This is a genomic window from Nocardioides sp. WJ219 (assembly GCF_058559815.1).
On sequence record NZ_JBZUJV010000017.1, the window covers coordinates 1 to 57671 of the forward strand.

At 69.5% G+C, this 57671-nt stretch carries 41 protein-coding genes (1 of these 41 running past the window's edge); 32 read left to right on the forward strand and 9 right to left on the reverse strand.

What is annotated here, in order from left to right; genetic code table 11:
- Positions 1–243 precede the first annotated feature (243 nt).
- Together AC4MBH_RS24090 and AC4MBH_RS24095 are read left to right on the forward strand one after the other, a co-directional pair.
- Positions 244–1542 carry an IS110 family RNA-guided transposase gene (locus tag AC4MBH_RS24090; RefSeq protein WP_491794885.1) on the forward strand — a complete coding sequence of 433 codons (1299 nt, stop codon included), beginning with the start codon at positions 244–246 and terminating at the stop codon, positions 1540–1542.
- A 1122-nt stretch (positions 1543–2664) separates the two neighbouring features.
- Positions 2665–3201, forward strand: a complete 537-nt coding sequence (locus tag AC4MBH_RS24095) for a SigE family RNA polymerase sigma factor (RefSeq protein ID WP_491797955.1) — start codon at positions 2665–2667, stop codon at positions 3199–3201.
- A gap of 950 nt (positions 3202–4151) precedes the next feature.
- Here AC4MBH_RS24095 and AC4MBH_RS24100 read toward each other — a convergent pair.
- A complete protein-coding gene (locus AC4MBH_RS24100; protein WP_491797956.1) occupies positions 4152–4562 on the reverse strand; it encodes a hypothetical protein in 411 nt (136 codons plus the stop codon).
- A gap of 219 nt (positions 4563–4781) precedes the next feature.
- On the opposite strand from AC4MBH_RS24100, the gene AC4MBH_RS24105 reads away from it, so the two are divergent.
- The 8 genes from AC4MBH_RS24105 (at position 4782) to AC4MBH_RS24140 (ending at position 11950) form a co-directional block, all read left to right on the forward strand.
- Entirely contained in the window at positions 4782–5198 is a 417-nt protein-coding gene (locus tag AC4MBH_RS24105; protein WP_491797957.1) for a peptidase inhibitor family I36 protein, read from the forward strand.
- A gap of 245 nt (positions 5199–5443) precedes the next feature.
- Positions 5444–6187: a hypothetical protein gene (locus AC4MBH_RS24110; RefSeq protein WP_491797958.1), complete on the forward strand. Its 744-nt coding sequence runs from the start codon at positions 5444–5446 to the stop codon at positions 6185–6187.
- 229 nt (positions 6188–6416) lie between these two features.
- Complete coding sequence (locus AC4MBH_RS24115) at positions 6417–7286, forward strand: efflux RND transporter periplasmic adaptor subunit (protein ID WP_491797959.1); 870 nt, start codon at positions 6417–6419, stop codon at positions 7284–7286.
- 11 nt (positions 7287–7297) lie between these two features.
- Positions 7298–7966, forward strand: coding sequence for an ABC transporter ATP-binding protein (locus AC4MBH_RS24120; protein WP_491797960.1), 669 nt, complete (start codon positions 7298–7300; stop codon positions 7964–7966).
- On the forward strand, positions 7963–9174 hold the full coding sequence (locus AC4MBH_RS24125) for an ABC transporter permease (protein ID WP_491797961.1): 1212 nt from the start codon (positions 7963–7965) through the stop codon (positions 9172–9174). The genes AC4MBH_RS24120 and AC4MBH_RS24125 overlap by 4 nt, the downstream gene beginning before the upstream one ends.
- Positions 9175–9387: 213 nt before the next feature.
- Positions 9388–10125, forward strand: coding sequence for an ABC transporter ATP-binding protein (locus tag AC4MBH_RS24130; protein ID WP_491797962.1), 738 nt, complete (start codon positions 9388–9390; stop codon positions 10123–10125).
- A 359-nt stretch (positions 10126–10484) separates the two neighbouring features.
- On the forward strand, positions 10485–11363 hold the full coding sequence (locus AC4MBH_RS24135; RefSeq protein WP_491797963.1) for a DUF7224 domain-containing protein: 879 nt from the start codon (positions 10485–10487) through the stop codon (positions 11361–11363).
- On the forward strand, positions 11360–11950 hold the full coding sequence (locus AC4MBH_RS24140; RefSeq protein ID WP_491797964.1) for a hypothetical protein: 591 nt from the start codon (positions 11360–11362) through the stop codon (positions 11948–11950). The genes AC4MBH_RS24135 and AC4MBH_RS24140 overlap by 4 nt, the downstream gene beginning before the upstream one ends.
- On the opposite strand, the gene AC4MBH_RS24145 is transcribed toward AC4MBH_RS24140, so the two are convergent.
- Positions 11934–12329 carry a hypothetical protein gene (locus AC4MBH_RS24145; RefSeq protein WP_491797965.1) on the reverse strand — a complete coding sequence of 132 codons (396 nt, stop codon included), beginning with the start codon at positions 12327–12329 and terminating at the stop codon, positions 11934–11936. The two genes, AC4MBH_RS24140 and AC4MBH_RS24145, sit on opposite strands and share 17 nt — an antisense overlap.
- 1214 nt (positions 12330–13543) lie before the next feature.
- Between AC4MBH_RS24145 and AC4MBH_RS24150 the strand changes: the two genes are divergently transcribed.
- The 15 genes from AC4MBH_RS24150 to AC4MBH_RS24220 all read left to right on the forward strand — a co-directional run bounded on the left by AC4MBH_RS24150 (position 13544) and on the right by AC4MBH_RS24220 (position 49738).
- Positions 13544–14560, forward strand: a complete 1017-nt coding sequence (locus AC4MBH_RS24150; protein ID WP_491797966.1) for a LacI family DNA-binding transcriptional regulator — start codon at positions 13544–13546, stop codon at positions 14558–14560.
- 83 nt (positions 14561–14643) lie between these two features.
- Positions 14644–16161, forward strand: a complete 1518-nt coding sequence (locus AC4MBH_RS24155) for a sugar ABC transporter ATP-binding protein (RefSeq protein ID WP_491797967.1) — start codon at positions 14644–14646, stop codon at positions 16159–16161.
- Positions 16122–17180 (forward strand): ABC transporter permease, encoded by a 1059-nt coding sequence (locus tag AC4MBH_RS24160; protein WP_491797968.1) that lies wholly within the window; start codon positions 16122–16124, stop codon positions 17178–17180. The genes AC4MBH_RS24155 and AC4MBH_RS24160 overlap by 40 nt, the downstream gene beginning before the upstream one ends.
- Positions 17181–17187: 7 nt before the next feature.
- Entirely contained in the window at positions 17188–18258 is a 1071-nt protein-coding gene (locus AC4MBH_RS24165; protein WP_491797969.1) for an ABC transporter permease, read from the forward strand.
- A gap of 137 nt (positions 18259–18395) precedes the next feature.
- Positions 18396–19397 (forward strand): substrate-binding domain-containing protein, encoded by a 1002-nt coding sequence (locus tag AC4MBH_RS24170; RefSeq protein WP_491797970.1) that lies wholly within the window; start codon positions 18396–18398, stop codon positions 19395–19397.
- A gap of 93 nt (positions 19398–19490) precedes the next feature.
- Complete coding sequence (gene rhaI, locus AC4MBH_RS24175; protein WP_491797971.1) at positions 19491–20654, forward strand: L-rhamnose isomerase; 1164 nt, start codon at positions 19491–19493, stop codon at positions 20652–20654.
- Positions 20655–20697: 43 nt separating this feature from the next.
- On the forward strand, positions 20698–22734 hold the full coding sequence (locus AC4MBH_RS24180) for a bifunctional aldolase/short-chain dehydrogenase (RefSeq protein ID WP_491797972.1): 2037 nt from the start codon (positions 20698–20700) through the stop codon (positions 22732–22734).
- Between the two features lie 30 nt (positions 22735–22764).
- Positions 22765–24216, forward strand: a complete 1452-nt coding sequence (locus AC4MBH_RS24185) for an arabinose isomerase (RefSeq protein ID WP_491797973.1) — start codon at positions 22765–22767, stop codon at positions 24214–24216.
- Positions 24217–24243: 27 nt separating this feature from the next.
- Positions 24244–25722 carry a rhamnulokinase gene (locus AC4MBH_RS24190; protein ID WP_491797974.1) on the forward strand — a complete coding sequence of 493 codons (1479 nt, stop codon included), beginning with the start codon at positions 24244–24246 and terminating at the stop codon, positions 25720–25722.
- Positions 25719–26960 (forward strand): alpha-hydroxy acid oxidase, encoded by a 1242-nt coding sequence (locus AC4MBH_RS24195; RefSeq protein ID WP_491797975.1) that lies wholly within the window; start codon positions 25719–25721, stop codon positions 26958–26960. Before AC4MBH_RS24190 ends, AC4MBH_RS24195 begins: the two co-directional genes overlap by 4 nt.
- A gap of 1 nt (position 26961) precedes the next feature.
- Positions 26962–27183 carry a helix-turn-helix domain-containing protein gene (locus AC4MBH_RS24200; protein ID WP_491797976.1) on the forward strand — a complete coding sequence of 74 codons (222 nt, stop codon included), beginning with the start codon at positions 26962–26964 and terminating at the stop codon, positions 27181–27183.
- A gap of 155 nt (positions 27184–27338) precedes the next feature.
- On the forward strand, positions 27339–32093 hold the full coding sequence (locus AC4MBH_RS24205) for a glycosyl hydrolase (protein WP_491797977.1): 4755 nt from the start codon (positions 27339–27341) through the stop codon (positions 32091–32093).
- Positions 32094–32600: 507 nt separating this feature from the next.
- Positions 32601–38390: a family 78 glycoside hydrolase catalytic domain gene (locus tag AC4MBH_RS24210; protein WP_491797978.1), complete on the forward strand. Its 5790-nt coding sequence runs from the start codon at positions 32601–32603 to the stop codon at positions 38388–38390.
- A gap of 183 nt (positions 38391–38573) precedes the next feature.
- Positions 38574–44354, forward strand: a complete 5781-nt coding sequence (locus AC4MBH_RS24215; protein WP_491797979.1) for a family 78 glycoside hydrolase catalytic domain — start codon at positions 38574–38576, stop codon at positions 44352–44354.
- A gap of 26 nt (positions 44355–44380) precedes the next feature.
- Positions 44381–49738: an alpha-L-rhamnosidase-related protein gene (locus AC4MBH_RS24220; RefSeq protein ID WP_491797980.1), complete on the forward strand. Its 5358-nt coding sequence runs from the start codon at positions 44381–44383 to the stop codon at positions 49736–49738.
- 333 nt (positions 49739–50071) lie between these two features.
- Here AC4MBH_RS24220 and AC4MBH_RS24225 read toward each other — a convergent pair whose 3' ends face one another.
- On the reverse strand, positions 50072–50377 hold the full coding sequence (locus tag AC4MBH_RS24225; protein WP_491797981.1) for a DUF3263 domain-containing protein: 306 nt from the start codon (positions 50375–50377) through the stop codon (positions 50072–50074).
- 321 nt (positions 50378–50698) lie between these two features.
- Here AC4MBH_RS24225 and AC4MBH_RS24230 point away from each other — a divergent pair, with 321 nt between their 5' ends.
- Both AC4MBH_RS24230 and AC4MBH_RS24235 read left to right on the forward strand, forming a co-directional pair.
- Positions 50699–51184 carry a hypothetical protein gene (locus AC4MBH_RS24230; RefSeq protein ID WP_491797982.1) on the forward strand — a complete coding sequence of 162 codons (486 nt, stop codon included), beginning with the start codon at positions 50699–50701 and terminating at the stop codon, positions 51182–51184.
- The gene (locus AC4MBH_RS24235) at positions 51181–51801 is read left to right on the forward strand and encodes a flavodoxin family protein (RefSeq protein ID WP_491797983.1); all 621 of its coding nucleotides are present in this window, start codon (positions 51181–51183) and stop codon (positions 51799–51801) included. Before AC4MBH_RS24230 ends, AC4MBH_RS24235 begins: the two co-directional genes overlap by 4 nt.
- A 62-nt stretch (positions 51802–51863) precedes the next feature.
- Here the strand turns inward: AC4MBH_RS24235 and AC4MBH_RS24240 are convergent, their stop codons facing one another.
- The 3 genes from AC4MBH_RS24240 to AC4MBH_RS24250 form a co-directional block, all read right to left on the reverse strand.
- Entirely contained in the window at positions 51864–52133 is a 270-nt protein-coding gene (locus AC4MBH_RS24240; RefSeq protein WP_491797984.1) for a hypothetical protein, read from the reverse strand.
- A 220-nt stretch (positions 52134–52353) separates the two neighbouring features.
- Positions 52354–53259: an LAPAL motif-containing putative phage structural protein gene (locus AC4MBH_RS24245; RefSeq protein WP_491797985.1), complete on the reverse strand. Its 906-nt coding sequence runs from the start codon at positions 53257–53259 to the stop codon at positions 52354–52356.
- Positions 53260–53325: 66 nt separating this feature from the next.
- Positions 53326–53574, reverse strand: coding sequence for a hypothetical protein (locus AC4MBH_RS24250; protein ID WP_491797986.1), 249 nt, complete (start codon positions 53572–53574; stop codon positions 53326–53328).
- A 114-nt stretch (positions 53575–53688) separates the two neighbouring features.
- Here AC4MBH_RS24250 and AC4MBH_RS24255 point away from each other — a divergent pair, with 114 nt between their 5' ends.
- Positions 53689–54279 carry a hypothetical protein gene (locus AC4MBH_RS24255; protein ID WP_491797987.1) on the forward strand — a complete coding sequence of 197 codons (591 nt, stop codon included), beginning with the start codon at positions 53689–53691 and terminating at the stop codon, positions 54277–54279.
- Positions 54280–54314: 35 nt separating this feature from the next.
- Positions 54315–54578, forward strand: coding sequence for a hypothetical protein (locus AC4MBH_RS24260; protein ID WP_491797988.1), 264 nt, complete (start codon positions 54315–54317; stop codon positions 54576–54578).
- Positions 54579–54592: 14 nt separating this feature from the next.
- Here AC4MBH_RS24260 and AC4MBH_RS24265 read toward each other — a convergent pair whose 3' ends face one another.
- The 3 genes from AC4MBH_RS24265 to AC4MBH_RS24275 form a co-directional block, all read right to left on the reverse strand.
- A complete protein-coding gene (locus AC4MBH_RS24265; protein ID WP_491797989.1) occupies positions 54593–54748 on the reverse strand; it encodes a hypothetical protein in 156 nt (51 codons plus the stop codon).
- 159 nt (positions 54749–54907) lie between these two features.
- Complete coding sequence (locus AC4MBH_RS24270; RefSeq protein WP_491797990.1) at positions 54908–55600, reverse strand: hypothetical protein; 693 nt, start codon at positions 55598–55600, stop codon at positions 54908–54910.
- Between the two features lie 103 nt (positions 55601–55703).
- Positions 55704–56297: a sigma-70 family RNA polymerase sigma factor gene (locus AC4MBH_RS24275; RefSeq protein WP_491797991.1), complete on the reverse strand. Its 594-nt coding sequence runs from the start codon at positions 56295–56297 to the stop codon at positions 55704–55706.
- A 40-nt stretch (positions 56298–56337) separates the two neighbouring features.
- Between AC4MBH_RS24275 and AC4MBH_RS24280 the strand changes: the two genes are divergently transcribed.
- The 3 genes from AC4MBH_RS24280 to AC4MBH_RS24290 form a co-directional block, all read left to right on the forward strand.
- Positions 56338–56940 carry a DUF6221 family protein gene (locus AC4MBH_RS24280; RefSeq protein ID WP_491797992.1) on the forward strand — a complete coding sequence of 201 codons (603 nt, stop codon included), beginning with the start codon at positions 56338–56340 and terminating at the stop codon, positions 56938–56940.
- Positions 56941–57012: 72 nt separating this feature from the next.
- A complete protein-coding gene (locus tag AC4MBH_RS24285) occupies positions 57013–57291 on the forward strand; it encodes an ANTAR domain-containing protein (protein ID WP_491797993.1) in 279 nt (92 codons plus the stop codon).
- A gap of 94 nt (positions 57292–57385) precedes the next feature.
- Positions 57386–57671, forward strand: the 5' portion of a protein-coding gene (locus AC4MBH_RS24290; RefSeq protein WP_491797994.1) for a response regulator transcription factor. It continues 71 nt past the right edge of the window; the window shows 286 of its 357 coding nt (coding positions 1–286); the start codon lies at positions 57386–57388; its stop codon lies off the right edge, out of view.

Consider the following 57671-nt stretch of genomic DNA (forward strand, 5'->3'; position numbering starts at 1 on the left):
GCGGCTACTAGAGACTCGACTGCAGGATCGGGGTCTGGCCAGACTGCGGTCTAGGTGACTGGCTGGGTGGCTCTCTGTGCGGCTGCCCACCGGGTGTTGGTGTGGCTCTTCCATGGTCTGCGACCGGCTGGTCACCGTGGTCTGGTGTGGCTCGAGAAGGGACTGCTCTGCTCGTAGTAGCGCTGCCCACCCGACCGTCCTCAGGCCCCGTTTCGGGGCGCGGTCCGTTTCGGGAGGTGGGTGTTGAGCAGCAAGCAGCAGGTGGTTATCGGGGTCGATCCGCACAAGTTGTCGGCCACGATCGAGGTCGTCAATACGGTCGGGGTCAAGCTCGGCGAGGGTCGGTTCGCCACCGACAAGGCGGGGTTCGCCGCGATGTGGGGTTACGTCAATCGTCTCGAGTCCGACCGGGCGCGGCGGGTGTGGGCGGTCGAGGGCGCGAATGGGGCGGGCCGGTCGGTGGCGCAGCGGCTGCTTGCTGCTGGCGAGCGGGTGGTCGATGTGCCGGCCAAGCTGGCGGCTCGGGTCCGGTTGTTCGACACCGGTCACAACCGCAAGACCGACGCCCTGGACGCTCATTCGATCGCGATGGTCGCGGTCAGCTCTGAGCACCGCGACGGGCTGCGGGAACTATGCGAGGACGGTGAGCTCGAGGCGATCCGAATGTTATGCGACCGCCGCGACGAGCTGTCGCGTCAACGGGTCCAGACGGTCAACCGGATCCACCGGCTGCTGGCCGAGCTGGTGCCGGGAACGAAGAAGAAGGACCTCTCCGCCCAGCAGGCCAAGGCGATCCTGGCGACCGTGCGTCCGCGCGACATCGCCAGCAAGACCCGCCGGCGGATGGTCGTCGAGCTGATCGATGACCTGGTTCGCCTCGACCGGCGGCTCAAGGCCATGAAAGCCGACCAAGCCGCCGCAGTGCGCGAACGCGGCTCGAGCCTGCTCGACCTGTACGGCATCGGCCCGGCAGGTGCAGCCCGGATCCTGGCCGACGTCGGCGACGTGAGGCGGTTCGCTGACAGGAACCGGTTCGCGTCGTGGACTGGCACCGCACCACTCGACGCCTCCTCCGGTGAGCAGATCCGCCACCGACTCTCACGGGCCGGGAACCGGCGGATGAACCACGTCATCTACCTCGCTGCGGTCGTGCAGATCCGCAACGACACCCCCGGCCGGGACTACTACCGACGCAAGCTCGCCGCCGGCAAGACCCCACTCGAAGCACTGCGATGCCTCAAGCGCCGCATCAGCGACGCCATCTACCGCCAACTGCTCGCCGACGCCCGACGCGACGCCGAGCCGGCTGCTGCCACGGACCATGTCGATGACCAAGCTGGGTCCAAAGAGGCCGACGGGCCAGCGGATGGCGCGGGCCCGGGAGGGCACTGCGGGGCGACTCAAGAATCCAGCGCGACCGACCTGACCCCGCACATCGGCACTTCGGATAAGCCACTCCACGGACCCGCAGAACCGACGCTACAACCGCCTGCTGCGCAACCGGAAGAGCTCAGGAACCAGGCCCTACAACGCGTCCCTTGACACAGAAGGGAGCCATGGTCGGGCGGTCTTCTAGTTCTCCCCCGCGCAGCTCAGTGCGCCACGTAGGTTCAGCCGCATGAGTCTCGTCCTGCGGGTATTGGCGGCCTGCTTGTTCGCTTCGATGTCTGTGGCTTGCGGTCAACAGATCGGACCTGCGTCGCCTGTGCTTGTCGATACCGAGTACGGCGACGGCCCCAACGCAAGCCAGCACGCAGCGGCGCGGACTGCTTCGTCCGGCGCAGGGTGCGACAGCCTGAGAAGGAGCGCGGCGCAGGAACCGGGTTACGGCTATGCCGCGCGTGCCTCGCCTCGTGTGTTGCGAGTCGGTCTTGTCGGCGGCCCCACCCAGCGGCTTCTAAACGAGATGAAGCGAGACGGCGAACGGTGCCGCGTCCGCGTTGTCCCAGCGATGCACACGCATGCACAACTGCGCGCCGCAGTCACGAAGGCTTTCGCCGCAGACTTGGAGGGTGGGTTCACCGCGTGGGTCCTTCCGAGAGCTCGCGGCATCCATGTCCTCACCAGCGATCCTGGCTTGCTCGCCACTCGGAACCCGTCGAAGTATCTCGGACTTCGTGTCGGCGTTGTGGTGACGCACGCCGTGATCACTCCTACCTGAACCACGCAAAGCCCGCAGCGCGGCAGAGTCGGGCGATTTCTGTGGCAGGCTCCGGACGTGAGGCACGACGAATCGGATGACGGGCGTCCCCTCTGGTGGACGTGGGCGTTGCCGGCGCTCGCTGGCCTAGTTCTTCTCGGCCTCGCCGCATTGGCTCTGCACGACTGGCTCGACGTGACGGGTCGGGCAACGTCAGAGGCCACGTGCGCAGAGGCAGCGGTCGTACTCACAGCGCAAACAGTCCAGAACACGTCGCTGTCTAAAGCCCCAATTGACGGGTCAGCGGCCCATCCGACGAGATGTCCAGACCCTCCGACAGACGAAGAAGCGTCGCACCGGTAAGACAACGGAGGCGCCGAGTGACCGGCTCCACATCAGACACATCGGGCACCTTGCCGGGCACGAGGCCGCGTCGCGTCCGCCTTCGGCGTCACCCGTTGATGGACTCACTCGAGATGGGTTGTGACAGTTCACTGCGCACGGACGTTAGGTTGATGTGACCGATGATGCGGATGATGCGGGAGGTGCGCATGGACTTCGATAACTTCGCGCGAGCGTTCGCGCCCTCGCTCATCCGATGCGGGTGGTTGATGACTGGGAGCACCGAGCTGGCTGAGGACCTGACGCAGGAAGCCCTGATCAAGAGCTTCGTGCGATGGAGCCGCGTCTCACAGATGGCGAATCCCTACGGATACACCCGCAAGACGTTGATCAGGCTCTCGCTTGATCAGCACCGCCGCAGAGTCCGGGTGTGCGAGGACAGCGCGCTGTACTCGATTCCCTCATCAGCCCCGGACATTGCGTTGAGACTCGCGTTGAAGGAGGCCCTCTCGATGCTCCCCGACCTGGATCGCGCCATCGTGACCTTGCGCTACTACGAAGGGCTTTCGGGGCCCGAGGTCGCCCACCAGTTGCGCCTATCCCATGGTGCAGTTCGAAACAGAGCGATGCGTTCACTGCAAGTGCTTCGGGACGCGCTCGGAGATTACGACCATCTTCAGCCGGAAGATCCCTTCGTCGGCGTTAGGAGGATCCAGTGACCGACTTGAATGAAACACTGCATCGCGCCGTCGGCGCGCTCGGCTCCGAGACTAGCGACCTGATCGAGCGGGTTCATCTGGAGGGCACGCGAATCCGTCGCCAACGCCGAGCAGCCGCGACAGTCGCTCTGACGGCGACCGTTGCCGCTGTGGGGATGTTTGCTTCGACCGTGGACTGGTCACGCGGGTGGGACCGGACCCCGGTTGCGAGCAGCGCCGTCGACGCAAGTGGAAGCCCCGCGCGAAAGGATCCGCAGCAGGCGGGCCGCACATCTCCAAGACCACGTGTGCTTAGTCCCAACTTGCCCACTGTTCGGGTCCTACCCGAAGATATGGCTGCCGCACTGTCCGACGAAGTTCGCAGAATTGGCGCGACGCCTGTCGGCGGGCAATCCGTCTGGGGGGCGGGCGCCCTGTCAAGGTACTCGCGTGAAATGAAGCGCGGTTTCATAGAGCCGAGCTCATACCCGAGCGGGCATCACTTCCAAGCCGGGCAGGTGCTCGTTGATGACGGTCGCGGGCCAGCGCTTGTTCAGGTACTGATCGAGAATTTGGGCGGCGAGCCGTCATGCCTTGAGAGCGGTGATTTCGCTTGTCGGGTCGACGCCGACGGCACTGCGATCCGGTCCGGACAGTGGGAGCAAGGAGGAATAGCGAGTACGACGGCCCAGTACAGCGTCCCGGGCGGCTTGAGGGTCACCGTGATCAGCTTCAACGCTCCGTCGGAGAAAGGTGCTGCGCCGACTCGTTCGGCACCACCGTTGAATGTCTCGCAGGCGACCGGTCTGGCAAAGTCCCGCGCGTGGCTCGAGACTCGCGGTTAAGTGAGCATGGCAGCACTGCAACCTTGGCCGGGGCGAGGGTGCGCTACTCGGCTAGAGGGCAGTGACGCACGGCCGCCGCGATGGTAGACGGTCGTCGCGCGCGTTGACCTCGTCATCGCCACCGGCCTAACCGGTGCCGCCCTCACCGGTGAAGCGGAAGGATGCGTTCTCGTTGTAGGTGTTGGACAGGTTCAACTTCGTGCGCGAAGGGATGAAGTCGTTGTCACCGAGATAGTTCGACCGAAAATACACACGGGCGCTCGAGACGGTCCGGTTGTGTGCGCATGCCGAGTTGTTCTTCACGGGCTGCTGGATGCCAGCCAAGTAGCCGGGACCAAGGAACCGGTAACCGTCCAAGGACGGCTTGCTGGTCCTGAAGTCCGACAACGCCTGCAGACAGCCGGAGTTGTAGTAGAAGACGAACTCGTCGACTTCGGTGATGCCATCCTGGCCGCCGGCATGCGCGGGGGCGCCTATGCCGACCCCAGCGACGAGGAACGCGCCAAGAATCCCGAGCTTGGTGGAACGCAACTTCATCTGTCCTCCATGGGTCAATGAGCCTGCAACGTAGGTCGGGGCTATGCGAGCGTCAAGGACACACCCGGTGGTCTAGCCCGCGGACGGCATCTCACATCTCGTGTCAGTCCGAACAGACCTCGGGGGTCAGGCCAGGCAAGTCGCGGAAGCCGTCGAGGTCTGGCGGATCCCCTCGGCCCATGTACTCTCCTCGCACCAAAGCCTCGGGAAGGACTCGCAGTGACGCATCGCCATCTGAGGACCAGAACGGTTCAACTGCTCCGTCGATTGGCATTGACCACTGCCGGGGCGGCGCTCGTCGTTCCGTCCGTCGCCGGGGCTGCTCACGCGGGTGGACAGGACGGCAGTTACGACAGCGGCGAGTTCATCTTCTGGTTCAGGGCAAACTTCCAGGGCTCCCTGAGCGACTTCGCCGCCGCTCGGTCCAACCTGGCCTGTTGCGTCTTCCTCTCAAACGGCGAGGGTCAGGGTGCGGCCGTCAAGAACAATGCGGCAAGCGTCTTCAACTCACGCGCAGCGAACGCGCGCGTGTGGTTCAACTCCGGCTACATGGGCCCCAACGACTACGTCCCTGGCCGCTACCACTTGAACCTCACGAACACCGCGAAGGACAACGCGTCTTTCCGATGGCTCTGAACACCCGTCTGCGCTTGGTCGCTACCTGTCTCGGACTGGTTTCAGTCTCTGTCGGGTGTTCGGCCTCAGATGGTCAAGATGCGCCCCGGTCTGGCACCCCGTTTCCCTCGGTCGCCAACGGGGAAGCCAGCAGTGACGGTGCAATCCCCAGTCCTGGACAGGGGAAGGACGCTGCCGACCCTGAACTACCGGCTTTGCTGCCGTCCCCCCTTCGGGCGTTCCGAGTCACCGCCGAGGACTACTTTGTGTTGTCCACCGCTGAGGACATCCTGATCGACGAGTGCATGGCAGAGTTCGGTTTCCCGCCGCAGGCACTGGAGCGCGACCGCGATGCGATGGTGCGTGAAGAGTTGGAAGCCGAAAGCCGCTTGTACGGCATCACCTCAGCGGCGGTAGCCCGCGAGTTCGGTTACATGCCAGCGACTCTCGTCAGCAATCCGCCCGCGTCGAGCGCTGCGGTTACCGACACGTACACCTTTGTGCTCGAGGGGGTACGACCCACCGATCCGCCGCTCGACCCGACGAAGCCGCTGCGCTCGCCGGGCGAGTTCGGCGGAAAGTCCGTTCCGGCTGGCGGCTGTCTCGGACAGGCTAGGCAGCGGTTGTGGGGCGATCGCGACCCGTTTGCCCGGGATCAGCTCACGCAGCAGTTGCGGTCAGACGCCTATGCCTCAGCCGAGGCCGATGCCCGTGTCGTGCAGGCCGTCGACGATTGGGCCGGATGCATGGCAGCCGGCGGCTATCAGTACGACAGCCCCCTACAACCCACGTTCGAACGGTCACCCAACAGCGCCCCGAGCCAGCGCGAGATCGCCACGGCGTTGGCCGACATCCGGTGCAAGGAGGAGACCGACCTGGTGAGTCGATGGCACCGGGTTGACGTTGAGTATCAGCAGTCGGCTATCGATGAGAACCAGCTCGCCCTTGAAGAGCTCCGCACCCAGATTGACGACGCTGTCGATGAAGCTGTTTCCGTCGCGGCAGAGTGACTCACCTAGCGACGCGCAGGCGCCTGAGCCGCTCATCGCAAACCGCCTCAAGGGCCTTCGGATTCTCCTGGCGGTCGCTCTGGTCTCGGCAGCCGGCGGATGGTGGTGCGCCTCGCTGGTGAGGTCCCCCTCGGATGCGGCGGCTGACACGGAGCCACCTCCGGCCAGCGTGATCACGGCCCCCGTGACGGAGCGAGCAATCGACAACAGTGTGGTCACAAGGGGCCGGGTGCGTGCTCTCGACACGACGAGCGCCATCCCCGCGACGCCGCCAGCGGGGGTGAGCCGGCACGTGGTCACAGCCGCTCCTGCGCGTGTCGGCGACGTCGTCGAGGCGGGCGAGGTGTTGCTAGAGATCTCGGGGCGGCCCGTATTTCTTCTTCCAGGCGACTTTCCGCCTTACCGCGATCTGGCGCCCGGGGACTCCGGGAAGGATGTCACCCAGTTGCGTCGCGCGCTCGGTGCCGCCGGATTACCTACCGCGGACCCGTACGGGACCTACGGCCCGTCCACAGCACTGGCGATAGCCCGGATGTATAGGCGTGCGGGCTTCGGGCCGGAGCCGGGCAACACATTCCCGATGTCGGCGGCTGCGGTAGTGGACTCCTCGACGGTCACGGTCGTAGACGCTGCCGTCGCTGTCGGTGACGATCTGGCGGACGCTCAGTTGCAGGTGGCGAGCGGGGACCTGGTGGTCGTGGTGGACGCCGCGCCCGCGTTGACTGCGTCGTTGGAGGAGGGCGCGGCAGCTGAACTCACCGCCGAGTTACTCGGGGAGTCAGCCCGCGGGACAGTACTGGTGAGAGGCCGAGGGCAGGCGGGTCAAGTGGTGGTGACTCCGTCGCAGTCGCTGCCTGCTTCATGGGCTGGTCAAGACGTGCGCGTGACTATCGGGGGCACACGGGCAGCGCGCGCGCTCGCTGTCCCGGTGAGCGCGGTATTCGCCGGCGCGGATGGCGCGGCGTCGGTCGTCGTGGTTGGGGCGTCCGGGGAACAGCGCGAGTTGGCGGTCCGGCTCGGTGCCGTGGGTGGCGGGTACGCACAGGTCGAGGCGTCCTCGCTGCGCGCGGGTGACGACGTTCTGGTCGGGGTCTCTTGAACCGCCTGAGTGTGAAACTGCAAGACATCTCCGTCGAGTACAAGGGCCCACCGCCAACGACCGCGCTCCGAGACGTCTCGTTGTCGGTTTCGACGGGCGAGTACGTCTCGCTGCGAGGTCCTTCCGGGTCAGGGAAGACCACGCTCCTGAGCGTCCTCGGGCTCCTGCTGGCGCCGAGCAGCGGGCGCTACGAGCTCAACGGCCAAGACGTAGCAGGGTTGTCCGAACGTGAGCGGGCGTCCATCAGGGCTCACCAGATCGGGTTCGTTTTCCAGGCCTTCCACCTGCTGCCACACCGCTCAGCCCTGGAGAACGTGTTGATGGGCACGCTCTATCAGGCCCAGCGCCCAAACCAGAGGGAACGGGTGGGGCACGCCACTGAGGTCCTTCAGCAGGTAGGCCTAGGTGGGAAACTGTCCGCGCCACCGTCGCGGTTGTCAGGCGGCGAGCGCCAGCGAGTCGCCATCGCACGCGCGCTGGCCGCGCGACCGCGGTTGCTGCTCTGTGATGAGCCCACCGGAAACCTCGACAGTGAGAACGCGGGAATGCTCCTAGAGCTCCTCGACCAAATTCACGCGTCGGGACAAACGATCCTTGTCATCACCCATGACGAAGAAGTGGCCGCGCGTGCCCAGCGATCGGTGTCCATCGTCGACGGACGACTGAGCAGCACGACGTGAGCGGTGCGAGCCCCCAGTCACGGCTGCGATTTACCGATCTTGTCGCGGAGTGCATGTCGGCGATCGTGACCCGCCCGGCCCGATCGGCGCTGACGACGCTGGGTGTGGTGATTGGAACCGCAACGTTCGTAGCCGTCATCGGCCTGGTTAGTAGTGCCAGCACTCAGATCGAAGGACGGTTCGACGAACAGGCAGCCAAGTCAGTCACCGCTGTCGACGCCCGCCTCGAGGCGTCCCAAGAATTCCCGTTCACATCCGGCGCCGTCGAGCGTCTAGACCAACTCAACGGGGTGACCGCGATGGGGTACTCCTGGTATGTCGAGACCGACTCTGCCGATGTTGTCGGCTCACCAGTCACAGCGAACACGTCAGACGTCGACGTGTGGGCGGTCTCATCGGGCATGTGGGGCATAGTAGATGCGCGCCTCTCGGCGGGACGGACCTTCGACTCTGTCGCCGATCGTCGAGCTCTGCGGGTGGCGGTGATCGGTGCCTCAATCGCTAGACGGCTCGGTGTCGATTCCCTTGCGACCCGTCCGAGCGTCGTTGTTCAGGGGGTCCCTTTCGCAGTGATCGGCATCATCGACGACGTCGGCCGGCGTCCGGAGTTTCTGCTGTCTGTCGTGGTGCCTGCCGCGGCTGCCGTCGACCTCTGGGGCGAGCCACGTCCGGAGACACGGGCAGGCATGACGGTCGAGACCGAGCTGGGCGCAGCTCGCCAGGTCGCATCCGAACTTCCGTTCGCCTTAACGCCGCACGACCCCTCCGTGGTTTCCGCGACCCCGCCGCCGGATCCGCGGAAGCTCCGGCGGGCGGTCGACGGCGACCTGACTCGCCTGTTCGTCGTCGTTGCCGTCATCTGTCTACTGATCGGCGCGGTCAGCATCGCCAACACGACGCTGGTCGCAGTTGTCGAGCGCACGCCCGAGATCGGGTTGCGGCGTGCCCTCGGCGCCAGCAGGACCCATATCGCAGTCCAGACACTGGTTGAGTCGGCGACGCTGGGTCTGGTGGGAGGCTTGATAGGAAGCAGCGTGGGGACGTTGAGCGTCGTTGCGACCGCGCTCTTGGCCTCGTGGAGTGCCACGATGTCCCTCTTGGTCGTTGCCTGCGCGCCCGTGCTCGGTTGCGTTGTTGGAGCACTGTCCGGGACGTATCCGGCGTACCGCGCGAGCCGGGTAGATCCTACTGAGGCTCTGAGAGCTTGAAATCTCGCGGAGACGGGATCTGTACTTACACCCTCGCAGGGATAAGCCCGGGTCAGAACCGAGCGCCTTGGACGCCGAGCAGCGCGATAATGGTTCTACTCCTCCCCGGTGCAAGTTGATGTTCGGCGCCGGGCCGGACACCGAACTACCTCGGGGTCCTCACGAGGGCGCGGCGGCAAGACAAGCGGCGCAGTAGACGCCTACAGTCCAGGCGTGCTGGCTCTCGGGAATGCCTCGTTCGCTTATGGGTTGATGAAGCGCACGCGCGTGCTTCAAGACTTCTCCTGGTCGGTCCCAGAGGGGCGTCGGACCTTGCTGCTCGGCCCCAACGGCGCCGGGAAGTCGACCTTGCTGAGCCTTCTCGCGGGCTACATCCGTCCACAGTCCGGAACCGTCACATCTTCCGGTCCGGAGACGAGCGGATCGCTGTCGCTCGACGTGGCCTGGATGCCGCAATCGATCAAGCCCGTGCGCGGGCTATCTGTCGAGGAACAGGTTGCCTACGCCGCTTGGCTTGCTGGGTCGCCGACGACCGAAGCGCATGAACGGGCACGGATGGCGGTCAAGAGCGTGCGACTGGGGGATAAAGCGTACTCGCGAGCCGACCAACTTTCGGGAGGCCAGCTTCGCAGGCTCGGCTTGGCTGAGACGCTGGTTCGGGATTACAGCGTTCTACTGCTGGACGAGCCGACCGCAGGCCTGGATCCGGCGCAGACCAGAAACTTTCGCCAGATTATGCGGGAGCTACCAGTCCGTGGCGGGATCGTCGTTTCCACTCACCAAATTGCAGACGTAGGTGACGACTTCGACCATGTCGTCGTCATTAGCGACGGGCGCGTTCGGTTCGACGGGTCCGTCGAGGAATTTGGGCTCGAGGGTGCACGGATGGGCCTCGCCGAGACTGATATCGCCTCGATCTTCGGCGAGCTCACCCAGGGCGGGTGGGAATGAGGCTTGTTGGGGCACTCAAGTTCAGCAGGGCATGGTGGCTGTTGGGCGTGTTGTTCGGGTTCGCGGTCTTCGTTAGCGTCTCGAACCGGTCGCAAGAGTTTGGATACGTGGCGGCGGAGTATGCCGCAGCGAGCCGGCTGGTGGTCTTGGTCGGCCCTGTCCTTGCAGTGGGCACATGTCTCGCATTCGGTGATTTACGCAACGCGACTGTTGCGCGCCGGCCGTCCCGTCGTCCCCTGAGCTGGGTAGCGCCGCTAATGCCGCTCATCGCAGGCGGACCATTGGTCGGGCTCGCTGGGATCCTGAGTTCTACAAGGGAGTTCCCTGACGAGTTTGCTGCTTGGCGAGTGCTTGGAGTGGTGGCAGTCACCTTGTTGGCATGCTCGGCCGTCGGCGTTCTCGGACGCAGACTCCTGCCTGCGTTCGTGGCGGTGCCGGTGGTTGGTCTGGGCACTTTCGCCTGGCTTGCACTTCCGGGATCCGGCTCGAACGTTGACCTGCGAAACATGAACTCCGCATTTGTGGCCTGTTGCACAGCGGACACGACGCCGGCGGACAGCCTCGTGCTGGGGTCTACGGCAGTCTGCGCGACGATTCTCGTAGGCACGGTCTGTTGCCTGTCGGTCAGATCTTGGTGGACAACGTCGCGCGCCTATGCGGCTGGCGCCGCTGTCGCCATCCTCGGGCTGGCCCCGCTGGCCGGACTGGCGGCGGCGGGTGCTCCCTCCGGAGAACCGAATCTGCTGGCTGTCGAGGAACGCACAACCGGGACTGTCTGTAGCGGTGTGGGCGAGTCCGAGACCACCGTTTGCGTGTGGCCAGAGCACGCCGCCGGATTGAAAGATGCGACCGCTGCGGTCTCGGACGTCAACGCAGCCTTGGCCGACATCGAACTGCCGGTGCTGAGAACCGTCTCCGAGAGCGACGCCGCGGATGCGACGTCCTTTGATGTGGAGGCTCCCATCCAGAACTACATAAAGTTCTCTATCGCACAGGGAATGATTTCACGTGCGACCGACTGCGACCGGCCCTTCCTGTCGTCCTCCTACGACGCTTTGTTGGGCTTCCTCTCGTTTAGGTTCGGCATTGACAAGGCCATTTGGGAGTCGGGCGGTTACTCACCTTCTGCGTACCCGGCCGCTCAAGAACTTTCCTCGCGGCCGTCACAAGAACAACGCGAGTTCGTCGCCGAAGCGATCGCGACGATCCGAACAGCGTGCGGGACGGGCGGCCAGTGACGTACTGGTTCAAGTCTCGCCGCGTAATCCCAGTCGCCATTGTGGTGGGGAGCATCCTCGTCATCGAGTCGATCATCGGGTTTCACAACGTCACGGTGCCGGCAGTCTTGGGCGGTGGGAGCGGGTCGCTCACGACGCAGGTCTTCTTTGCTGCTGCCGCAGCAAGTGCTCTGGCGTATCTCTTCGATGAACGCGACAGCGTCGCGGAACTTCGTGGGCCGAGGCAGATCCGACACTTCGACATCGTGCTGTTCGCGGTGATGGTCGCACTGACCAGCACTGGCCAAGCGGCGACGACGCTGATTGCAGGCGGACAGACGGTCCGAGCAGCCGCGAGTACGCTGCTGCTTAGCTCGATTGCCGTCGGCGTAACCTGCCTGGCTCAAGCGAGTGCCGGAGCGGCCATGATGGTCGGGTACGTTCTATTGACGAGCTCCTACGCACCGCATCTTTCGGGAGCGCCCGCCGTGCGTCTGTTGCAGGAGGACGGAAATGCAACCGCGGCGGTCGGCGGTGCCGTATTGGTCACCGCCGCCGCCGCAGTCCTGGTGCGCTACGGTCGAACCACTGTCACCAGTAGACGGTGACGTCCGCGGACACGTTCCGGCCCGTCTTCATGGTGAAGTGGTACTCATCCTTCGCCACGTCGCCGGCGTACACCGTGTCGCCTCCCGAGGTGCACTGCATCGTCTCCGACCCGACATTCGTGTCCGGACCCCAGTCCTCCTTGTAGATCGTGATGCGGAAGTCGTCGTTGTTGCAGTTTCGGAACCACGCCCGGTCGTTCGTGGCGTCGAGGTTCTGGTTGATCCACTGTCGCGAGCTCGTCTCCGCGTACCAGCTACCCAGGTAGCTGTTGAAGTGTCCCTCGGCCATCGCGGGCCCGGCGAGGCCGTACACCATTCCACCAGCCGCCGCAACCGTCACGCCCGCCTGAACTGCGCGGCGGACCATCTTTTTCATCATCTTTTCCCCTGTTTTGACGCAACCTGACATGACGGCCTGAGTACAACAGGCGACCTTGGGCGCGGTCAATAGGTCCAGCTGCGCGGTCAAAAGTACCGGTGAATAGGCCGTTGGCCTCAGAGCAAATCCGCGAGGACTAGTCAATTCAACGCCGGCATTCACGCGGTTCGGCTAATCGGCACATCAATGCGGCGACGGGTGTCGAGTCGCAAGCGAGCGGATCCGACGAACCCGGTGCTGTCCGCGGGGTTGTCGCGCGTCGGAGTCCTCTCGGTCTCATACCAGACCGTCGGCTAGAGACGGAACACGCTCTCGGTGTCACCGGCCCCCTGCGGGCCAACTTGCGGCCGCACAGGTTTTGGTTACCGTCGCGATGACGACTGGCTCGCAGTCCAGACCGCATCTCGATGGTGCCGAACGATCCGAACGATCCGAGCGACCGGGCCGACCGGGAGCCGACCGTCGTGAGACGAGGAACGCTGCAGCCGCCATCGCGCGAGGAGCAGTGAGGGTGGCGCTGACTTCTGACGAGCAATTTGGACGTGGGAGGTCATGCGGGCGCAACCGCTGAGTAGGCCCAGCCGTTTCATGCCGAATCACCGCTGATCATCAATGTGTGTCAACGAAGCCCGAGATCGCCCCAGTATCAGCTGCCGAGCATCGTCCGAGATCACATCCGGGCACGGTGAATGAGGGGAGTAGAAGGGGAGTTCTGAGGAACTGGATTGCACAAGGCCGACGGCGCAGCCCGTCGCGCAGCGGGCATCCACGCTGCGATCCGCACCCACCTGTCCGTCGTCGACGAGCGCCTGGTCGCCGCCCTGCGCGCCGGCGAGATCGGCCCTGAAAGCAGCCTGACGGACAGCGGTGGGGTCACTGTTCTTGAGCGTCCAGGGGTGGTGGCCGGTGCCGAACGTGCCGGTGTAGCCCGGCGTTGCCGACTCAGGGGCCGAACGGTTTCGCGAGCCGTCCGTGCTCGCACCGGACCGGTCCCGATAGGCAGCAGTCGAACGAGGCCCCGGTCCGGTCGAAGGGAGCTCCACTGGCGTTTCGCGTCCACAAAGATGTGTGAGGCGACGTCGCCGCTGACCGGAGCAGGGGCTACTACCAGCATGGCTGCCGTCGGCCCGTGCGGAGACCGTTGTCGCACTGAATCTATTCAATCACTGTGAGACAGTGCTCGGATCCCACAACCCGCACCTGGAGGCGGTCACATGCAGGACGTAGGCGCACGCGCTGCGTCGGTGAAGGACGTTGCCGCCGCGGCGGGAGTCTCTCTCGGTACGGTCTCCAACGTGCTCAACCGTCCTGACCGGGTCAAGCCTGCGACGCGACTCCGGGTGGAGGCGGCGATGCGTGACCTGGGTTTCGTCCGTAACGAGTCGGCGCGTCAGCTGCGCCAAGGAACCAGCCACACGCTGGGTTACGTGATGCTCGACGCCACCAACCCGTTCTTCACCGACGTCGCGCAGGGCATCGAGTTGGCAGCCGAGGCGGCCGACCTGAGCCTCTTCCTCTGCAACAGCAACAACCGTGAAGCACGCGAGGACGCCCATGTGGCGCGGCTGCAACAGCAACGTGTGCAGGGCATCCTCATCACCCCGGTCAATCCGTACTCCGAGGTGCTGATGGCCGCCTCCCAGCAAAGGCTTCCGATCGTGCTGGTTGACCGTCGCCGCAACGACAACGTGTTCTGCAGTGTGTCGGTCGATGACGTTCTCGGGGGCTGGTTGGCCGTGACCCATCTCGTCGAGCGCGGTCACCGGCGGATCGCGGTCATCGGCGGCGCCATGAACATCGGGCAGGTGCGCGAGCGCATCGAGGGAGCTCGGAAGGCGTGGGCTGAGGCGGGTCTTCCTCCCGACGACCTGGTACTCATCGAGACCGCCGACCTCTCCATACGCGAGGGCCTTGCGGCTGGGGAGCGGCTGGCCGGTGTGCCGCGCCGGCCCACCGCGGCGTTCTGCGCCAACGACATGCTCGCCCTCGGGCTCCTGCAGCGCACGATCGGGCTCGGCCTGCGGGTGCCCGAGGACCTCGCGATCATCGGCTTCGACGACATCGACTTCGCGGGCGCGGCTGCCGTCCCGCTGTCGTCGGTGCGCCAGCCGCGGATCGAGCTGGGCAAGACCGGAGCGCGCCTGATGGTCGAGGAGACCGAGGACGACGGCCACGAGCATCGACAGGTCGTCTTCTCGCCCGAGGTTGTCGCCCGGGCTTCTACCGTCTGACCGTCTCCCCAGAAGTGGTTGACGTCACACGTGACGGGTGCCATAGTTGCCGCGCAAGATGAAACGATTCAGAAAGGCTGCCCGTGACGAACGACGTTCTACTCGGGATCGACGACCTCACTGTCGAGTTCCCGGGCGTCAAGGCGCTCGACGGTGTCTCGTTCGCCGTCCGCGCCGGCGAGGTGCACGCGCTCGTCGGTGAGAACGGCGCCGGCAAGTCGACGCTCCTCAAGGTGCTCGGCGGGGTCAACACCCCTACCCGCGGCTCCGTCACCCTGGCAGGGCAGAGCTACCACCCCTCGCGGCCGCGCGACGCCCAGGATGCCGGCATCGCGGTCATCTACCAGGAGTTCACGCTGTTCCGTGACCTCACCGTCGCCGAGAACGTCTTCACCGGCCGCGAGCCCCACCACCGACTCACGCGGGCCATCGACTACGCAGCCATGCGTACCGAGTGCCGCCGGATCTTCGAGATGCTCGACGTCGACATCGACCCCGACGCACGCGTCGGTGACCTCAGCATCTCCGAGCAGCAGCTCGTCGAGATCGCCAAGGCGCTCTCCGTCGACGGCCGCGTGATCATCATGGACGAACCGACCGCGGCCCTCGCCTCGAGCGAGGTCGCCCGGCTCTTGACCGTCGTCCGCAAGTTACGGGACGAGGGTCGCTCGGTCATCTACGTGAGTCACCACCTCGAGGAGGTCTTCGCGGTTGCTGACCGCGCCACCGTGCTGCGCGATGGCCGCTTCGTCACGACACTCGACATCACCGCGACCAACGAGGACGAGCTCGTTCGCAGCATGGTCGGCCGCGACGTCGAGGCGGTCTTCCACCGCGAGGAGGCCGAGCTCGGCCCCATCGTCCTCCAGGTCGACCAGCTGCGGGCGGGACGTGTGCTCAAGGACGTCAGCCTTCGGGTCCACGCCGGAGAAGTCGTCGGCATCGGCGGCGTCGCCGGTGCCGGCCAGATCGAGCTCACGCAGGCGGTCTTCGGGGCGCTCGGCCTCAAGGGCGGGTCGATGACCCTCGACGGCGCGGCGTACGCCCCGGCCAGTCCGGCCGACGCCGTCCGAGCCGGCGTGGGCTTCCTGCACGAGGACCGCAAGTCGTCGGGCAACTTCCCGCACCTCTCGGTGGAGCACAACCTGACCATGACCGTGCTCGACCGACTGCGCGGTCCCGGCCGCCTGATCTCCGCGGCCAAGCAGCGCGACGTGTGGGACACCTACCGCGATCGCATGCGAATCAAGGCCAGCAGTCACGCCCAGCTCATCGCCAACCTCTCGGGTGGCAACCAGCAGAAGGTGCTCCTCGGTCGTGCGCTTGCCCCGGGCGGTCACCTGCTGGTGCTCAACGAGCCGACCCGCGGTGTGGACATCGGGGCCAAGGCCGAGATCCATGAGCTCGTCAACGAGCTCACCGCGCAGGGCGTCGCAGTCCTCATGGTCTCCAGTGATCTCCCCGAGCTGCTCGGTATGAGCGATCGCATCGTCGTCCTCTCCCAGGGCCGGGTCGTGGGACGCCTGCAAGGCGACGACGCCACGGAGGAGAACGTCATCGCGTGCGCGACCACGGGACGACGGATCGGGGTGGCGGCGTGACGGCTCTGCTCAAGGACCCTGAGCAGCTCCCGCTGCCGCCGGCGTCCTCGGCCCGCGGTCAGGCGGTGCGGAGTCTCGTGTCGGCGCTGCCTCTGCTGCCGCCGCTCGTGCTGGTCTTCGTGGGGTTCGCGATCTTCGCGCCCAACTTCCTCACCGGCACCAACCTCGAGAACATCCTGGTCGCAGCGAGCATCATCGTCATCCCTGGCCTCGCGATGACGCTGTGCATCACCATGGGCGAGTTCGACCTATCCGTCGGCGCCACGGTCGCCCTCACCGGAGCGATCACCTGCATGGTCATCCGCGACGGGAGCAGCACCACCGTTGCGCTTGTTGCGGGTCTTCTCGTCGGCATAGCCGTCGGGCTCGCCAACGGGCTGATCATCACCAAGTTCGGCGTGACACCATTCATCGCGACCTTGGCCACGATGGTGATCGTGCGCGGCTTCGCACGTGCCTACACCGAGAGCCGGGACGTCATCGTCAGCGACGGCACCCTGAAGTACGTCGCCGCTGGCCGCCCGCTCGGCATCCCCTTCCCCGTGGTGCTCGCGGTCGTGGCCATCGCCATCACCTTCTACATCGCGTACCGCACACGCTTCGGTCGCTGGATCGCAGCGATCGGCAGCAACCGCGACGCCGCCGCGCTGTCCGGGCTGCCGGTCGATCGCGTGCGCATCGCGGTCTACACACTCATCGGCCTGACCGGGGCGATCTGGGGCATCACCATCTCCGCCCAACTGCAGAAGGGATCGGGCAACCTCGGGCTGGGCTTCGAGCTCGACGCGATCACCATCGTCGTCATCGGTGGCACCAGCCTTCTCGGTGGTCGCGCCTCGATCTTCGGCACCGTGCTCGGCGCCCTGCTCATCGAGGTGATCCGCAACGGGCTCAACCTGCTGAACGTCGCCCCGGCCTACCAGCGCATCAGCATCGGCCTGCTGCTGGTCGCCGCGCTCGCGATCCAGGGCATCCGCCGCAGGGTGCCGCTGGAGACGCTCGATGACAACAAGAACTGAGGACGATGTGACCGCCTCTCTCGCCAAGGACGCCTCGGACGCGCCCGCGACGCCCCGGACCGGCTCGCCCCGTGTGGGCGGGATCGACCTCGGCCGCATCTGGGACACCTGGGGCATCACCGCCTGCCTCGCCGTCCTCGTCCTGGTCGCAGCGAGCATGGACTCAACCTTCCTAAGCCTGGCCAACATTCAGTCCGTGCTCACCGAGAGCGCCTACCTCGGCATCGTCGCCGCGGCCATGACTATCGCCATCATCAACGGGACCTTCGACCTCTCGGTCGGTGGTCAGCTCGCGCTGGTCAGCGTCGTCTCGTTGACGGGGTACGAGATGGGCGGCACGGGGCTCGCCATCGCTGCGGCCGTCGTCGCCGGCGTCGGCTGCGGCCTCGTCAACGGCACCCTCGTCACGGTGCTGCGGGTGCCGCCGTTCGTCGCCACGCTCGGCATGCTGTTCGTCTTCCGCGGCATCGCCTACATCCTCACGGAGGACTCCCCGGCAACCCTGCCCTACAGCGAGGTCAACTCAGGGTTCGCCCAGCTCGGCGCCATGCGCCTGGCAGAGATCCCGCTGCCCTTCGTGATGATGGTCGCGTCCTTCGCGGCCGCTTACGTCTTCCTGCGCCACACGACGGCCGGGCGACGCGTCGTCGCCTACGGCTCCTCGCCGGACGCGGCCCGGTTCACCGGCGTCTCTGCCACCCGGGTCCGCTTCCTCGTGTTTGGCATCGTCGGCCTGGCGGTCGGCATCGCGGTCCTCACCTACATCACCCGGATCTGGACCGCCGACGGCGCCACCCAGGACGGCTTCGAGCTGCGCGTCATCACCGCGGCCGTGCTCGGCGGCGCCAGCCTCCAGGGCGGCAAGGGTTCCCTGCTCGGCACCTTCTCGGCGGTGCTCCTGGTCGCCGTCCTGAACGACCTGATGGTCGGACAGGGCGTCAGCGCCGGTGTCCAGCAGATGGTGCTGGGCTTTGTGCTCATCGTCGCCCTTGGCATCGACGGCGTCCGCACCAAGTACGCCCACCGCCTGCGCGCGCTGCTCTCGCGGCGCCGTCACTCCACGACCGCCACGTCCTAGCGCCAGCGGAACCGGACCCCTGCTCGGGACGGCTCGCCGACGGCGAGCTGAAACGTCTCATTGCACCATCGCACCGTCGCACCACTCCCACCCCGAGGACCGGCACCGGCGCCGGCCATATCAGAAAGGCACCACCGATGAAGCACCTCAGGTTCCTCGCGGCCGCTGCTGCGTCCCTGGCTCTGGCACTCTCGGCCTGCAGCAGCTCCACCGACGACACCGCGTCCGACGGCGACGGCGGTAGCGACAAGGGCAGCAGCGAGAACCTGGTCGTCGGGTTCTCCGTCTATGACATGCAGTACGAGTTCTTCCAGAAAATGGAGGAGGGCACCCGTGCCGCCGTCGAGGCCAAGGGCTGGGAGTTCAAGCTCCACGACGAGAAGGGCGACGAGAACGAAATGGTCACCGGCGCCCAGGCGCTCCTCGACGAGGGCGTCGACGTGCTGATCATCAGCCCGTTCAAGCCCGACGCGCTCGGCCCCATCATCGCTAAGGCCAAGCAGCTCGGAACCCCGGTCATCGTCAACGACATCGGTGGCGGCGGCACGCCCTATGACGCCATCGTGATCTCCGACAACGAGAACGGTGGCGTGCAGGCCGCCGAGCTGATCGACGAGACCATCAAGGCCTCGGGCAACACCAGTAAGAAGGTCGTCTCCATCACCTGCGAGCCGTCGGCTGTCTACGCCGCTCGTCGCAACGAGGGATTCACGGCCACGATCGAGGAGCTCGGCTACGAGGTCGTCACCGAGCTCTCGGGCAACTCCAAGGCCGAGGAGGCGTACAAGATCATGAAGGACGCCCTCGCCAAGGACCCCGACGTCGCCGGTGTCTTCGCCTGCAACGACCCGATGGCCGTCGCCGCGTCCAACGCCATCGTCGATGCCGGCAAGGACCCGGTCAAGGACATCGTCACCGTCGGCTTCAACGGCGACGAGGAGGCCCTCACGGCCATCGAGGCCGGCAAGCTCACCGCGACCGTCGCCCAGGACCCCGCGGCCATGGGCGCCCTGACCGTCGACCTCGCAGCCGACGCCGTCGACGGCAAGGAGCTGCCGTTCGACAACGCTGACGAGCGCGAGGTCTACCAGGACGTCACTCTCGTCACCGCGGAGAACATCGCCGACTTCGCCGGCTGACCCCTCTCAATGCCTGTCCGGCGCCGTGGGGCCCGCATCGCTGAACCCCACGGCCCCGGGTGTGCCCGAATCAAGAAGACCAGAAGGAAAGTCATGCCCGCCTTCGACGCGATCGCGTCCCAGCTCGACAACCTCGCTATCGAGGTCCCCTCGTGGGCCTACGGCAACTCGGGGACGCGGTTCAAGGTCTTCGGCACCCCCGGCACCCCGCGCACCGTGCAGGAGAAGATCGCCGACGCCGCGACCGTCCACCGACTCACCGGCCTCGCGCCGTACGTCGCTCTACACATCCCGTGGGACCTCGTTGACGACTACGACGCGCTGGGTGCCCACGCCGCCGACCACGGCGTGGCCCTGGGCACGATCAACTCGAACACCTTCCAGGACGACGACTACAAGTTCGGTGCCCTGACCCACACCGACAAGAAGGTCCGCCAGAAGGCGATCGACCACCACTTCGAGTGCATCGACGTGATGAATGCGACCGGCTCCCGCGACCTCAAGATCTGGCTCGCCGAGGGCAGCAACTACCCGGGCCAAGCCGACATGCGCGGCCGCCAGGACCGTCTCGCCGAGTCGCTCCAGCAGATCTACGCCCGCATCGGTGACGAGCAGCGCCTCGTGCTGGAGTACAAGTTCTTCGAGCCGGCGTTCTACCACACCGACGTCCCGGACTGGGGCACGTCGTACGTCCAGGTCTCGGCGCTCGGCGAGCGCGCGATGGTCTGCCTCGACACCGGACATCATGCCCCCGGGACGAACATCGAGTTCATCGCCATGCAGCTGCTGCGCCTGGGGCGGCTGGGCTCCTTCGACTTCAACTCGCGCTTCTACGCCGACGACGACCTCATCGTCGGCGCGGCCGACCCGTTCCAGCTGTTCCGCATCGTCGCGGAGGTCATCCGCGGCGGCGCCCTCCAGCCGGACAGCGGTGTCGCGCTGATGCTCGACCAGTGCCACAACGTCGAGGACAAGATCCCCGGCCAGATCCGCTCGGTGCTCAACGTCCAGGAGATGACCGCCCGCGCGCTGCTCCTCGACCGCGACGCGCTCACCGTGGCACAGGAGGCAGGCGACGTGCTGGGTGCCAACGCCATCTTCATGAACGCCTTCTACACCGACGTCCGTGTCGACCTCGCCGCCTGGCGCGAGTCGCGCGGCCTGCCGGCCGACCCGATGCGTGCCTACGCCGAGTCCGGCTACCAGCAGAAGATCGAGGAGTCCCGCGTCGGCGGGACCCAGCTCTCCTGGATCTGACGCGTCCCACCCCTGAGCACCCGATCCACCTACGGAAGGCATCATGACCAACCCTGCTGCGGCCGAACTGATCGTCCGGTCCAATCGCCTCGGCGCCGAACCCAAGAACACCAACTACGCGGGCGGCAACACCTCGGCGAAGGGCACCGAGACCGACCCGGTCACCGGTGAGCCCGTCGAGCTCGTCTGGGTCAAGGGCTCCGGGGGCGACCTCGGCACGCTGCAGGAGTCGGGCCTGGCCGTGCTGCGCCTGGACCGCATGCGAGCGCTCGTCGACGTCTACCCCGGCATCGAGCACGAGGACGACATGGTCGCCGCGTTCGACTACTGCCTGCACGGCAAGGGCGGCGCCGCGCCGTCGATCGACACCGCCATGCACGGCCTCGTCGACGCCGCCCACGTCGACCACCTGCACCCCGACTCCGGCATAGCGATCGCGACCGCCGCCGACGGTCAGGAGCTGACCACCACGATCTTCGGCGACCAGGTGGTCTGGGTGCCATGGCGCCGGCCAGGATTCCAGCTCGGCCTCGACATCGCCGAGATCAAGGAGAAGAACCCGCAGGCCGTCGGTTGCATCCTCGGCGGCCACGGCATCACCGCCTGGGGCCAGACCAGCGACGAGGCGGAGAAGAACTCGCTGTGGATCATCGACACTGCCGCGGCCTACATCGACGAGCACAGCAGCTCCGAGCCGTTCGGGCCGCCGCTCGAGGGGTATGCCGCCCTGCCGACCGAGGAGCGCCGCACCAAGGCCGCCGCCCTCGGTGCCACCATCCGCGGCATCGCCAGCCAGGACAGGCCCATGGTCGGCCACTTCACCGACAGCCCCGAGGTCCTCGACTTCCTCGCGTCGTCCGAGCACCCCCGCCTGGCCGCCCTCGGCACCAGTTGCCCCGATCACTTCCTGCGCACCAAGGTCAAGCCGCTGGTCCTCGACCGGCCGCCCACGGCCACCGTCGAGGAGAGCATCGCGCGCCTCAAGGAGCTGCACGTCGCCTACCGCGAGGACTACCAAGGCTACTACGACCGCAACGCCACCCCCGACAGCCCGGCCATCCGCGGGGCCGACCCGCTGGTCGTGCTGGTGCCCGGCGTGGGCATGTTCAGCTACGGCAAGGACAAGCAGACCGCCCGCGTGGCCGGGGAGTTCTACGTCAACGCCATCAACGTGATGCGCGGCGCCGAGGGGCTCTCGACCTACGCCCCCATCGACGAGGCGGAGAAGTTCCGCATCGAGTACTGGGCGCTGGAGGAGGCCAAGTTGCAGCGGATGCCGGCGCCCAAGCCGCTGGCCACCCGGATCGCCCTGGTCACCGGCGCCGCCGGCGGTATCGGCAAGGCCACGGCCATGAAGCTCGCGGCCGAGGGCGCCTGCGTCGTCGTCGCCGACCTGTCGCTGGAGAAGGCCGAGGCGGCTGCCGCCGAGATCGGCGGCTCCGACGTCGCCGTGGGCGTCCAGGTCGACGTCAGCAAGGCCGATGCCGTCCGGGCGATGGTCGACGCCACCGTGCTCGCCTTCGGCGGGGTCGACCTCGTCGTCAACAACGCCGGGCTCTCGCTGTCCAAGAGCCTCCTCGAGACCACCGAGGCCGACTGGGACCTGCAGCACGACGTGATGGCCAAGGGCTCGTTCCTGGTGTCGAAGGCTGCGGCACGCGTGCTCATCGACCAGCGGATGGGCGGCGACATCATCTACATCTCGTCGAAGAACTCCGTCTTCGCCGGTCCCAACAACATCGCCTACTCCGCCACCAAGGCCGACCAGGCCCACCAGGTGCGCCTGCTGGCCGCCGAGCTCGGTGAGCACGGCGTCAAGGTCAATGGTGTGAACCCCGACGGCGTCGTCCAAGGCTCCGGCATCTTCGCCTCGGGCTGGGGCGCCAACCGCGCGGCCGTCTACGGCGTGGAGGAGAAGGACCTCGGCAAGTTCTACGCTCAGCGCACGATCCTCAGGCGCGAGGTGCTGCCCGAGCACATCGCCAACGCGGTCTTCGTGCTCTGCGGGCCGGACATGACCCACACGACCGGGTTGCACGTGCCCGTCGATGCAGGCGTGGCCGCAGCGTTCCTGCGTTGACCCGCCGCCCAGCACCCAAGGAGACCAAGCATGACAGAGAAGCTCGACGCCCCCGCCGCCACGGTCACCGGACTCGAGCGGATCTCCCCTCGCAGGACCCGTATCGGACTGGTCGCAGGCGGCCTCGGCGCCTACTGGCCCCAATTCCCCGACCTGCTCCCGCAGCTCCAAGCCAGCGCCCGCCGTGTCTCCGAGCGCTTCGCCCAGCTGGACTGCGACGTCATAGACGTCGGTTTCATCTCCGACGCTCAGGAGGGCGCCGCGGCGGCTGAGAAGCTGCGGCTCGCCGACTGCGACCTCATCGTCGGGTTCCTCACGACCTACATGACTGCGTCCATGCTGGTGCCTGTCGCGCAGCGCTCAGGGGCACCGGTCCTGCTGCTCAACCTGCAGCCGACGGAGTCGATGGACCACGCCTCCTTCGACACGGGCGCCTGGCTGGCCTACTGCGGCGCCTGCCCGCTGCCCGAGATGGCCAACGCGTTCCGCCGGTGCGGAGTCGAGTTCCGCTCGGTATCCGGCTACGTCGAGGACGAGCGCGCCTGGGTACGCATCGCGCGCTGGATCGCCGCAGCCGGTGTCCGCGCGGCGCTGCGGCACGGCCGGCACGGGCTCATGGGCCACCTGTATCCCGGGATGATGGACGTCTCCACCGACCCGACCCTTGTCTCGGCGCAGCTCGGCGGGCATGTCGAGATCCTCGAGATCGACGACCTGCGGGTGCGTGTCGAGAAGGTCACCGACCCCGAGACCGACGCACGCATGACACTCGCCCGCGACCTCTTCATCCTCGATGACAGCGTTGCCGAGGACGACTTCCGCTGGGGCGCACGCGTCTCGGTGGCCCTCGACCGGCTGGTCGACGACTTCTCGCTGGACTCGCTGGCCTACTACCACCGAGGCCTCGATGGCGAGACGCACGAGCGGGTGGGTGCCGGTCTCATCCTCGGCGCCTCCCTGCTGACGGCGCGCGGAGTCCCGACCGTCGGCGAGTACGAGCTGCGAACCTCGCTGGCGATGCTGGTGCTCGACCGCCTCGGCGCTGGCGGCTCCTTCACCGAGCTGCAGGCGCTCAACTTCCGCGACGACGTGGTCGAGATGGGCCACGACGGCCCCGCCCACCTCGCGATCAGTGCCCGCGAGCCGCTGCTGCGTGGTCTCGGCGTCTACCACGGCAAGCGCGGCTGGGGCGTCTCGGTCGAGTTCGACGTCAACCACGGACCGGTCACCGTCTGCGGCCTCGCCCAGGACCGCGACGGCACCTTCTCCCTCGTTGCCTCGGAGGGCACGACCGTGCCCGGCCCGCTGCTGCAGATCGGCAACACCACCTCGCGCGTCGACTTCGGTCGCGACCCGGGGGAGTGGACCGACGAGTGGTCGGGCACCGGCATCGCCCACCACTGGGCCCTCGGCACCGGGCACCGGGTCGCGGAGCTGCGGGCTGTCGCCGACCTCCTCGGCCTGCGCTTGACCGTGGTCTGACCCATGGGCCCCCTCTCCCATCTGCGCGTGGCCGCCGTCGACCTCGGCGCCACCAGCGGCCGGGTGATGGTGGGCCGCGTCGGCCCGGGCTACCTCGCCCTCGACGAAGCCCACCGCTTCCCCAACGCCGCCGTGCGTGTTCACGACTCGCTGTTCTGGGACGTCCTCGGCATCCACCTCGAGGTCCTCGCCGGGCTGCGCACGGTGGCCGGGAACGGTCCGCTCCACGGGATCGGCATCGACTCCTGGGCTATCGACCACGGCCTCCTCGACCGCCACGGTCAGCTCCTCGGCAACCCCTACAGCCACCGCGACGCCCGCACCGACGGTGTCGCAGCCCGGGTGCTCGAGCAGGTCGGTGCGTCCGAGCAGTACGCCAAGACTGGCCTGCAGCAGCTGCCGTTCACGACGGTCTACCAGCTGGTCGCCGCCCGCGGCACCGCCGCTTTCGAGGCGGCCGAGACGCTGCTGCTCCTGCCCGACCTCCTGGGCTACTGGCTCACCGGATCGATGGGCGCCGAGCGCACCAACGCCTCCACGACCGGTCTGTACGACGTCCGATCCCACGAGTGGGCGCTTGACCTCGTCGAGCGGGTCGGGTTGCCGTGGGCGATCCTGCCGCCGTTGCGCAACCCGGGTGACCTTGTTGGCACCCTGCTCCCCGCCGTCGCCGCCGAGGTGGGCGCGGCGCCCACCACGCCGGTCGTCGCGGTGGGTTCGCACGACACAGCATCCGCCGTCGTCGGCGTGCCCGCCGAGGGGCTGCCGGGTGACGGCGCGGCGTACATCTCCTCGGGCACCTGGTCGCTCGTCGGCTTGGAGCTCGACGAGCCGGTGCTGACCGAGGACGCGCGGCTGGCGGACTTCACCAACGAGGGCGGGGTCGACGGCACCGTGCGCTTCCTCAAGAACGTCATGGGCCTGTGGGTGCTCTCGGAGTGCGTGCGCACCTGGACCGAGCGCCGCGTTGCCGGCACCGATCTCGCCTCGTTGCTCACGGCGGCCGCCGGGGCGCCGGCGCTGCGCACCGTCGTCGACATCGATGACCCCGCCCTGCTGCCGCCCGGCGACATGCCATCGCGCGTGCGAGCCCTGGCTGAGCGGGCCGGCGAGCCGGTGCCGCTCACGCCGCGGGACACCGCCCGGTGCATCCTCGACAGCCTCGCCCTCGCCTACCGACGACACCTTCGCACAGCGGCGGCGCTGGCGGGGCGCGACCTCTCGAACGTCCACGTGGTCGGCGGCGGCACCCGCAACGAGCTGCTGTGCCAGCTGACGGCCGACGCGCTCGAGGTGCCCGTGCTGGCGGGTCCGGTCGAGGCCGCCGCGCTCGGCAACGTGCTCGTGCAGGCCCGTTCCCTCGGCGCCGACCTGCCTGACCTCGAGGCCATGCGCACGCTCGTGCGCGGCACCCACGTCCTGCGGCGTTACGACCCGCGTCCCGGAACAGACTGGGATGCAGCCGAACGGCGACTCACCCGTACACACAAGGAGTCATCCCGATGAAGCGCCAGCTGCCCAAGCGACACGACCTCGCGCCCCTGCTGAAGTTCAAGAAGCCGGAGCTCTCGCCCAAGACGCGGCGCCTCCGGTCAGCGCTGACGATCGAGGACCTCCGACGCATAGCCAAGCGGCGCACACCGAAGGCGGCTTTCGACTACACCGACGGGGCCGCCGACGGCGAGGTGTCGCTGGCCCGGGCCCGTGAGGCATTCGCCGACGTCGAGTTCCATCCGGCGATCCTGCGCGACGTCTCCGTCGTCGACACCGCCCGGGAGGTGCTCGGCAGGCGGGTCGAGCTGCCGTTCGGCATCGCTCCCACCGGCTTCACCCGCATGATGCAGACCGAGGGCGAGATCGCCGGTGCGACCGCGGCGGCCGCAGCAGGCATCCCCTTCGCGCTGTCGACGATGGGCACCACGTCGATCGAGGACGTTGCCGCCGCTGCACCGGCGTCGAGCGGGGGACGCAACTGGTTCCAGCTCTACATGTGGAAGGACCGCGACCGGTCGATGGCGCTGGTCGACCGTGCGGCGAAGGCCGGCTACGACACCCTGCTGGTCACCGTCGACGTGCCCGTGGCGGGTGCGCGGTTGCGCGACGTGCGCAACGGGATGACCATTCCGCCCACCTTGACCCCGCGCACCGTCGTCAACGCCTTGCCGCGACCGGCGTGGTGGATCAACTTCCTGACGACCGAGCCGCTCGCCTTCGCCTCGCTCGACTCGTGGTCAGGAACAGTCGCCGACCTGCTGGACACGATGTTCGACCCGACGGTGACCTACGACGACCTGGCGTGGATCCGCTCGCAGTGGCCCGGCAAGATCGTGGTCAAGGGTGTGCAGTCCGTCGGCGACGCCGTCCGTCTGGCGGACGAGGGTGTCGACGCGGTTCTACTCTCCAACCACGGTGGACGCCAGCTCGACCGCGCGCCTGTGCCGTTCCAGCTCCTGCCGCAGGTCGTCAAGGAGGTCGGCAGCCAGGTCGAGGTGCACCTCGATACCGGCATCATGTCCGGACAGGACATCGTCGCCGCGATCGCGCACGGCGCGCACTTCACGCTCATCGGCCGTGCCTACCTCTATGGGCTCATGGCCGGCGGCCGCGAGGGCGTCGACCGCACCATCGAGATCTTGCAGGGACAGATCGAGCGCACCATGCGGCTGCTCGGCGTACGTGCCCTGGACGAGCTCGAGCCGGGTCACGTCACCGCCCTGCAGCGACTCGCCCCGCGACCTGGCTGAGGTGACCCTGCAGGTGGCGACCCAGGCGGCTCCGACGTGGGACCAGACGGACCTCACGATTCTCGGGCTGCTCGCCGAGGGGCACACCGTCGACACCGTCGCTCGCAAGGTCGGCATGTCCGGACGGACCGTTCGTCGCCGCTTGCGGGTCCTCGCCGACGACGTGGGCGTGGAGACGACCATCGAGACCGTCGTCCACGCCGTCCGCTCCGGCCTCATCTGACTCCTCCCCGCCGACGGGACGGCGGCGCCTGGCGTTGACGTGGCCGGATGAGGTCAGATCGGGCGCGACCGGTTGTGACGGGGGTCACGCGGACGTAGTGTGTCCATATTGGAACGTTTCAGTTTCGTTCCGATCTCCCAGCCAAAGGACCGTCCATGGCCCTCACCCGTCCCTCCTGGCGCGTCGTCGCTAGCGCAAGCGTGCTCGTGCTGTCCGCGACGCTGCTCCCGACCATCCCAGCGCCGGCCGCACCACCCGCGATGGCGGCCGCCCCGACGGCGGCCGCCGGCGCGATGCGCGACCTCCTCGAGGAGCCCGGCATCGACGTGCCCGGGTTCGACGAGGCCTCGTTCGCCGACCCGACAGTGGAGAAGCCCGCTGCCCTGTGGTTCTGGGACCGCCCGCAGACCGAGGCGCAGGTCGACGCGCGACTCGAGTCGATGCACGCCGCCGGGTTCACCGAGACCGTGATCTTCCGCTGGTTCGGCGACAGCTCCGAGGCGTACTTCAGCCAGGCGTGGTTCGACCGCATCGAGCACCTCCTCAGCAAGTCCGAGGAGCTGGGCATGAAGGTCTGGCTTGACGACGACGCGCAGTTCCCGAGCGGGGCCGCGGGCGGACTGATCATCAACGGCGGCACGGTCGGCACCAAGACCTACGAGCCGCGCCCCGACCTCAAGGTCAAGACGCTCCGGGCCGCCGGATCGGCGGTCCGCGACGGCGGCACGGCGATCCCGTTGCACGAGCTCTTCGGCAGCAGCGTCGTCCTGGACGAAGGCGAGGTCGTCGCCAACGCCGCCAGCGTCCCAGGCATCACCCTGCTTCGTGCAGGCGCCGGTTGGACCGACTACAACGCCTCGGCGAAGTTCCGCATCATCAGCGCGACGGCCGGGTTCATGGTCCGCTCGCCCGACCCACGTAACGGCTACCTTGTCGACGTCCGAGCCGACGGCGCCGTCGACGTGTGGCGCCAGCAGAACGGCGGCTTCGACCTGGTGCGGCAGCTGCCGACGCCCGCGGGCTGGGTCGAGAGCCCCGATAAGGTCCACGACATCGCCATGGAGCTGGTGGGCTCCACGCTCAAGATCACGCTGGACGGCATCGCCCTCGACACGATCACCGGCCTGACGCAGTTCCCGGCCGGCCGGGTCGGCATGCGCGTCGACGGCACCCAGCACTGGCGCTTGAGCGACCTCCAGGTCACCGCGGTCCCGGGCGGGCAGACCCTGTTCAGCAACGACTTCTCCGACGAGTCCTCGGTCAGCGAGTTCGACACCGAGACCGCGCTGATCGACGACGTCGTCGCCGTGACGGCGCGCCCGGCCACCGGCCCCGGCGCGACCGACCTCGACCAGGTCATCGACATCACCGACTCCTACCTCAGCGACCAGGGCGCCTGGACCGCCCCGGTCGGCCGCTGGCGCCTCGAGGCATACCAGTCGGTCGCCCGCGGGGGCGACCGCGACTCCTACGTCGACTCGATGTCGGTCGAGGCACAGGAGCTCTACCTGGACGTCATCTTCGACGAGTACGCCGAACGCTTCGAGCGGTACCTCGGCACCACTCTCCTCGGCTTCGCCGACGACGAGCCCGAGGTCGGTCGCCACGGCGACGACGTACCCCCGTGGTCCCCCGACTTGGCGGAGCGCCTCGTCGCCGACGGCGCCGATCTCGCCAAGACTGTCGCCTCGGTCTTCAACGACCTCGGCGACGAGGGCACGCAGCTGCGCTCGCAGTTCTACCGATCGATGTCGGACCAGTGGAACGAGGCTTACTGGAAGACCAAGTACGACTGGGCGGAGGAGCACGGCGTCTCCGTCATCTCCAACCCGCTGTACGACGAGTACGGCCCGGCCGGCCGCCTCCACGAGAGCGGCAACCTGATGACGATGCACCAGTGGGCGCAGATCCCCGGCACCGATCTGATCTTCGACCACGTCGAGCGTGGTTTCGTCCGCAACCTGCCGCGCGAGCCCGCCAGCGTGGCGCACCAGCTCGGCCGTCCGCTCGTCTACGACGAGCTGATGGGTGCGACCGGCTGGGACAAGACCGTCGCCGACGTACGACGGGGCACGGCCCAGTCGGCTGTGCGCGGCATCAACAAGGCGCTCTTCCACGCCACCTTCGACGACAACGGCCCGGCGCCGTTCCCGCCGGTCTTCGCCGACGACAACGCCTGGTGGAAGTTCCAGCCCGAGCTCAACACCTGGACCGGGCGGCTGATGGCGTTCGGTCGGCACCTGACCGCGGCCCCGACCGCGCTCGTGCAGATGCAGCGGGCCGCCGAGGCGGCGCAGCGCGGTGACGAGGCGGCCGTCGACGGACCGTTCTTCGCCGCCCAGCACGCGCTGGAGGACCGACAGGTCGACTTCGACATCGTCGACGAGGGTTCGCTCAGCGACGACCCGGCCAACCTGGCCCACGCCGTCGTCACCGCTGGCGGCCTCCAGGTCGGCGAGATGACCTACCGCACGGTCGTCGTCCCGACGGCGCCCATCGTCTCCCTCGAGGCAATGCAGCGCCTGCTCGACTTCGCAGCAGCCGGCGGCGAGGTCGTCCTCGCCGGTCCCGCGCCGACCCGGGAGGTCGAGGGGCGCGACGTCGCCCTCGCCGCCATCGTCGCCGAGCTCGAGGCGGCCGGCGACAACGTCGTCAAGACGGAGGTGCCGGCCGACGCCGGCGCCGCCGCCGCGGACCTGGGTCGCGCCGCGGTCACGCTGGCGACGTCAAACGCCCAGGTTCGCGTGCTGCGCTTCAACCAGGGCGGCAGCACCGGCTACCTGCTCCTCAACGAGAGCAACGCCGCAGTCTCGACCGACCTCACCTTCCCGGAGGCCGGCGTGCCGGCCGTCTGGGACTTCGACGCGGGCACCGTCGAGGAGGCGGCGACCTACCGCGTCGGTGCCAGTACGACGACCCTGCCGATGACTCTGCAGCCCAACGTCCCCGTGGCCGTCACCGTCTCGCCCGGCCTGACCCCGTCGGCGCACGCCACCGGACTGATCGGCCGCGGACAGGTCGAGTCCGTCACCGCGAGCGGCGATGACGTGACCGTCAGCGTGCGCAGCGACCGGCCCGGTCCGGTCGAGGTCACCGCGACCGCCGGTGGCACCGGCCCCGGGCGCACCGGTGTCCTCGAGGTGCCCGCCCTCCCGGCCAGCCAGGCACTCGGCGGCCCCTGGCAGATGCAGCTCGACAACGACTCTGCACCGGTCATCCGGCCGCTGGCGTCGTGGAGCGACATCGCACCGAACTTCTCCGGCGACGCGACCTACACCCGCTCGTTCGAGCTCTCGGCCGCTGACCTCGACGTCGACTGGCGCCTCGACCTCGGCAACGTCGCCAACGCGGCGGTCGTGGAGGTCAACGGTCAGGAGGTCGGTCAGCTGGTGCACGCGCCGTACGCCGTCGACCTGGGCGACGCCCTCGTCGCGGGCGTCAACACGTTGCGTGTCACGGTCACCAACACCGACGCCAACTCACGCGGCCAGGTGCGCACGTCGGGCCTGCTCGGCCCCGTCGCCGTGACACCGTACGCCGTCGTCGAGTCGACCCTCGGCGAGGACAGCAGCACTCGCATCACCGGGGCCTCGGGCGCCCTGAGTGCCGACGGCGCCTCGGCGTCCGTGGCCGCGACTGTGGTCAATTCCGGGCCGCAGGATGTCCGGGTCCGCGTCTCGGCGGCCGGTGACGCCTGGCGCAGCGTCCCCGGCGGCGTCGTCCGGGTGCCGGCCGGCGCGAGCCGCACCGTCGTCGGTCACGCTGTGCCGACCGGCTTCGTCGACGAGGGCAGGAGCGCCGCCCTCGTCGCCGAGGTCATCGATGGTGCCACCGGTGATGTGCTCGACCTGCAGGAGGTGGGCATCACGACCGCGTTCCCGACCCCGCCAGCGGTCGCCGGCGACCACGTCGACCTCGGCAACGCCGCCTCCGAGGCCGCGCACGGGCTGACCGCCTCGCCGACGAGCGGCATCAACACCGAGGCCGGCCTGACCCGCCGCTACGCGGGCTACCGAGTCCCCGACGCGTGGTACGAGTTCGACCTCGCCGCCGAGCCGGGTAGGGACCTTCTCCTGCAGGGCCTCGAGACCTACAACGACATGGCACAGGTCAAGAGCTACCTCGTCCAGGTCGACGGCGTCCTCGTCGCCACGCGGTCGTTCAACCGGTCGCTGACCGAAGAGGGCACCGCTGCCTGGCGCCTGCTCGTGCCGGCTGCGCACATCACTGGCGACAGGGTGCGAGTGCGGTTCCAGAGCCGGAGCAACCCCGACCTCGCCGACCCGTCTCTGGCCGACGTCTGGGCGACGCCGGTCACGCCGTATGCCGCTCCAGGCGAGGCCATCACCGTCGACGAGGCGCCGCGCGTCACCGGGACCGCTGCGCTCGGCCGCATGCTGACCGCGACGGCGGGGGAGTGGAACCAGGCCGGTCTCACCTTCGCCTATCAGTGGACCCGCAACGGTGCGCCGATCGCGGGCGCCACCGCAGTGTCCTACGTCGTCCGGGCCGCCGACATCGGCACCCGCCTGGCCGTCACGGTGACCGCCGCCCAGGGCACCACGACCGGTCGCGCGTCCTCGGCGGCAAGCGCCGTCGTCCCGAAGATCGCCACCCGCACCACCCTCAGGGCCAGCAAGATGAAGGTGAAGGCTGGCCAGAAGGTCACGCTGCGCATCACCGTTGCGCCGGCGACCAAGGGCGTCGTCCCCGCCGGGCAGGCGCAGGTCAAGGTCGACGGCCGACCGGTCCGCACCGTCCCGGTGCGCAACGGCGCCGCGCGCCTCGACCTCAAGCTCACCGGCAAGGGCGTCAAGAAGATCACCGTCGTCTACCTGGGCAACGCCCAGGTCGTCCGGTCGGCCTCCAACGTGGTCCAGGTCCGCGTGGTGCAGAAGGCACGCCGATGAGGCGCAGCGCGGCGTCCCGACATCGGCCACGGTGGCGGCACTCGCCGTCGCCGTGCCCGGCTCGGTGCTCGCCTTCGTGCCGAGTGCCGCGTCGGCGGCCCGCTGTCTCGTCGGTGCGGGTCACCGCGGGCAGTGCCACCACGAGGAGCCGGTCGAAGGTCGCGGCAACGGTCCGCTCCGCGGGTTCGCGGCAGGGCGCCGTCGTCGTGACCGACCCAGGGGGCCCGGGTCGTGCAGCGACTGAACACGCGTACCTCGGCCGCGGGGACGGCCACCGTGCGCCTACGCCGCATCGCGAAGCCGGGCAGCTACCGGGTGGCCGTGCGGTTCGCCGGCACGCGACGTCGAGGGCGGCAAGCGGCAGCACGACGGTGCGCATCACGCGCTGAGCCCGCACTCGCGAGGAGAGCCCGCCTGGCCGTTTCCGGACAGGCGGGGCTCTTGTGACGACGGTCACGCGTCGATATCTTGGTAGAGCCCGCACGTGAATCGTTTCAGAGGATCTCGATGTCTCTCCGCTCTCCCGTCCGTCCGCTGCGCCGCACCGCGACCGCCCTAGCCCTGGCCCCGCTGCTGCTGGCCCCGCTGGTCCCGTCGCACCCCGCGGTCGCCGCGCCCTCCGCGGCCTCCGCGGCGCGGGCCGTCGAGGCACCACCGGCCCTGACCTCGTTGGAGGTGGAGCGCAAGGCCGAGCCCGTGGGTATCGACGTCGACCGGCCGCGCTTCTCGTGGGTGGTCGGGTCGACCGGGCGCGGGGTGACTCAAGAGTCGTACCGGATCCGGGTGGCCACCACCGTCGAGGGCCTCGAGGGCGCGTCTGCGTGGGACAGCGGGGTCGTCGCCTCCGACGCCGTCAGCGTCGAGCTCGACGGCCCGGCGCTCGCGCCGGCGACCGGTTACGTCTGGTCGGTCGACGTCGTCACCTCGGCCGGCGCCGCGGCTGCCACGTCGTCGTTCCGCACAGGCCTCGGCGGTGCACCCGGTTGGGGCGCGAGCAAGTGGATCGGCAACGAGCGCGGCGGCGAGCCGCTGACCCTAGACGGCGCGAGCTGGATCTGGACGCCCGAGTCGGGCGCACCCGTCGCACCCGGTGAACCGCGCGCGTTCCGCACCACCCGCACCTCGCCGGTCGGCAAGTCAGCGACCCGGGCCGACGTGCTCATCACCGCTGACGACTCCTTCGACCTGCGCGTCAACGGCACCTCGGTCGGTTCGACGCAGGGCGCGGTCAACGAGTGGCAGCAGTCGCACCTCTACGACGTCGACCTGCAGCCCACCACCAACGTCTTCGCCGTGCGCACCACCAACGGCGCCGGCTCGCCCGCGGGCCTGGTCGCCCGCGTCGTCGTGCACTACAGCGACGGCACGTCGAGCGCGTTCACCACCGACGGCACCTGGCGCGCCGTCAAGCAGGTGCCGGCTGACTGGGCTTCGCCCTCACTGGACGACAGTGCGTGGCCGACCGCCGCTGTACAGGCGGCGTACGGCACCGGGCCCTGGGGTCGCGGCGTCCGCGCCCCGCAGACCCGGGTCGCGCCCGCGCCCCTGCTGCGTAAGGAGTTCGACGTCGCCCGCGAGGTCGCCGACGCCACCGTCTACGTCGCCGCCGGCGGCTACGCCGACGTGACGCTCAACGGCGAGCCGATCAGCGCCGACGTGCTCTCGCCCGGCTTCGCCGACTACGACGACACCGTCCAGTACGCCGCCACCGACGTCACCGACCAGCTCGACGCCGGCGCCAACGCCCTCGGGCTCGAGCTCGGCCGCGGCTTCTACGGCATGACCGGCGGCAACGTCTGGAACTGGCAGTCGCCGCCGTGGCACGACGAGCCAGTCGCGCGCGCCGTCCTCGAGATCGAGTACGCCGACGGCACCAACGAGCGCGTCGTCTCCGACGACTCCTGGACCATCCACGACGGCCCCACCCGCTTCGACGACCTCTACGGCGGCGAGCTGTACGACGCCGCGCAGGTCCAGCCCGGCTTCGACACCGTCGGCTTCGACGACGACTCGTGGTCGCCGGCCAGCGAGGTCGACGGCCCGAAGGGCGAGCTGGTCCACCAGCGCCAGCAGCCGATCCGCGTCACCGAGGAGCTGCCGGCGGTCGCGGTCACGCAGCCGGCCCCCGGCGTCCACGTCGTGAAGTTTCCGCGGGTGCTCGCCGGCTGGGTGGAGTACACCGTCCAGGGCCCGGCCGGAACCACCGTGCGCGCCCAGGCCGGCGAAAAGCTGCGCGCCAACGGCCGCGTCAACTTCGAGAACAACGGCGGCTTCCAGTCGGGCTTCCAGACCGACCGCTTCGTGCTCGCCGGCACCGGCGCGCCCGAGACGTGGGAGCCGTCGTTCTCCTACAAGGGCTTCCAGTACATCGAGGTCACCGGCTGGCCGGGCGACGCCGCCCCACCGCTGAGCGCGTTCACGGCCAAGGCCGTCAACACCGACGCCCCGCGCACCGGCTCGTTCGAGAGCTCGAGCGCGACGATGAACGCCACGCACGAGGCCACCGTCGACACGCTGACCAACAACATCCACGGCATCCCGACCGACACCCCGATGTTCGAGAAGAACGGCTGGACGGGTGACGCCGCCGTCGGTGCCGAGATGTTCCTTCTCAACCTCGACGTCCATGAGCTCTTCGCCAAGTGGATGCGCGACCTGCACCAGACCCGCGACGCCCAGGGCGCGCCGATGGTCATCGCCCCGAGCTCGGGCAGCTGGGGCGAGTGGGGCGTCGCGCCGCCGTGGCACTCGGCCTACGTGCTGATCCCCTGGTGGCTCTACCAGTATGGCGGCGACGACCGCGTCCTGCGCGAGCAGTACGACGGCATGGCGGCCTACGTCGACCTCGAGTACGGCCGCAGCGACGAGGGCCTAGTCGTCGACAACCGTCTCGCCGACTGGGTCAGCCCCGAGGCCAGCCCGGCCGGTGGCAACGCCCCCGAGGACTCGCGCCTCTCGGCCACGGCTTACCTGTACACGATGCTCACCTCGATGGCCCGCAGCGCCGAGCACCTCGGCAAGCCGGCCGACGCGGCCCGCTTCGCCGCCGACGCCGAGGTCGTCAAGGACACCTTCAACGCCACCTTTTACGACGCCGCTCGCGGCCTCTACCGCGGCAACGGCGACCGCGGCTACCGCCAGACCCACAACGTGCTGGCCGTCGCGTTCGGGCTGGCCCCCGACGCGGCCACCGAGCAGCGCGTCGTCGACAGCATCGTCGCCGACGTGCGCGCCAAGGGCACGCACCTCAATACCGGCGTCCTCGGCACCAAGTACCTGCTGCCGGTGCTGACCGACCACGGCCACGCCGACCTCGCGCACGACCTGGCCGTGCAGACGACGTACCCCAGCTGGGGCTACATGATCGAGCAGGGCGCCACCTCGATGTGGGAGCACTGGTCGACCGACGCCCGGTCCTACGGCCACTACTTCCTCGGCACCGTCGACGACTGGTTCTTCCACTCCGTCGCCGGGATCAAGGCCTCGGAGGAGACCGGCTACCGCGACCTCACCATCGCGCCCGCGGTCACCGGCGACCTCGACTGGGCCCGCGCGACCACCGACACGCCGTTCGGCCCGGTGACCTCCGACTGGCGCCACGGCGACGCCGGCCTCGAGCTCGACGTGACCGTGCCGGTCGGCTCGACGGCGACGGTCGTCGTCCCCGCCGAGAACGCCGCCTCCGTCGTCGAGGGCGAGGGCTTGGCCTCCGAGGCGCCCGGCGTCACCGGGGCGACGTACGCCGACGGCGCCCTGCGCCTCACGGTCGGCTCGGGTCACTACGAGCTGCGCGTCGACGAGTCGTTCGCCGCCCTCGGCCGCGTGCTCGACCGCGTCGCCGACACCCAGCAGCGCGCCGACGAGCACCGCGAGGCCGGTGATCTCGACGCCGAGGACCACACTGTCGTCACCGACGGGCTGGCCGGCGTCCGCGACGAGGTCGTCGCCGCCCTCGAGGCCTCGCTCGCCGACGTCGGGGACGGCGCCACTGCCGCGCTCGTCACCGCGCTGGACCGGGCCCGCGACCTGCGCGCCACCGTTGCCGGCTCCGACGTCGACGGCCCCGTCCGGGGTGACCTCGTACGCCGCCTCGACGCCGTCGTCGCCGCGCTCGAGAACATCGTGTCGCAGCGCCTCGGTGTGTCGGTCTCGGTCGCGCCGCTCTCGACGCCGGTGCAGCCGGGCGACCGGGTCGCCGGCGAGGTCACCGTCACCAACAGCGGCGACGCCGCGATCACCGAGCTGTCCGCGGTCGTCGTCGTCGACGACTGGACCGTGGACTCCTCGGGCCTGGTGCTCGACGAGCTGCCCCCAGGCGCCTCTGCGACCCTGCCGTTCACCGTCACGGTGCCGTACGGCGCCTCGCCCGGCCCCCACGACGCCGACGTCGTGCTCACCTGGACCGGCGACGACACCCACGTCGTCTCGAGCTCGGGCCGCTGGGCCACCGTCACCGGCGGGGTCGCGATCGGCACCGTCACCGGTGCCCAGACCGGCGAGGGCACCGGGAGGGTCACCGTCACCGTCACCAACAGCGGCGCGTCTGCAGCCGACGGCCGGGTCGAGGTCGACGCCCCCGACGGCTGGCCGGTCACCGTGCCCTCCGAGCCCGTCACCGTGCCGGCCGGCGGCACCATCGACGTCGTCGTGCCCGTACTGGTGCCGCGTCGCGTGGTCGCCACCGCGCACGCCTTCGGTGCGACGTTCGTGCGAGGCGACGACGAGCTCGCCGAGGGCACCGGCACGCTGCCGGTCGCCCTGGCCACGCCGCCGACCGGCGCCGTCGACCACGTCGACTTCGGCGAGCAGGCCTCCGAGGCCGCGCACGCCGTCCAGGGCTCGCCGAGCAGCGGCACCAGCAGCGAGGCCGGCCTGACCCGTCGCTACGCCAACTCGACGGTGAAGGGGTCGTGGTACTCCGCCCTGGTCGACGTGCCCGCCGGCGAGCCGTTCGTGCTGCGCCTGCGCGAGACCTTCGACGGCGCGACGACCAAGGAGTTCAACCTCTACGTCGACGGCGTGCTCGAGGGCCGCTTCAGCCTGTCCCGCTCGCAGGGCGGCTCCGGCTGGCTGGCCCACCAGCTGGTGGTCGAGTCTCCGGCGGCGCTGGCCGTGACTGGCGACGGCGAGGCGCGGCTGCGCTTCGAGTTCCCGCTCGACGCGACCAGCTACGACCCCTCCATTGCCGACGCATGGGTGCTGCCCGGCGCCGGCGACGTGGTCGCCCCGCTCGTCTCGGCCCGGGTCGATGGCGACGTCGCCGGCCGCAACGGCTGGCACCGCGGCCCCGTGACGGTGACCGCCGTCGCCACCGACGACCGGCCCGGCGTCCCCGTCGTCGAGGCCGCCGTCGACGGCGCCGCCGGCTGGACGGCGTACGACGCCCCGCTGCGGGTCGTCGGCGACGGCGAGCACCGCGTCGACCTCCGTGCCCGCGACGCCGCCGGCAACCGCTCGGCCGTACGCACGCTGCCGGTCCGCATCGACACGACGCCGCCGACGACCCGCGTGGCCGTCCGCACTGGCGCGACGCCCGACCGCGCGACGGTCACCCTGACGGCCACCGATGCCACCAGCGGAGTGGCCGCCACCTGGGTGCGCGTCGACGGCGGCGAGTGGCGCGAGGCCGCTGACGCGGTCACCGTGACCGGCTTCGGCGACCACGTCGTCGAGCACCTCTCGAGCGACGTGGCCGGCAACGACGAGCGGCTCGGCCGCACGACGGTCGCGCTGCGCGACGTCGACCACCCGACCGCGGTCGCCCCGCCGACAGTCAGCGGCGCGGCCCAGGTCGGCCGGGTGCTCACCGTCACGACCGGCACCTGGAACACCGACGGGCTCGAGCTCCAGCGGCAGTGGCTGCGCGACGGCCAGCCGGTCGACGGCGCCACGGGCCCGACCTACCGCCCGGTCGCGGCCGACGTCGGACGACGGCTGTCGGTGCGGGTGACAGCCACCAAGGCCGGGCTGCCCGACGGCACCGCCACCTCGAGCGCCACCGCACCGGTGCGCAAGGCCCACGCGCGGGTGACCCTGACGGTCGCGCGCCGAGCGGTCGCGGCCGGTTCCTCCGTGCCCGTCACTGTGCGTGTCACGTCGGCGAGCGCCGCCGTCACCGGCCAGGTCGTCCTACGCCTCGACGGCCAGGTCGTGCGCACCCTGCGGGCGACCGGGGCTCCAGTGCGCACGACCGTGCGCATCGCCGGCCGCGGCACCCACCGCCTCGTCGCGGCCCACGCCGGCTCGCCCTCCGTCGCCTCGGCCACCTCAAGCACGGTGACCGTCCGCGCCCGCTGAAGCGTTCCAGCCCTCCATCGAAGCCGAGTCGGCGCACAGGGCCGCCGACTCGGCGTCGTGGTGTCCGCGTGATGGCCGCATCAGGCCAAGCCGACCGGGTTGTGACTGTCGTCACCCGTAATTAGGGTGAGTCCCGACGCTCTCTGAATCGTTTCAGGCCGAATGTCTCCCGAAAGGCCCGCCATGCCCCGCCCCTCCCTCCGGAGTCTCCTCGCCTCCGGTCTGGCCGTCGGACTCGCCGCGACCCTCCAGGTCCCTCAGGCAGCCGCGGCCGACGACGCCGTCGTCGCCCGCGCCGACGCGCCGCTGATCGTCGCCGGGCTGATGACCAACGCCCGCGTCGACCCGCTCGGCATCCCCGGCGAGGCGCCCAGCCTGTCGTGGCGCTCGACGTCCCTCGCCCGCGGCGTGCTGCAGTCGGCCTACCAGGTGCGGGTCGCCGCGTCCGAGGACGCGCTCGCCTCGGACGCCCTCTGGGACAGCGGCAAGGTCGTCTCCGACCGCCAGGTCGACGTCGCCTACGGCGGCCCCGCCCTGACGTCGGCCACGCGCTACGTCTGGCAGGTCAAGGTGTGGGACGGCGACGACCAGGAGTCGGCGTGGAGCGACCCGGCGTCGTTCGAGACCGGCCTCCTGGCCGCGTCGGACTGGGCCGGCGCGGAGTGGATCGGCAAGGCCCCGGGTGCCGAGCTGGCCCGCTGGACCGACTACACCGCCGAGTTCGACTTCACCCTCGACAACCTGGCCTTCGGCACGTTCGTCCGGTCGGCCAACCTGGCCAACGGCTACATGTGGCAGCTGAGCGTCGCCGACGGCACGCCGCGCCTGCGCCCGCACGTGCGCACCAACGGCAACTACGCGCTGCTCGACAACAAGGACATCTCGTCCTTCATCAGCGCCCAGCAGCTGCGCACCGGCCGGCACACAATGGCCGTCACCTTCGACGGCACGACGATCACCACGCGGCTCGACGGCGTCGTCATCGACACCCGTACGCACGCCGCCCACGCCCGTGGCTTCGTCGGCTTCCGCGCCGACCTGGCCAACGAGGGCGTCGAGCGCTCGACCGTGCACGACGTCCGCGTCACGGCCGAGACCGGCGCGACGCTGCTCGACACCGACTTCGCCACGCAGGGCAACCCGTTCACCGGCGGCACGCTCGTCGGCGGCGACCTCAAGATCGAGGGCCGCGCCGACGTGCTGTGGCGCTCGCCCGACGACAACCTGCCGGTCCTGCGCACCGACTTCGACACCGCCGCCGGCAAGACGGTGACCCGCGCCCGCGTCTACGCCACCGCGCGCGGCATCTACGAGCTGCGTCTCAACGGCGAGAAGGTCGGCGACCAGCACCTGGCCCCCGGTTGGACCGACTACCTCGACCGCTACCAGCACCAGACCTACGACGTCACCGGCCTCGTCGACGCCGGCACCAACGCGCTCGGCGCCGAGGTCGGCAGCGGCTGGTACGCCGGCCGCATCGCCCACCTGCCCGCCGGCCAGTACGGCACCGACACCTCGGTGCTGGCCCGGCTGCGCATCGACTACGCCGACGGTACCTCGCAGTGGGTCGACACCGACGACGCGACCTGGACCGCGGCCACGGGCCCCTACACGGCGGCCGACCTCATCGACGGCGAGTCCTACGACGCTCGCGCCGCCCGTCCCGGCTGGGACCAGCCGGCGTACGACGACAGCGGCTGGGCCGCCGCGGTGGCACGCCCGGCACCGTCGGCACCGGTCGTCCCGCAGCCCGACGAGCCCGTGCGCACCTCCGAGGAGCTCGCCACAGTCGCCCGCACCGAGCCCGCCCCGGGCCGCTGGACCTACGACCTCGGTCAGAACATGGTCGGCGTCGCCCGGATGACGCTCAGCGGTCAGGCCGGCCAGACCGTCACCATCCGCTACGGCGAGGAGCTCAACCCCGACGGGACGCTCTACACCGCCAACATGCGCTCGGCCAAGGTCACCGACCGCTACACCTTCGCCACCACCGGCACCGTGACCTACGAGCCGCGCTTCACCCAGCACGGCTTCCGCTACCTCGAGATCCTCGGCACCTCGACCCCGCCCGCCGCCACCGACGTGACCGGTGTGGTCTGGGGCTCCGACCTGACGCCCACCGGCCACCTCGACACCTCCGACCCCATGCTCGACCAGCTGGTCAGCAACATCTCGTGGGGCCAGCGCGGCAACTTCCTCTCGGTCCCGACCGACACCCCCGCCCGCGACGAGCGGCTCGGCTGGGCCGGCGACATCAACGTGTTCGTGCCGACCGCGAGCTACCTCACCGACACCCGCGCCTTCCTGTCGAAGTGGATGATGGACATGCGCGACACCCAGGACACCAACGGTGACTACCAGGGCGTCGCGCCCACGCCGCCCGGCTTCAAGGTCGGCACCGGCACCGGCTGGTCCGACGCCGGCATCACGGTGCCCTACGCCCACTGGCAGAGCTACGGCGACATCAGCACCGCGCGCCGCTACTGGGCCGACATGAAGCGGTTCCACGGGCTGCTGCGCACCAGCGCCGGCGCCGACCTGCTCGAGCAGGGCCGCAACACGTGGGGCGACTGGCTCCACCTCGACGACCCGACGCCGGGTGCCGTGCTCGGCACCGCGTCCTACGCCCACACCACCCGGCTGATGGCCGAGATGGCCGCCGCCCTCGGCGACGACGCCTACGCCGCCGAGCTGACCCAGCTCGACGAGGACGTCCGCGCCGCCTTTGCCGCGGCGTACATCGCGCCCGACGGCACCGTGCAGGGCGGCAGCCAGACCGGCTACGCGATCGCGCTCGGGATGGACCTGGTGCCCGACAAGATGGTCGACGCCGTCGGCGCCAAGTACGTCGCCGAGCTCGCCGCAGCCGACAACCACCTCACGACCGGCTTCCTCGGGACCCCGTGGCTGCTGCCGGCGCTCAGCGCCATCGGCCGCGACGACCTGGCCCACACGATGCTCGGCCTCAAGGACTACCCGTCTTGGGGCTACGAGATCGAGAACGGCGCCACCACGATGTGGGAGCGCTGGAACTCGATCATGCCCGACGGCACCTTCGGCGACGTCAACATGAACTCCTTCAACCACTACGCCTACGGCGCCGTCGGCGACTGGATGTACCAGAAGATCGGCGGCATCAGCGCCGCCGAGCCCGGCTACAAGAAGATCCGAGTCGCGCCGAGCCCCGGCGGCGGCCTGACCAGCGGCAGCGGCCGGCTCGAGTCGGTCTACGGCACGATCGCCACCGACTGGCAGCTCGAGGGTGACGACCTGTCGCTGGCCGTCGAGGTGCCCGTCGGCACCACCGCCGACGTCGTGCTGCCGGCCGACAACACCTACGCCGTGCTCGAGGGCGGCGCGCTGCTCGACGGCGTGAACGGAGTCCACGACGTCGTCGACGACGGCGAGACCGTCACCGTCACCGTCGGCTCGGGCCGCTACGCCTTCGTCGTCGCGGGCAACGCCGAGCTCGGCGCGCTGCTCGAGACCCTCGACGCCCTCGCCGCCCAGGTGGGCGAGCTCGCCGACGCCGGTGACCTCGACGCCACCGAGCGCGGTGAGCTCGACGCCGGCACCGGCGACCTGCGCGGCCTCGTCCAGGACGCCCTGATGGCCTCGGTCGACGGGGACACCGCCGCGGCCAGGACCGCGCTTCAGGGCGCGCTCGACCTGGTGCGCGACCTGCGCACCTGGCTCGCCGGCTCGTCCGTCGAGGCGCCCGTCCGGGCCGTGCTCGACGGCAGCCTGGCCGCGGTGGAGGCCGGCGTCGTCCGCGCCCTCACCGCCGCGCTCGGCGTCTCGGTCGCGCTGCCCCCGGTCGACGGGGCGGTCCTGCCCGGCGGCACGGTGAGCGGCACGGTCGAGGTCACCAACGACGGCGACGTCCCGCTCACCGACGTCTCCGGCACCGTCGAGGTCGACGACTTCGGCAGCGCCACCGTCGAGCCCGTCACGGTCGGGGCCGGCCAGTCGGTCCAGCTGCCGGTCGAGTTCGACGTCCCCGACGACGCGGCGCCCGGCTCGTACGACGCCGACCTGGCGCTGACCTACACGGCCGGCGGCGAGACCTACACGGTCACCATGACCACGTGGGACTGGGCCGAGGTGACCAGCGGGCTGACCGTCGGCACCCTCACCACCGTGCCCGCCACCACCGACCCGGTCGAGCGCCTCGTGGTGCGCGTGCCGGTCACCAACACCGGCACCGCCCCCGTCCGGGCGCACGCCGCGCTGACGCTGCCCGCCGGGTGGCGCTCGGTCCCCTCGGTCGACGTGCTCGTGCCGGCCGGAGGCGAGACCGTCCTCGAGGTGGCGACCACCGTGCCGCTCAGCGTCATCGCCGGCCCGGTGCCGGTGGGGGTCGCCGTCGTCCGCGGCACCGACACGCTGGTCGAGGCCGAGCGCTCGGTCACCCTCGACCTGCCGCGTCCGCCCACGGCCGCGGTGCTCGACCACGTCGACTTCGGCAACCAGGCCTCCGAGGCCGCCCACGCCGTGCAGGCGGCGCCGGGCAGCGGCACCAACACCGAGGCTGGCCTGACCCGCCGCTACGCCGGCAAGACGACGCCGGGCTCCTGGTTCTCCGCCGAGGTGACGGTCCCGCAGGGGCAGCCGTTCCTGCTGCGCAACGTCGAGACCTATGACGGCCCGTTCACCAAGAAGTACGACGTCTTCGTCGACGACGTGCTGGTGCGCACGCAGTTGGTGCCGCGCAGCGAGAGCGGCCTCGGCACCAAGGTCTACGACGCGCTCGTCGACGACCCGTCGCTGGCAGGCAACGACGGCTCGGTGCGGATCAAGTTCCAGTACCCGGTCGACGCCGACGCCTTCTACGACCCGTCGATCGCCGACATGTGGGTCCTGGCCGTGCCGGCCGACAGCCAGGCGCCCGACGTGTCGGCCGTGGTCACCCGCGGCCGGGCCGGTGGCGCCGGCTGGTACCGCTCGTCCGTCGACGTGAGCGTCTCGGCGGTCGACAACCGCGACGCCGCCCCGGTCGTCCAGACCGGCACCGACGCCGGCTGGGACGCCTACGTCGCCCCGGTCACGCTGACCGGCGAGGGCCGCCGCGTCCTCACCTACCGCGCGACCGACGCCGCCGGCGGGCGCACCACCCGCACCCTCGCGGTCGACATCGACACCGTCGCCCCCGTCACCGAGGTGTCGGTCGTGCGCGGCAGCGGCGTCGAGCAGCTCGACAGGGCGACGCTCACCTTCGCGGCCAGCGACGCCACCAGCGGCGTCGCCACGACGACCTACCGGGTCGACGGCGGCGAGTGGACGACGTACGACGGGGAGCCGGTGCTCGTGCAGGGCTTCGGCGACCACGTCGTCGACTACGCCTCGGTCGACGTGGCAGGCAACCCCGAGCCCGTGCAGCAGGCGACGGTGAGCCTCGCCGACGTCGACGCCGTCTCGGCGGTCCTCGCGCCCCAGGTCTCGGGCACCGTGCGCCTCGGCGGTCGCCTCCAAGCGACGACCGGCAGCTGGAACACCAAGGGCCTCGCGTTCACCTACGAGTGGCTGCGCAACGGCACCCCGGTCGCCGGCGCCACGGCGTCGTCGTACACGATCGGCGCGGCCGACGTCGGACGCCGCCTCTCGGTGCGGGTGACGGCCTCCAAGTTGGGCCTCGAGCCGGGCACCTCGACGTCGGCGCAGACCGCGCCGGTGGCCAAGGCGTCCTCGAGCACGGCGGTCGCCGTGTCGCGCACCCAGGTGCGGGCCGGGTCCAAGGTCACCGTCACCGTCACCGCGACCGTCCGGACGCCGGGCGTCCCGGTCACCGGCAAGGTGCGGGTGCTCGTCGACGGCAAGGCCACCGCGACGCTGACCCTCAAGGGTGGCAAGGCCTCGACCAAGGTCGTCGTCCGCAGGGGCAAGCACCGCGTCCAGGTGCGCTACCTCGGCTCGGCCACCGCCGCGCCGTCGTCCTCGCCCACGAAGGTCGTCCGCGGCCGATGATCCGTCCCGAGCACGAGGAGACCTCCGTGTCCGTCGCGTCCCGTCCCACCACCCGCCGCTCCACCGGGCGTGCCCTGCGGACGGTCGTGGGGGTCCTCCTCGGCTCGATGGCCCTCGCCGGCCTGAGCGGCGTCTCCGCACCCGCCGGCGCCGCATCGGCGCCGGCGGCGCAGGCCGCCGCTGCCCCCGCGGCCGACAAGGCGCCCGAGCGGGTCTGCGGCAAGGCGCTGAGCAGCGGCACCAACCAGGTGCCGCTGCTGGCCCTGCCGGCGACCGGGTCCACCGGTGCCGAGTCCTACTCCGGCGGCCACCTGGCGCCGGCCAGGGCCTCGGAGTGGACCGACTACTCCCTCGAGGGCGACGCCACCACGCCCAACACGATCGCGGTGTCCTTCCGCCAGAGCGGCAACAACGGCCCGTCCCTGCAGTTCTCCAGCAGCGGTGGTTCGCTCGGCCCGCTGCGGCTGGACAACGGGGGCTGGGCCGCCGACGGCACCCGGCCCCTGCCGGCCGGCACGCTGGTGCCGGGCAAGCCTTTCCACTTCGAGATCCGGGTGCAGGGCCAGCAGGTCACGGTCCTGGTCGACGAGGTCCAGATCGCGCAGTACTCGCGTTCGTGGATCCCGGCGTCCGGCACCATCGGCGTCCGGGTCTCCGGCACCGAGACCGGCACGCTCGACAACCTGGTCGTCCGCCGCCTCGACACCGGCGCCTACCTCTACGCCGACGACTTCGAGGGCCGCGCCGTCGGCGCCCCCGGCGCCACCGCGGCCGGCTACCCCGACCTGCAGGTCGTCGAGAGCTGCACCGTGCCGGACTCGCCCAGCGACGCCTACTGGATCTGGAGCTCCGACGCGACCTCGGTCAACAGCTGGGCCGCCTTCCGCAAGTCCTTCACCGTCGACGACGTCGACGCGCTGCCGGAGGCGGTGACCGCGCGCATCGCGGTCGAGACCAAGTACTGGCTCTACGTCAACGAGGAGCTCGTCGTCTTCGAGGGCGGGGTCAAGCGCGGCCCCAACCGCGACGACTCCTACGTCGACGAGGTCGACCTGCGACCCCACCTGCGCGACGGCGCCAACACCGTCGCGGTCCTCGCGGTCTCCTACGGCCGCGGCGGCTACGCCGGCCCCTATGCCGGCAAGGCCGGGCTGTTCTTCGAGGCACCCGACGTCGACCTGCGCTCTAACGACACCTGGAGGGCGCTCAAGGTCGGTGCCTACGGCCGCATGTCGGTCGACGTCAACTACCGCCTGGCCGAGCCCAACGTCCGCTACGACGCCCGCAGCGAGCCGACCGGCTGGGCGGGGTGGAAGGCCACCGCGTTCGACGACGCCACCTGGCCCGCCGCAGTCACCTCGGGCAACGAGGGCAGCTCGCCGTGGAACCTCCTCGTCGACCGGCCGATCCCGCTGCTCAAGTACGACGAGCAGTACACGACCCACGCCGTGACCGACCCGGCCGTCAAGGTCAGCAGCGCCGGCGGTGTGACGACGTACGAGCTGCGGATGCCGGTCAACCACCAGCTCACGCCCTATGTCCGCCTCGGCGCGGGCACCCAGGCCGGCCGCACCGTCGGCCTCAGGACCGACCACGCCACCGTGCGCGGCTCCGGCATCGAGCAGGCCGTCCAGGCCGAGTACGTCACCAAGGCCGGCGCCCAGGCCTACGAGTCGCTGATCTGGATGAACGGCGACAAGCTGTTCGTCACCGCCCAGGACGGCGCCGAGGTCCTCGAGATCGGCTACCGCCTCTCGGGCTACGCCTCCGAGTTCGACGGCACGTTCGTCTCCGACGACGGGTACATGAACACTTTGTGGACCAAGGCGCGCGACACCCTCTACGTCACCATGCGCGACTCCTACATGGACTGCCCCGACCGCGAGCGCTCGCAGTGGTGGGGCGACGCGACCAACGAGCTCGAGGAGGCGTTCTACGCCCTCGACCCCGCGGCCGCCGACCTGGCCCGCAAGGGCATCACCAACCTGATGGGCTTCCGCAACGGCGACCTCATCCCGACCCAGGCGCCCGCCGCGACGTTCTCCGAGCTGCCGGCCCAGTCGCTGGCCGCGGTGATGAGCTTTTGGATGTTCTACGAGTACTCCGGTGACGTCACCGCGCTCGAGGAGACCTACGAGCCGTCGGTGGCCTACCTGCGCACCTACGACATGGCCGACGACGGCCTGCTGAAGCACGACCACGGCGGCACCTGGCATTGGCACGACTGGGGTTACAACGAGGACGGCCGGCTCATCGACACGCTCTGGTACTACATAGCCTTGAAGTCGACCCTGCAGTCCGGCTCGACGCTCGGCGTGCCCACCGACAGCGCCGACACCGCCTGGATCCAGGGGCGGATGACGTCGATCGAGGACAACATCGACTCGCTCTGGGTCGAGGGCGAGGGCTACTACGAGTCCACCGGAGACGGCCGCGCCGACGACCGCGCCAACGCGCTCGCGGTCTACGCTGGCCTGGCCAAGCCCGAGCAGTACGAGCAGATCCGCGACGTGCTGGTCAACGTCCAGAAGTCCAGCCCCTACATGGACAAGTACGCCCTCGAGGCGCTTTACCTGATGGGCTACCCCGACGACGCCATCGCGCGGATGAAGGACCGCTACGCGCCGATGGTCAACGACCCCGACCACTCCACGCTCTGGGAGTTCTTCGCCGGCCCCGAGCAGGACGCCGCCGGCACCTTCAACCACGCCTGGACCGGCGGCCCGCTCACGATGATGAGCCGCTACGCCGCCGGCATCCAGCAGGTCACGCCCGGTTTCGCCGAGTTCGCCGTGCGCCCCCAGCTGGGCTCGCTGCGCACGGTCCAGGCGCAGGTGCACAGCACCAGCGGCGAGATCGCCGTCGACATCGACGCCCGCGACCCACGCCGCTACGCCCTTGACGTCGTCGTCCCCACCGGCACGGTGGCGCAGGTCCACCTGCCCACCGTCGAGCTGGACGACGTCCTGCTCGGCGGCGCGCCGCTGACCGCCACGTCCCCCGCCGTCCTCGGCACCTCCGTCGACAGCACCACCGGCGAGACCGTCGTGCGGATGGCGCCCGGCGGCCACGCCTTCACCGTCGCCTCGGCGCCGGCGACGGTCTCCCTGCCCCGTCTCGGCACGGTGCGTCCCGGCGCAGAGGTGACCGGCACCGTCGAGGTGGCCAACACCGGGTCCGCGACCATCGACGCGGTCGAGGCCGTCGTCGAGGTCCCGGGCCTCGTCGCGCCGATCAGCCTCGACGGCGGTCCCGTCGCCGTCGGCGAGACCGCGTCGCTGGCCTTCACCGTCCGGGTCCCGCAGGGCGCCCGCAGCGGCACGTCGTACGACGCCGAGGCCGACGTCACCGTCCGCTACGGCCAGCTCGAGCGCACCTCGGTGGTGCCGGTCGGCAACTACCTCCGCGTCGCCGCCGACGTCACCATCGACCCGGTCACCGTCGGCGAGCGCTCCGGCGACTACCCGTCGACCGGCCGCTGGGCGGTCACCGCCACCGTGCGGAACGACGGCCCGGCGGTCGTGACCGGACGGCTCGTGGCCCGCTCCGTCGCCGGCGTCCTCGAGGCCGGCGCGCCGTCCGCACTGGTCACCGTGCCGGCAGGCGAGTCGATCGAGGTGGCGGTGACGGTGCACGGCGGTGGTGAGCACTGGCTGCCGATCATGCAGGCGGTGACCGTCGACTTCGCCGACCGCGGCTCCGTGCTCGCGACGGCGACCAGCGGCTCCCGCATCAAGTGGTACGGCCCGAAGGGCCAGGGGTGGATCACCACCGGCGCCGCTGCGCTCGCCGGCAGCACCGACCACGTCGACCTCGGCGACGGCGGCACCGGATCGACCGGCAACGCGCCTGCCAACGCCCGGCCCGGCCCGACCGAGCTCGCGCACGACCTGCGGTGGAACTACCTGCCCGGCACGCCCGTCGGCGGCACCAACACCGAGGGCGGCCTGACCCGGCGGTTCACCTGGGCGCGGGACGGCGCGTGGTTCAGCGTCGACGTCGCGGTGACGTCGGGTGCGCCGTTCGTGCTGACGATGCGCGAGACCGCTGACACCTCGGTGCCGAGCACGCTGGCGATCGTGCAGAACCGGCCCAAGCGCTACCAGGTGCTGGTCGACGACGTCCTGGTGCGCCAGGTGCGCTACCTCGTGCCCAACGAGGGCGTCGTCGGCAACACCCTGGCCGCCTACCAGGTGCGGGTCGACGACCCGGCCGCGCTCGACGCCGACGGCGACGGGAAGGTGACGGTCAAGTACCGCTACCAGGGCGGCAACGACGAGTTCTACGACCCGTCGCTGACCGACGTCTGGGTCTCGCCCGCAGGCGACCCGGCCGCCGACGTCCACGCCCCGACCGTCTCCGCGGCCCCCGCCGACACCACCGTCTACGGCGACGGCGGCTGGATCACCGAGCCAACCACGCTCGTCGTCGACGCCGCTGACGAGGCCGGCGACGCGCCCGCGGTCGAGGTGTCGCTCGACGAGGCGACGGCCGCCCCCTACGCGGGACCCGTGCCGGTCGAGTCCGACGGGACGCACGTGCTGCGCTACTCCGCCACCGACTCCGCGGGCAACGCCTCCGCCCACCAGACCCTCACGGTCAAGGTTGACGGCACCGACCCGGTGCCCACGTTCGGGTCCTGGCCCCCCGGCGTGATCCGCGAGGGTGCGGTGCCCGCCGAGCCGGCCTGCCGGGCGACCGACGCGACGTCCGGCGTCGCCTCATGCACGCAGACGGGCTACGCGACGACGGTCGGAAGCCACACGATCACCCAGGTCGTCGTCGACAACGCCGGCAACCGGGCGACCGCGACGCTCGACTACGTCGTGGTGGAGGCCGAGGCGCCGCCCGCGACCGTGGTGTCGAGGGTGAAGCTCAACCAGGCACAGCTCCGGCTGGTCCGGGGCACGTCGCTCCGCTTGGAGGAGGCCGTCTACCTCAGCAACGGTCGTTCGTCCTACGCCGGGTCCGTGGTGTGGAGGACGTCCAACCCGGAGGTCGCGGCCGTGACCTCCACCGGCGTGGTGCAGGCCAGGAAGACCGGCAAGGTGACGATCACCGCGACCACGGTCCGCGCCGGTGCGTCCGGCAGGAGGTTGTCCACCAGGATCACCGTCTCAGTCGTCCTGGCGAGGTCCAGGGCGAAGGTCGCCAAGGTCGCCGCCGCCGTACCGAGGTCGATGCGGGCGGGGCAGTCGGTCTACCTCACCGGGAGGTACTCGCCGGCGTCCGCCACCGGCGTTAAGGTGACCTACGCGTCCTCCGCGAAGGATGTGGCCGCCGTCGACGTCGCCGGCAGGATCCTCGCCCGGAAGCCGGGCACGGTGCGGATCACCGTCAAGGCCGGCGGGCGCTCACGGGCGTACACGGTCGTCGTCCGGTAGGCGGCTCGACCGCCGTGGGTCACTGACGGCGGCCGAGCCGAGGGGCAGAGGCCCCGCGGGGCTAGACCTCCGCAGGGTGCGCACCTCGCCGGGTCTCGGCTCGGACTCGCTGCCGCTCGCCTGGCACGACCAGCGAACATCACCGCCGGCGGTCGAGCCGCGGGACGGAGTCCCTCGAGTCGAGCCCCCTCCGAGCCGGCCTCGGGAATCGTCAGGTGCGCTCGCACCTCAGCATGAGCGGGCGTATCGGCTCGCGACAGGCACGGTCCGAACGGAGCTTCTAGGACCCATTCACGGTCGTGAGTGGTACCTAAAGGACACGCGCGACGAGGGCTATCCCGAGGGACTCAGCGTCCGCTGGCGGCGCCGCTCGTCGCGCATCCGCTGGAGACGTCGCGCGGTGACCGGATCGACCTCGAGCGCAGCCGGACGGTCGATCAGCGCGTTGAGCACCTGGTAGTAGCGGGCCATGGTTAGGTCGAACTTCTCCCGGATCGCGGTGTCCTTCGCTCCGGGGTAGCGCCACCAGGTGCGCTCGAACTCGAGGATCGCGCGGTCGCGGTCAGTGAAACCGGGTTCATCGGTCAGCGTCGGCTCGGCGGCGGCGCGCGCAAGGGTGTCGATGGAGGGAGCATCCATGGCCGGGACGCTAGGTGCAGCCACCGACAGGGGTGCTGACCTCAGTCGGAGGGTGCTGGCCTGCTGGACCGACCACACCTGAGGCCTTCCCTGACAGGTACCGCAGACACCACGTGCTCCTGCGTCTAGCCGCCGCTCCGTCCTGGCTGCCATGTACCCGGACAGGTGAGGGTGCGACGGGCAGCGAGTCAAGCCGTTGCCGTAACAAGTTCGGGACGAAGTCGCCCGGCGGCGGGGTACGGTCGAGGTACCACGATGCGCGGACTCCCGCGCGTCGACCGTCGCCCCAGACCCCGGTGACCTCTATTCAGCGAGGCTGATGTGAAGACGATCGAACTTCTGGGCGCCCTGGGCCGTGGCATGGTGGCCGGTGCGATCGGCACCGCCGCGATGACCGTCTCCCAGCGGGTGGAGATGGGTCTGACCGGGCGCGAAGGCAGCCAGACCCCCGGCAAGGTCGGAGCGCACCTGATCCGCGGCAGGGACCCTGGGTCTCGTTCCGACGTCGAGCTGCTCAACAATCCGGTCCACTGGGCCCACGGGATCACCATGGGCGGGGTGCGCGGCGTCCTCGACCTCGCCGGCGTGAAGGAGCCGGAGGCCAGCCTCGCCCACTTCGCCCTGCTCTGGAGCAGCGACGCAGCTCTCTACGCGGTGCTGGGCATCGCTGAGGCGCCGTGGCGGTGGAGTGCCGGCGAGCTCGCGACCGACATGTTCCACAAAGGCCTGTACGCGGCAGTCACCGGGGTCGCCTACGAGGCGCTCGCGCCGGCAGCCGAGTCTCGCCCAGCGGGGCGCGCGCTGTGAGCGAGCAGCCGAAGCCCCTCACCGCCCTCGTCCTGTCCTGCACACTAAAGACGTCCCCCGCTGCCTCGAGCAGCGACCTGATCGGTCGCGAGTTCCTGGACGAGCTCAAAGGTCGCGGGTTCACCGGCGACCTGGTGCGGGTGGTCGATCACGACGTGAAGTTCGGAGTCACTATCGATGAGGGTGACGGCGACGCCTGGCCACAGATCCGGGCCAAGCTGCTCGGTGCCGACGTCTTGGTCATCGCCACGCCCATCTGGATGGGTCAGCCGTCCTCAGTCGCCAAGATGGTGCTCGAGCGGCTCGACGCCGAGCTGGGGGAGGCCGACGAGGACGGACGGCTACTGACGTTCGACAAGGTCGCTGCAGTCGCTGTCGTCGGCAACGAGGACGGCGCGCATCACGTGACGGCCGAAGTCATGCAGGCGCTCAACGACGTAGGTTTCACCGTCGCAGCGAGCGGGTCGACCTATTGGGTCGGCGAAGCGATGCACTCCACCGACTACCAAGAGCTCGATCCCCGACCGGAGAAGACCGCCGCGGCAACAAGAACCGCCGCCGCCAACACCGCTCACCTGGCCCAGCTCCTCGCAAGCCGCCCGTACCCCCCTGCATAAAGACGCGGTGCCGCAAGGATCTACCGCTGGACTCCGACGCCTCCGAATGCGTTGACGGTCGTCTAGACCTTCTCGATCAGCGCGGCCGGCAGCCAGTCCTGGACCGTGAGCCAGTCGCCGTCGATCCAGCGGCGGTAGAAGGTGTAGCCCTCCCACTCCTCGGTGCCGCGGCGCCACAGGATCAGCAGCCCGGGCTCGGGCCCGCTCGGCGTGGTGACGATGACGTGCTCGGCGACCGCGCGCATCTCGCTGCGTCGAGCTTGCAGGTCGGCGGTGCTGTGGGTCCGCTCCCCGAGGGGCTTGCCGGGTCCGTTGCTCGTGCCGCCGGCCACAAGATCAGTCCCGCTCTATCGACGGTCCTGGCGTGACTGGATCATCTCCCGTTTGGTGATGTGCGTCGCACCGATAGTCGCGATCACGACTGATGGCACGATCACCAGGGGGTTGGCATCGCGGTCAACGACGAGGATGTAGGAGAGAACCCCGCAGCCTAGGCCGAGGGCCAGCAGGAGCAAGCTGGGGATGTCGAGCCGACGTCGATACGAGCGATGGTTATGCGTCGTCATCGTCAACTGCGGACCTCCTGTGGCTCAGAACTTCTAGGACGGTCCACCTGACTCGACGGCGACCGTTCTTCTCGACGACGTCCTCACGGATCTTGAGGCGGAAGATGTCGGTCTTCCGGATCGCAAGCCCCGTGCTGACCAGGCGTAGGAAGTGGCTGTCTTCGACCGTAGCCGACCGGGTGCCCTCGGTCGTCTTTACCCGCCACTTTTCGGGATCGTCAAAGTCGATGGCCGACATCTGAGCCTCGGTGTCCAGGACGGTGAACGACTCGATCACCTCGTCTTCCGGTCGCACTGCGTCGTAGTCGGACCGCGTCAGCGTGTAGGTCTCCTGCTCCGACGAGTCAGTCACTTCTCCGGGCGTGGTCTCCGGGGTCTGCACCTCGAGCGACTCGACGCGCTCGTCGCTCAACGCTGCCATCACCTGTCGGAGCTGCGTCTTGCGTTTCCGGCCTCGCTTGTTGAGCTCGGCCCACACCGCGGCAGGGACCTCGTCGACTGTGTTGTCTTGCCAGGTGACCAGCACATTGCCGTTGTCGAGATGCTCGGCGCCGCTCACCTCTGCTCGTGCTCGTTGTGTGGCCCACCAGATCAACACGCCGAGGGACGGTCCGCCGAGGCCGGCGGTTGCGTCGTGCATATCGAGTGCCGCGCGGTAGACCTCCAGGATGAACGACCCCTCACGTGCGGGTCGCACGAGCACCTCGGACCCGGCCGGCCCGTCGCCGAACGCGCCGGCCTTGGCGAAGTCGCTGGAGATCCCGACCAGTCCCTGCAGGATCTCGGCTACATCGGCGGCCCGCAGCTCATGCAGGGCGGACCCGTCTTCGTTCTCTCCGACGAAGCGCAAGGTTAGAAGGTCGACGGCGCCGGTCTCCGGCTGGTTGCTCATAGCCGGGGAACCTATCCCGGACCTGGCGCCGCGGTGGCAACATCAGTCAGATTCGGGGCGGACGTCTCAGCCCTCATCGCCGCCGAGATCGGGGTGGCCGGGCTCCTGCACCGGCTCGGTGTAGTCGATGGCGTCGGCCAGCACCAGGATGCGCGACGCGATCTTGGCCTGCTGGCCAACGAGCCAGCCCAGTGTGTGCCCGACCATCTCCTCGTTCGACAGGCCGGCCGGGCTGATCGCGCTCTCGTCGCCCTCAGCCATGGCTCGGGCCTCGGCGATGATCTCGCGAAGAGGGTCGCGGAAGTTGTCACTCACCGGTCCAGAATAGGACGCCTGGCCTACGGGCCGTCCGAAGCGGCACAAGGCGGAACGCGCCCGCCTCGCCAGCGAAGGCTGCGATGGGGCGCGGCGCCGTCGTACCGTGCGAGCGTGACCAAGGACCAGGCACCGGCGCGTGAGGCCGCTGCTGCGCTCGGTGTCGGTCTACAGCACCTTCGGTGGCTATCTGAGCGCGGCCGCCTGGTCACTGAGCTATGTGACGGTCGACGGTGGGTGGAGCGCGAGTCGCTCGAGCGCCTTGTCGAGGCGCGTGCCGCCGAGGCCCGGGCGTGGGTGACCTACGAGGAGGCTGCGGTGATCGCCGGCGTGTCGCGGCACACGGTCTGGCGCGAGATCAGGGCTGGCCGGCTGGCACCCCGCGAGCAGCTGGGTTCCACCCGGCCGTCGTTGTCGCGCGCGCAGGTGGAGGCGTGGGCCGCCGACCGGGCGCGACAGAAGCGCGAGCTGCAGCGGCGCGTGGCGGCGCGGGCGGCTCGGTCGACGGGCTCGGATCCGCCCGACGACGGGCAGGTGTGGCTGGACCCGACGACGGCGGCGCTGGTGCTGGGGATGTCGCCGACGGGTGTGCGGTACCGGGTCGCGCAGGGGTTGCTGCCGCACGTGAAGCGCGGGAACCGGCTGTGGCTACGCCGCGACCATGTCGAGCAGGCTGCGGCGGCGCGCGCGCTCCGCGGGGGCTGACCACCGGGCCGGACGTCCAGCCGTAGCCTGAATCCATGGCCGGCGCTGACGCGACGATTCTTCTGCGGGACGCATCCCGGGAGGACGAGATCGTCGCTGCCCTCTCGTCCCTTGACCTCGAGGCGGCGCAATGGTTCGTGGAGCCGGCCAATGACTACCCCGGCCAGGAACTCGCGATCGACCTGCACGGCTGGGACCAAGACAACCTCGACGAGGTGATCGCCCGTGTGCGGGAGGCACTGAGGCGTATCGGGATCGACCAGGCGCCGACCGAGCTCGAGTACGACGCACCTGGCTGACTGCTCCGGAGCCGTCAGTCGACTCGCATGACGTAAAGCAGAAGGGCGTCGTCGGGCTTGTTGTCGATCGCGGGCTGGTAGGCCTCGTCGTAGGTCGGCCGGTCGAAGGTCTCCCGGACGGCGGCCTCGTCGGCGTCGCCGCGGCGTCGGTAGCAGGCGAGGAGCTTCACGGGCATCAGCGTGCCACCCGGGTACGACAGAACCGCCCCACTCGGCCCGCTGGCTGAGTGAGGCGAGTGGGCGCAAAGCACGTGTCCCGGCCGCAGACGACGCGTGGACGTCGTGCCGCGGCCGGGACCCGGCCCCCTACCGGAGGGTCTGGGGTGAGGTCACTTGGTCTTGACCGTGATGGTCGCGACGCCGACCTTGACGTCTCCGCTGAGGTCCTTGATGCCGAACGTGTCGTTGAGCAGCGTCGCTGCGCCGTCGCTCAGGTAGACGCCCGAGCCTTGCAGCACCACCTCGTCGCCACCGCCCCCGAGGTCGGGCTCCTGGAGCGTCGTGCCGTCTAGCCGGAAGATCGCGATGCTGGTGGCGGCGGTCTCACCGTCGACGGCGACGTCTCCGTAGACCAGCGAGGCGACCGGGTCGACGTTGAAGTTCCCGACCGTCACGGTGGTGCCGCCGGCCTCGAGGTTCAGGCCGGAGCCCTCGTGCTGGACCTGTCCGACCACGTAGTCGGGGGTGGAGCCCGGCTCGAAAAGGCCGACGTTGCCGCCGGTGATCGGGAACGTGATCGTGTCGCCGTCGAGCGTGGCGTTCATGAAGGGTGAGGGAGCGACCTTCAGTGAAGTGAGCGCCTCGAGGAATCCGGGGTCGAGCTTGACCTCGGTCGTGCTGCCCTTGACCGCGCTGAGGTCGGTGATCTGGGCCAGGTAGTCGATGCGTGCGCTGCTGCTGGACTCGCTCGCACTGGCCGGCGTCCCGCCGTTGTCTTCGCTGCAGGCAGCGAGGGGGACGGCCAGGAACACGAGGCCGGTGAGGCCCGCCAGGGCCTTCTTGCTGGGAGCTGTGAAAGGCATCTGCGTTCTCCTCCGATTGTGCGGACGTTCACTGATGCCGGTGGTTCGACGCAGCAGACGGAGCCGCCTTCGCCCCTGGGGGTGACCCGTGGGGTGAGCCGGGTCACGCGTCGGGTGGCTCGGCGCGCTGGATCGCCTGGAGGTCCACAGACCTCCGCAGGCGGATGAGGGCGTCGCGGATCCGGGTCTTGACGGTGCCGAGGGGGATGTCGAGCAACTCGGCGACCTCGCGATAGGTGTACCCGTCCAGATAGGCCAGCTCTAGTGTCGGGCGTTGCTGGGTGGGGAGGCCGGCGAGGGCGGCGTGGACGAGGCGTGCTTCGTGCGAGGCGTGGGCCAGGTCGTGGGTGGGGTCGTGGACGGCGTCGCTGCCGGCGCGTTGGAGGTCGGCGGCTTGGCGGGTGTAGCGGTCCTCGCGGGTCGATCGAGACTCGGAGGATCGGATGTGGTTGATGGCGGTGCGGTGGACGATCATCAGGATCCAGCCCAGGCTGTTGCCCTTGCGCGGGTCGAAGTCCGGGGCCTTGCGCCAGATCGTCGAGTAGGCCTCCTGCACGATGTCTTCTGCGAGGTCCTGGCTGCGCAGCACTCGGACCGCGAGTCCAAAGGCTCGTGACGACGTCTCGTTGTAGAGCGCCTCGAACGCGGTGGTGTCGCCGGTCGCAGACTGCTCGAAGAGCAGGTCGAGCCTGGCCATGGCTGCGTTCGGAGTGGTCGTGCCGTCAGCACGATCTGCGGTGGTGCTCAAGGCGGACCCCATGATCTACGCGCGGTGGGCAAGGCGCCGCCGGGGTCTGGGGTCAGCACTGGTGCTGCAATTGTCGGACCTTCGCTGGGGGCGGTGCCTCACCCAAGTCGGTGGGATGGCGGCTGGTGAAGGTCTCGAACCGTTGCCGCCGGCGGCTGAGCACCGTTGCATCGACGTCTCGGATCTGGTCCGATTCGCCAGAACGCTGACTGACTTCGAGCGAGAGGTCCCCCCACCGATGGCGCGTACCGAGTTCGACACGACGCTCACGGAGTTCTTGCTGGCTCGCATCGTGGACGACGAGGAGGCGGCCGCGACCGTAAGCCAGGTCGCCTACGACCCCGTTGACTGGGAGGGCGGGGGGTCGAGCCTCGTCGGCGTGGTCGACGGCCGCACCGGTTCGGTGCTGCCCCTCATCGCCCCCGCCCGGATCTTGGTCGAGTGCATGGCGAAACGTGCCATCATCGAGGAGGAGGTGCGACGCCTGCACATGGTCGATTCGTCGGCCCCACCGGAGTCTTCACGAACGCTGCGGGTGCTCGCGGCCATCTACGCCGTCCACCCGGACTACCGCGACAACTGGCGGCCGTGATCTAACGCTGCAGTGACGGGTCGTCTGTCAGGAGCGCTGCGCCGTCAGGCGTGCATCGCTAGCCTTCCTTCCGTGGGAGACGACGGGCGCGACGAGCAGATCGCGAACCTTCAGCGCGCGTTGAGCAGCAGCCGCAGCATCGGGATGGCGATCGGGATCCTCGTTGAGCGGTACAAGGTGGATCCGGACATCGCGTTCGCGACGTTGGTTCGGGTCGCAGGTGCCGAGGAGACCAAGGTGCGGCAGGTCGCGGCTCACCTCGTTGAGACGGGCGAGCTAGGCGACGCGGACCTGGCAGGCGAGTTCTCAGATAGCCCACCGAACCGCGACGCGCCAGGCCTGCCTGCTTGACTGCCACCCGGATGGGTGGTGGCTGGCGCTCTACGGTTAGTGGGCCAGGCTTCAACCGCCGCCGGCACCTTCCTTGACCCGTGGAGCCGCACCCGTGACCACCCATCCGTACCGCGACCCCACGCCGATCGTGCGGTTCAAGCCTGTCGGTGTTGAGCACCTCAGCGATCGCGAGCGGCAGGTGCTTTCGCTCATTGCCGCTGGTTACGACAACGCCGAGATCGCAGAGACGCTGCACGTCGCCCGCAACACGGTGAAGACCTACGTCCGTACCGCCTACCACAAGATCGGCATCAACCGCAGGTCTCATGCCGTTCTCTGGGCTTTGCAGCACGGGCTGCTGGGCATCCCAGGGGTCACCGTCATCGTCGATGGCACGG

Coding starts and splice junctions, on each gene's coding strand:
- rhaI (WP_491797971.1), top strand. CDS start 19,491: ATGCCCGCCTTCGACGCGATCGCGTCCCAGCTCGACAACCTCGCTATC.
- AC4MBH_RS24150 (WP_491797966.1), top strand. CDS start 13,544: ATGCAGGACGTAGGCGCACGCGCTGCGTCGGTGAAGGACGTTGCCGCC.
- AC4MBH_RS24245 (WP_491797985.1), bottom strand. CDS start 53,259: ATGAGCAACCAGCCGGAGACCGGCGCCGTCGACCTTCTAACCTTGCGC.
- AC4MBH_RS24215 (WP_491797979.1), top strand. CDS start 38,574: ATGCCCCGCCCCTCCCTCCGGAGTCTCCTCGCCTCCGGTCTGGCCGTC.
- AC4MBH_RS24145 (WP_491797965.1), bottom strand. CDS start 12,329: ATGATGAAAAAGATGGTCCGCCGCGCAGTTCAGGCGGGCGTGACGGTT.
- AC4MBH_RS24100 (WP_491797956.1), bottom strand. CDS start 4,562: ATGAAGTTGCGTTCCACCAAGCTCGGGATTCTTGGCGCGTTCCTCGTC.
- AC4MBH_RS24205 (WP_491797977.1), top strand. CDS start 27,339: ATGGCCCTCACCCGTCCCTCCTGGCGCGTCGTCGCTAGCGCAAGCGTG.
- AC4MBH_RS24260 (WP_491797988.1), top strand. CDS start 54,315: ATGGCCGGCGCTGACGCGACGATTCTTCTGCGGGACGCATCCCGGGAG.
- AC4MBH_RS24210 (WP_491797978.1), top strand. CDS start 32,601: ATGTCTCTCCGCTCTCCCGTCCGTCCGCTGCGCCGCACCGCGACCGCC.
- AC4MBH_RS24275 (WP_491797991.1), bottom strand. CDS start 56,297: ATGGCCAGGCTCGACCTGCTCTTCGAGCAGTCTGCGACCGGCGACACC.
- AC4MBH_RS24095 (WP_491797955.1), top strand. CDS start 2,665: ATGATGCGGATGATGCGGGAGGTGCGCATGGACTTCGATAACTTCGCG.
- AC4MBH_RS24180 (WP_491797972.1), top strand. CDS start 20,698: ATGACCAACCCTGCTGCGGCCGAACTGATCGTCCGGTCCAATCGCCTC.
- AC4MBH_RS24195 (WP_491797975.1), top strand. CDS start 25,719: ATGAAGCGCCAGCTGCCCAAGCGACACGACCTCGCGCCCCTGCTGAAG.
- AC4MBH_RS24225 (WP_491797981.1), bottom strand. CDS start 50,377: ATGGATGCTCCCTCCATCGACACCCTTGCGCGCGCCGCCGCCGAGCCG.
- AC4MBH_RS24170 (WP_491797970.1), top strand. CDS start 18,396: ATGAAGCACCTCAGGTTCCTCGCGGCCGCTGCTGCGTCCCTGGCTCTG.
- AC4MBH_RS24185 (WP_491797973.1), top strand. CDS start 22,765: ATGACAGAGAAGCTCGACGCCCCCGCCGCCACGGTCACCGGACTCGAG.
- AC4MBH_RS24270 (WP_491797990.1), bottom strand. CDS start 55,600: ATGCCTTTCACAGCTCCCAGCAAGAAGGCCCTGGCGGGCCTCACCGGC.